Consider the following 49,160-nt stretch of genomic DNA (forward strand, 5'->3'; position numbering starts at 1 on the left):
GCCCTTGCCCTCCGGCTTGCCCTTGCCCTCCGGCTTGCCCTTGCCCTCCGGCTTGTCTGCCTTGGCCGGCTTGTCAGTCTTGGCCGGCTTGTCAGTCTTGGCCGGCTTCTCGGGCTTGGCCGGCTTCTCGGGCTTGGCCGGCTTCTCGGGCTTGGCGGCCTTCTCCGCCTCGGCCTCCTCGACGTTCGCGGCCTCGAGCTCTTCAGCCTCGAGCTCCTCGGTCTCCGCTGCCGTCTTGCCGCAGTCGCTCCGGGCGGCCGCGGAGACCTGCTGGCCGCGACCCGGGCCCTTGGGGAGCGAGCGGGCGTACGCCGAGACGTTCTGGCCGTGGTTGCTGGTGGGGTCGCAGGTGAAGGTCACGGTCGGGACCGGCGTCTTGCCGGTCAGCACGGCCGTGGCCGTGTCGCTGCGCTGCTCGGCGCCCTGTCCGCTGCCGGTGCCGATCCCGACGGTGGGGGTGGCGCTCTCGGAGACGACGGCGCCGTCCTCCAGCGCGGTGTCGGCACTGACGGCGTTGAACGCGACCGCGCCGCCGCCGACGAGGGCAGAGGTCGCGAGCGCCGTTCCGGCGACGAGGCCGACGGCCTTCGCCTTGGCGGCGAGCAAGGTCTTCAGGGGGTCGAGCACGTCATCCTCCGGTGCGCTGGGAAACATCTGTTCCCTGTACATCGGCAGGAGGACCGCCGGCGTTACACCGCGGCTGTTGCCAGGTCCTCGAGCACCTGCACGAAGGTGCGCACGGCCGCGCCGGTGCCGCCGTGCGGCGTGTAGCCGTAGGCCTCGCCGGAGTTGTAGGCCGGCCCGGCGATGTCCAGGTGGGCCCAGCGCACGCCGTCGGTCACGAACTCCTTCAGGAAGAGCCCGGCGGTGAGCATGCCTCCCTCCCGCGGCCCGGTGTTGACGAGGTCGGCGATCTCCGAGTCCAGCCCCTTGCGCAGCTCCGCGGGCAGCGGCATCGGCCAGGACGGTTCGCCCGCGCGACCGGCCGCGTCGACGACCGCCGCGCGCAGCCCGTCGTCGTTGCCCATGACCGCGGTGGTGCGCGCACCGAGGGCGACCAGCTGGGCGCCGGTGAGCGTCGCGGCGTCGAGCACGACGTCGGGACCGTCCTCGCAGGCGCGGGCGATCGCGTCCGCCAGGATCAGCCGGCCCTCGGCGTCGGTGTTGTTGACCTCCACGGTCATTCCGTTGCGGAAGGTGAGGACGTCCGAGGGACGGATGGCAGTGCCGCTCGGCATGTTCTCCGCCATCGGCACCCACGCCTCGACGTCGATCGGCAGTGCCAGCTCGGCGACCGCGGCCATGGTCGCGATGACCGCCGCGGCGCCGCCCATGTCGCTCTTCATCTCCTCCATCGATGCGGCCGGCTTGAGCGACAGGCCGCCGGAGTCGAAGGTGACGCCCTTGCCGACCAGCGCCACCTTCTGCTTCGAGCCACCGCCGCCGCCCTTGTACGACAGGTGCACCAGGCGCGGGCCGTTCGCCGACCCCTGACCCACACCGATGATGCCGCCGAAGCCGCCCTTCGCGAGCGCCTTGCCCTCGAACACCTCGACGTCGACACCGGCCCCGCCTGCATGGGTCCGCGCCAGGTCCGCGAGCTCGGCCGGATGCAGGTCGTTGGGTGGCGTGTTGACCAGGTCCCGCGCCAGCCGCACCCCACGCACGACGACCTCCGCCCGGGTGACCGCTGCGCGGACGGCCTTGTCCTTGGCATCGGGCACGACCAGCACCAGGTCGCGCACCGGTTCCTTGCGCTCCTTCACGTCGGAGGTGCGGTAGCGGGAGAAGGCGTAGGCGCCGAGCAGCGCCCCTTCACCGACGGCGCGTACCTGCTCGGCGATTTCGGGGCCGACGGCGCCGAGCGTGAGGGCCACCTTGCCGGAGCCGGCCAGCGCGCGCACGGCGGCGCCCGCCGCGCGGCGCAAGCCCTCACCGGCATAGGCCGTGCCCTTGGGCGGCAGGTCACCCAGGCCGACGGCGACCACGACCGGGGCCGTCGTCGCGCCGAGAGTCGCGAGCCGGGTGACCTCCTCGGGCCGGCCCGTGGCCCCCAGCCCCGTCAACGCCGGCAGCAGACCCTTGCCGAGGGCGGCCGCGACGCTGTCGGCACCGGGCGCCAGCACCAGCCCCTTCGGGCCTTTGACGACTCCGACGACGATCGCGTCGACCTTCGCGGCCGCGACCGGTGAGCTGGACAGGGAGAGGGAGGTCACGGCGGTGCAGCCTAGTGCGGGGCCGCCAGGCCCGGTCCTGCAGTTGTGGCTGCGCCATCCGTGGGCAAGGGTCGAGCGAACGCACGTCAGACAGACAGACAGACAGGAGCACAGCCCGTGTCGGAACCCGTCGGTCCCCGATCGGCCCGCCGGCGCCGCCGCGGCCGGCCGACCCACCAGAGCAGCCGCATCCGATGTGTGTGAGCCGCCGGCCGTCGCCGCGCGTCCGCACCCGCGACGACGTCGCGAGCTGCCTGGATGCCGCGGTCCGCTACGGCGCCCCTGGCACCGTCGGCGCCGAGCTGGAGCTGCTCTGCGTCGACCGGACCACGCCGCTCGAGCGCCCTGACCTCGCCCGGGTCGGGGCGCTGCTGCGCGACGCCGGACGGTTGCCGGGCGGCAGTCTGGTCACGAGCGAGCCTGGTGGACAGGTCGAGCTCTCCTCCGCGCCCGCGAGCGGCCCTGCTGACTCCGTGGCAGCGCTGTCCGCGGATCTCACCGTCGTCCGCGGCGCGCTCGACGGAGACGGGCTCGCCCTGGCGGGGCTGGGCGCCGACCCGCTGCGACCGCCGGTCCGGCTGCTGCGCACGCCGCGCTATGACTGCATGGAGGCCTATTTCGCCGCCTGTGGGACGCCGTCGGCGGCGGCCGGCCCCGCGATGATGTGCTCCACCGCAGCAGTGCAGGTCTCGCTGGATGCCGGCACCCGTACCGGCGGCGTGCAGTCGGTGACCGAGCGTTGGCAGCGGGCGCACGCCCTCGGGCCGGCACTGGTGGCCGCCTTCGCCTGCTCGCCGCTGCTGGCCGGCGCGCCGACCGGCTGGCGCTCCACCCGGCAGCGCATCTGGGGGGACCTCGACCCGGGTCGCACCCGCCCGCCCGCCCGGGAGCACGGCCCGGTGGAGGCGCTCGCAGATCTGGCGCTGTCGGCGGACCTGATGACGGTCCGGGATCCCGAGGGCGTCTGCCGGCCGGCGCCGTGCGGGGTGACCTTCGCCGACTGGATGACCGACGGCGCCCCGACACTGGACGACTTGCACTACCACCTGACGACGCTGTTCCCGCCGGTGCGCCTGCGGGGCTGGCTGGAACTGCGCTACCTCGACATGCTCCCCGACCCGCTGTGGCCGGTGTGTGTCGCGGTCGCCGCCGTGCTGCTCGACGACGACCGTGCGGCCGACGCCGCGCGCGCTGCCTGCGCTCCCGTCGAAGGTCGCTGGCGCGACGCCGCGCGGCTGGCCGTGGCCGACGACGGCCTGCGCCGCGCGGCCACGGGCTGCCTGGACGCCGCCATCGAGGCGCTGACCCGCACCGGCGCGACGGCGCTGGCCGCCGCGGTGTCCTCGTACGCCGAGCACTTCACCCGGCGCGGGCGCTGCCCGGCCGACGATCTGCTGGACGCGGTGTCCGGCGGCCTGCCGGTCGCGGCGCTGCTGACCGAGCCGCTCGGCGTGGCCGCATGACGGCGCTCGCCCAGGACCGGCTGGTCCGCGAGCTGGCGGCCGGCCGCGAGCGCTCGCTCGCACTGCTGGAGCCGCTCGACGAGCCCGACCTCACCCGACAGGTCTCGCCGCTGATGTCACCGCTGGTGTGGGACCTCGCCCACATCGGCAACTACGAGGAGCTCTGGCTGCTGCGGGAGGTCGCCGGCGTCGCGCCGCTGCGGCCGGAGATCGACCGTCTCTACGACGCCTTCGAGCATCCGCGTTCGCAGCGGCCGAACCTGCCGATTCTCGGCCCGGCCGACACGCGCGCCTACCTGTCCGGAGTACGCAGCCACGTCCTCGACGTCCTGCACCGGCTGACGCCCGAGGAGATGGGGCCGGCGGGCCGGCCGCTGGTGCAGGACGGCTTCGTCTTCGCCATGGTTGTGCAGCACGAGCACATGCACGACGAGACGATCCTGGCGACGCTGCAACTGCGGGATGGCCCTCGCACGCTGCCGCCGGACGCGCCGTTGCCGGCGGGACGGCCGCTGCCGCCGCACGACGACGTTCTCGTCCCTTGCGGCGAATCACTGCAGGGAGCGGCGGGCGACCCGTGGGCACTCGACAACGAGCGCCCCGCACACCGCGTCCGGCTGCCGTCCTTCCACATCGACCGGGTGCCGGTCACCAACGCGATGTACGCCGCCTTCGTCGAGGCCGGCGGCTACCGCGACGCCCGGCTGTGGACCGACCGCGGCTGGGAGCACCTGCAGAGCTCGGACCGCAGCGCGCCGATGACCTGGCAGCCGGATGGCGCCGGCTGGTGGACCTGTGCCCGCTTCGGCGACACGGTTCCCGTCGAGCCGGACCTGCCGGTGGAGCACGTGTGCTGGTACGAGGCGGACGCGTACGCGAGGTGGGCCGGCCGGCGGCTGCCGACGGAGGCGGAGTGGGAGAAGGCCTGCGGCTGGGATCCGGTGGCCGGCCGCCTGCGCCGCTACCCGTGGGGCGACGCCGACCCGACACCCGAGCTCGCCAACCTCGCCCAGCGCGCGACCCGCCCCGCGCCGGTGGGCGGCTACCCCGCCGGCGCCTCGGCGTACGGCGTGGAGCAGCTGGTCGGTGACGTCTGGGAGTGGACGGCCAGCGGCTTCGAGCCCTACCCGGGCACCCGCGCCTTCCCGTACCGCGAGTACTCCGAGGTCTTCTACGGCGGCGACTTCCGGGTGTTGCGGGGCGGCTCGTGGGCGACGCACCCGACTGCCGTGCGCAGCACCTTCCGCAACTGGGACCTGCCCGTGCGCCGGCAGATCTTCAGCGGCTTCCGGACCGCTCGCGATGTGTAGGCACACCGCCTGGATCGGCCGGCCCCGCACCCTGCAGGAGCTGCTCGTCGACCCGCCGCACGGGCTGCTGCGCCAGTCGTGGGAGCCGCGCCGTCAGCGGTTCGGCACCGTCAACGCCGACGGTTTCGGTCTCGGGTGGTACTCCCCGGAGCGGGCCGAGCCGGCGCGTTACCGGCGGGCCGTACCGATCTGGGCCGATCCGTCGTTCGCCTCGCTGGCCGGTGTCGTGCGCTCCGGGTGCGGGCTGGCGGCGGTGCGCTCGGCGACCGTGGGCGGTCCGGGCGGTGAGGAGGCGTGCGCGCCGTTCCTGCTGCCCGGCGGCGTGCTGCTGTCGCACAACGGTGCGGTGCCCTGCGACGTGATCGCCCCGATGGTCCCCTCCGCCGCGTTGGCCGCGATCGGCTCGACGGTGGACAGCGCCTTCCTCGCCGCCCTGGTCGGCCTGCGCTCGGACCAGGGTCTGCCGTACGCGCTCGCCTCCGCCGTGCGGGACGTCGCCGGGCTGGCCCCCAGGACCCGCCTCAACCTGCTCGCGACGGACGGCCGGTCCATCGCCGGCACCGCCTGGGGCGACACCCTGTTCTGGCGGGCCGGCGCCGGGGGAGCGGTCGCCGCCTCCGAGCCCTCCGACGACGAGGAGGGCTGGACCGAGGTCCCGGACCGGTCCCTGCTCGTGCTCACCGCGGACGGCGTCGCCGTCACCCCACTGCAGGAAGGCAGTTCGTGAGACTCGACCGGCACCTCGCCCCCGACGCCATGCGCCGGGCCCTCGAGACCGACGTGCGCAGCGGGCTCACCGCGTCGCCCAAGACCCTTCCGCCCAAGTGGTTCTACGACGCGCACGGGTCGGTGCTGTTCGACGAGATCACCCGGCTGCCGGAGTACTACCCGACGCGCCGCGAACGGTCGATCCTCACGGCCCGTGCCGCGGAGATCGCCGCCGTATCGGGGGCCGACACGCTCATCGAGCTCGGCAGCGGCACGTCGGAGAAGACCCGGCTGCTGCTCGACGCGCTGCGCGAGGGCGGGACGCTGCGCCGCTTCGTGCCCTTCGACGTCGACGAGTCGGTGTTGACCATGGCGAGCAAGTCGGTCGAGGAGGAGTACCCCGGGGTCGAGGTGCATGCGGTCGTCGGCGACTTCGAGCACCACCTGCCACTGCTCCCCACCGGCGGGCGACGCCTGATCGCCTTTCTCGGCGGGACCATCGGCAACCTGCTGCCGGAGGAGCGGAGGTCCTTCCTGTCGGGATTGGCCGACGGGATGCGTGCCGGCGACACGCTGCTGCTGGGCACCGACCTGGTCAAGGACCCGGCCCGCCTGCAGGCGGCGTACGACGACTCCGCCGGCGTGACGGCCGACTTCAACAAGAACGTGCTGCGCGTCGTGAACCGTGAGCTGGACGGCGACGCCGACGTGGACGCCTTCGTACATGTCGCGGCCTGGAACGCCGACGACCAGTGGATCGAGATGCGGCTGCAGTCGGTGCGGGCGCAGACGGTGCGGCTGCGGGCGCTCGACCTGGAGGTGCCGTTCTCGGAGGGGGAGCAGGTGCGTACCGAGATCAGCGCGAAGTTCCGCGAGTCCCGGGTGCGGGACGAGGTCGCGGCCGCCGGGCTGGAGCTGCAACGCTGGTGGACCGATCCGGCGGAGGACTTCGGGGTCAGCCTGTCGACGAAGGTGTGAGAACGGGCGGTCGGCAGAGGCGTCCCGTGCCCGCTTCGCGACGGTCCGCCAGACTGTGCTGATGGCCGTCGAGGAGTGGGTGGCTGCCCGCCACCCGACCCAGGTCGTCCATCTCGACGTCGCCGGCGCCGGACGTCCGTCGCGCGAGGTGCTCGAGGCCGAGATCGCCCACCTGCACCGGGAGGCGGCCCTCGGGGCGTACGTCGCTCACGAGCAGGCGGTGCCGGCCGTCGAGGCGGGACGGACCGCGCTCGCCGCCCTGGTCGGGCTGGACGCCGGGGACGTCTGCTTCCTCGACGGGGCGGGCACGGCCTTCGCGACCCTGCTCGCGGCCTGGCCGCTGCCCCGCGGTGCGCGGATCGGAATCGTCCCGAGCGAGTACGGCGCCAACGCCCGCGTGCTCGACCGGCTGGCGCGCGAACGCAGCTGGCGGCTGGTCCCGCTGCCCGTGGACGACCTGGGTCGGATCACCGGCGTGCCCGGTGACCTGGACCTGGCGGCCTTCCCGCACGTGGCCAGCCAGCGTGGGATCGTCCAGCCGGTCGAGGACGTCTTCGCCACGGGGGTCCCACTGCTGCTCGACATCGCACAGTCGCTCGGCCAGGTCCCGGTGCCGCACGGCTGCGCGGCCTACGTCGGGACGAGCCGCAAGTGGCTCTGCGGGCCCCGGGGTGTCGGCTTCGCGATCGTGGATCCACTCGTGCAGGCGGCCCTCGAGGAGCCGCCGACCCTGGCTCCCACACACTGCACCGGCATGCAGCGGTGGGAGACGCAGGAGGCGCACATCGCCGGCCGGGTGGGGCTCGCCGTCGCTGCCGGGCAGTGGACGCCGACGCTGCTGCCCGAGATCCACCGGCGGGCGGCGCAGGCGCGGGAGCTGCTGCACGGTGTCGCCGGCTGGCAGGTGCGCGAGCCGGTCGGGGAGCCGACCGGCATCACGACGCTGGTCGGCGGCGATCCGTTCGCCACCCGCGCCGGGCTGCTCGAGGACGGCTGGGTCACCTCGGCCGTCCCGGCCGGCCGGTCGGCCGACCTCGACGCTCCGGTCCTGCGGGTGTCGACCGCCGCCTGGGTGACGGCAGCCGATCTCGAGCGGCTCGCGCCCGCTCTGCTCCGCCGTACGAAGTAGGTTCCGCTGCTGTGACCGATCTCCAGCAGGGCCCGCTGCACGACCGCCACGTCGCCCTGCGCGCCAAGTTGGCCGACTTCGGCGGGTGGGAGATGCCGATCGAATATCCCGGGGGCGGGGTGTTGAAGGAGCACAAGGCGGTACGGGAGGCCGTCGGCGTCTTCGACGTCAGCCACCTCGGCAAGGGCGTCGTGCGGGGCGCGGGAGCGATCGACTTCGTCAACGACCGGCTCACGAACGACCTGCGCAGGATCGGCCTCGGCCGGGCGCAGTACACGCTGTGCTGCGACGACGCATCCGGAGGCGTGCTGGACGACCTGATCACCTACGTGTGGAGCGAGACCGAGGTCTTCCTCATCCCCAACGCGGCCAACTCCAGCTCGGTCGTCGGACGGCTGAAGGCGGACGCACCGGCCGGTGTCGACGTCCAGGACCTGCACCGCAGCTTCGCGGTCCTCGCCGTGCAGGGCCCGCGCAGTGGAGAGCTGCTCGAGCTGCTCGGCCTGCCGACCGGCGGGGCGTACATGTCGTTCACGACCGCGGAGTGGAGGGGCCTGCCGGTGGTCGTCTGCCGCACCGGCTACACCGGTGAGCTGGGCTACGAACTGCTGCCGCGTTGGGACGGCGCGGGCGCCCTCTGGGACGCGCTGCTGGAGCAGGGCGGGGGGTTGGGCGTGCTGCCGTGCGGCCTCGGCGCGCGCGACACGCTGCGGACCGAGATGGGCTATCCGCTGCACGGCCAGGACCTGTCGCTCGAGATCACCCCGGTGCAGGCGCGGGCGACGTGGGCGGTCGGGTGGGACAAGGAGCGCTTCTGGGGGCGTGCGGTCCTCCTGCGGGAGAAGGAGCAAGGAGCGGCCCGGCTGCTGTGGGGCCTCGAGTCGCTCGACCGCGGCATCCCCCGCGCAGGGATGAGGGTGCTGCGGGACGGCGCCCCTGTCGGCACGGTCACCAGCGGGACCTTCTCGCCCACCCGGCGCCTGGGCATCGGGCTCGCGCTGCTGTCCCGGGACGCCGCCGAGGGCGATGAGCTCACCGTCGACGTCCGCGGCCGGACCTCGAGGATGCAGGTCGTGAAGCCGCCGTTCGTGCCGTCCCGGGTCCGGTGAACGCATGCCGAGGGTGCCGGGCGCCTGATCGGTCGGCCCGTTCGGGAAGCGGGACGGCGCGGCAGGACCTACGCTGGGTGTCTGCGTGCTTACGGCGCGTGTTCGTGTCCTGACAAGGAGTGTCCGTGCGCCGACTCGTCCCCGCTGTCGCGGCCATCGTCCTGCTGACCTCCACGGCCGTCGCCGCCACGGGACGTGAAGCCGCGCCGGCCGCCGTCCCCGGCGGAGACGTCGCGGTCCTGGTCACGCTGGACGAGCGCGTTCCGGACGTGGCTGCCGCCGCGCGGGCCACGCTGCCCGCGGGAGGCCGTCTGGGTCCCCTCTGGTCGACGGTGCTGAAGGGATACGGCGCCACGGTGCCGGCCGCCGCGGTCCCGGCGCTGCAGCGCGCACCCGGTGTGCTGCGGGTCGAGCCCGACGTGACCCTGCGCGCCTCCGTGCTGCAGCCGGCACCCCCGACAGGCCTGGACCGGGTCGACCAGCGCGGCCTGCCCCTGGACAGCTCCTACGCCTTCACCAGGACGGGCGCGGGTGTCACGGCGTACGTCGTGGACACCGGGATCCGGCGCAGTCACACCGACTTCGGTGGCCGGGCGCGGACCGGCTTCGATGCCGTGACGCTGCTGGGCAGTGCCGACGACTGCAACGGTCACGGGACGCACGTCGCCGGAACCGTCGGCGGCACGCGCTTCGGCGTGGCCAAGTCTGTCTCCCTGTCGGCGGTGCGGGTCCTCGGCTGCGACGGCTCGGGCACCGGCGCCGGGCTCATCGCCGGCCTCGACTTCGTCGTGCGCGACCACGTCGCCGGCAGCCCCGCAGTCGCCGTGCTGAGCCTGGGCGGGTCGACCACCAGCATCACCGTCGACGAGGCGGTGCGCGGCGTCGTCGCCGACGGCGTCACCGTCGCGGTCGCCGCCGGCAACAGCAACACCGACGCCTGCACCATCTCACCCGCGCGGGTGGCCGAGGCGCTGACGGTCGGTGCGACCGATCCCGCGACCGACCAGCGCGCGTCGTTCTCCAACAAGGGCGCCTGCCTGGACCTGTTCGCCCCCGGCGTCGGCATCACCTCGGCCGGTCACCTGAGCGACACCGCGGCCATCGTCTCCTCCGGCACGTCCATGGCCGCGCCGCACGTCGCGGGCGCCGCTGCCCTGGTGCTCGAGGCGAGTCCCTCCGCGAGCCCGGCAGCCGTGGCCGCCGCGCTGCGTGACCAGGCGACCCGGGGCGTCGTGCGTGACGCGCAGAGCGCCAGCGCCGACCTGCTGTTCACCAATCCTGCGATCGACAGCTCGACCCCGTCCTCGTCGCCGTCGCCGTCGCCCTCCCCGTCCCCGTCCCCGTCGCAGGCACCGCCTGCGCCGCCTGCAGCGGTGGAGGACGTGCAGGGCAGGTTCACCCCGGTGGAGCCGTCCCGCGTGCTGGACAGCCGGGACGGCACCGGCGGCGTGTCCGGGCGGCTCGCCCCGAACTCACCCGTCCGGCTCGACGTCGCCGGCCGCGGTGGAGTGCCGCCGAGCGGCGTGACGGCCGTCGCGCTGAACGTCACGGTCACCGGGCCGGAGGGGCCGGGGCATCTGACCGTCTACCCGGCCGGCAGTGCGGTGCCGGTCGCCAGCAACCTCAACTACGTCCGTGGGCAGACGGTGGCCAACATGGTGGTCACCGGCGTGGACGACCGGGGACGCGTGGCGATCGTGAGCAGCGGTGGCCGGCCGTTCGTCATCGCCGACGTCGTCGGCTACTACAGCGACACGCTGGGCGGCAGCCGGTCGACCGCCGTCACCCCCTCCCGGCTGCTCGACACCCGCACCGGTCTGGGCGGCACCTCCGGCCGGCTGGCGTCCGGGCTGCCGATCCGGCTGCAGGTCGCCGGCCGTGGCGGGCTGCCCTCCGACGGCGTCACCGCGGCCGTCCTGAACGTCACGGCCGTGAGCCCCACCGGGCCGGGCCACCTCACGGCGTTCCCGGGTGGTCAGCCGGTGCCGGACGCCAGCAGCCTGAACTTCGTGCGCGGGGCCACCGTTCCGAATCTCGTCCTCGTCGGCGTCGGTCCCGGCGGCGAGGTGCAGCTACGGGCCTCCGGCGGCTCTCCGCACGTCGTCGTCGACGTCGTCGGCTGGTACGGCGGGCAGCCCCGCGGCCGGCTCGTCCCGGTGGAGCCCGAACGGCTGCTGGACACCCGGAGCGCTGGCGGCCGGCTGGCGCCGGGTGAGTCGCGGGTGCTGAGTGTGGCGGGGCGCGGACAGCTGCCGGGGGTCGGGGTGACGTCCGTCCTGCTCAACGTGACCGCGGTCGGCGCCGTCGGGCCCGGGCACCTGACGGTGTACCGGGCCGACGCCGCCGCGCCGGAGGCCAGCAACGTCAACTACGTGGCCGGGCAGACCGTCCCGAACCTGGTCCTGTCCGCGGTGACGGTGGAGTCCGGGCAGGTGCGGATCCGCAGCCATTCCGGCTCGCCGCACGTCCTGGTGGACGTGGTCGGCTACACGACCGACTCCGGCTCAACGGCCTAGCGCGAGCACCAGCAGCACGGCGCCGGTCGTCACCTCGACCAGCGCGCCCAGGACGTCGCCGGTGATGCCGCCGATGCGCCGCACCGCGTGGCGGCGCAGCAGCCGGGCCACCCCCAGCCCGGCCAGCACGGCCGCCGCCGGGAGCAGCAGCGCCCCCCGGCCGTCGGCCTCGAGCGCGAGCGCCGCGGTGCCGACAGCGGCGGCGGCGACGGCCAGCGCCGCGGCGGTGCCGCGACCGACCGTGCCCGCCACCAGCGCGCCCAGACCCGTCTGCGCCGCGGCCGGGACGCCGGTGGTGCAGGCGGCGGTGACCGCCACCCGCGCGGTGACCAGCGCGACCAGCAGCGCCGTCCCGCCGTGGCCTGCGTCCAGGCAGGCTGCCAGGGCCGCGACCTGGACGAGCAGGACGAGCACGACGGCCACGAGTCCGAGCGCCCCCACATCAGGTGCCTTCATGACCTGGCGGGCCGCCTCGGGCGACCGGTAGCTGCCGAGCCCGTCGGCCAGGTCGGCCAGTCCGTCGAGGTGCAGGCCCCGGGTCAGCAGCGCGTGCAGGGCGATCACCAGCGTCGCCGCCAGCAGGGGCGAGCCGAGCACGTCGACGATCAGCAGCACCGGGACCAGGACGGCCGCGAGGCCGAGGCCGATCACCGGCGCCAGCGCCATGGCCGGCCCGGCCGTCGCGCGGTCCAGCCGCTGCGGCCCGCGGACCGGTACGACGGTGAGCGTCGTGAGGGCCAGCCGCAGGCCGTCAGGCACGCGGGACCCGTGCCACGGCCGATGCGCAGCGCAGCCGCTTCACCGCAGCGGCCGCGGCAGCCCGGCGGCGATCTGCACGACCTCGTCCGACGCCGCTGCCAGCCGGGCCGTCAGCGCGCCGAGTAGGTCCCGGAAGCGCCGGCCGGACGCGGTCGCCGGCACGACCCCCGAGCCGACTTCGGGGGCGACCAGCACGGCGGTGACGCGGCAGTCCCGCCAGGCGGCGACCAGGTCGTCACAGGCACGGTCGACCGCGTCCAGCGGCCCCTCCCAGGCACCGGCGGCGTCCACCGCGCCGGTCAGCCACAGCCCGAGATCGTCGATCAGCAGCGGCTGCTGCGCCGCCCGGAGCGGGCCGGTCAGCTCGGCGGTCTCCACCGTCGTCCAGGAGCGTGGGCGGCGGGCCACGTGCGCCTGCACCCGGGCCGCCCACTCGTCGTCGCCCTCCCGCGGCGGTGCGGTCGCGACGTAGGTCACGCCCGACTCGGCCGCCAGCCGCCGCTCGGCCCACGCCGACTTCCCCGACCGCGCGCCACCCAGCACCAGGACCCGGCGGACCGGCCGGGGGGCGGTCGCGCTCCCGCCGCCGACCTGCAGCACGTCGCCGTCCCGCGGCGCACTCGCCCCCCAGCCGGCCAGCAGCGCGTCGAGTTCGCCCGGCGGCGGGTTGTCGTGGCCCAGGTGCACTGCGTGTACCGCCGTCGCATCGACCACCGCCCCCCGCCGTCTCAGCTCCGCCACCTGCTCGGGCCAGGTCGTCAGGTCGTGATGGTCCGGCTGGTGCGCGCTGGTCAGGTCGAGCAGCACGCCGTCGTACGCCCGGTCCTGCACCAGCTCGAGCGCCGGCGCGGCCAGCCGGCCGGTATCGGTGGCCCACAGCAGCCGGGCGCCGTCCGGCCCGGTGAGGTCGTAGAGCACGGCCGGCCCCGCCTCGGGTCCGGCGTGCGTCGCCGGCAGCACCACCACCGTGTATCCGGCCACGGTCAGCCGGTCACCCGGCGACACCTCGACCGTCGTCACGGTGCCGTCCAGCCGCTCGCGGGCGGCGGCCACGACCGCAGCCGGGCCGACCAGGGTCAGCGGACGTCTGCCCGCGGCCCAGCCGCGCCACATCCAGGCCGGTACGGCGTGGTGGTCCGGGTGCGCGTGCGTGACGAGCACGGCCTCCACCGCAGTGAGGTCGACGCCCGAGCGCAGGCAGGCGCGTACGCCGTCGTGCCCCAGCTCCACCAGCAGCCGGTCGTCCACCAGCGCACTGGTCTGCCCACGCAGGACCCCGGCGCCGGCCGCGGCCCGGCAGGAGGCGCAGCGGCACCAGGGGTTGGGCCAGCCGTCGGAGGAGCCGGTGCCGAGCATGCGGAGGCGCATGCCGACAGCCAACCGCATCTGCGAGGCTGGCCCTCGACACCCTGACCGAGAGGACGACCGTGACCTGGACGTGGCGGTACGAGAACAGCAGCGGCACGCCCGTCGAGCCGGCGGCGTCGGCGCCCGAGACGGAGCCGTTCCCGAGCCAGGCCGACGCGGAGAGCTGGATCGGCGAGAACTGGCGCGAGCTGCTCGCCGGCGGAGTCGCGCAGGTGTCGCTGTTCGAGGGTGACCGGAAGGTCTACGGCCCGATGGGGCTGGACGCCCCCGGCTGAGCGCCCCCGCCCCCGCCCCCGCCCCCGCCTTGCGTCATGCTGGCCCCCGCGCTGAGGGGTCCGCTCAGCATGACGCTAGGGGCGCCGCTCCGGGCTGACCGTCTTGCCCGGGTCGGTGGTGACGACCCCCTCGAGCACGGCGTCGATCTGCGCGAGCAGGTCCGCATCCAGCTGCACACCGGCGGCCGCGGCGTTGTCGCGGACCTGCTCAGGTCGGGAGGCGCCGACGATGGCCGAGCTGACGTTCGGGTTCTGCAGCACCCAGGCGACCGCCAGCTGCGCCAGCGAGAGTCCGGCGTCGGCGGCCAGCGGCACGAGCTGCTGCACCTTCTCGAGCACGTCGTCGCGCAGCCAGCGGCTGATCATCTTGTCGCCGCCGTTGACGTCGGTGGCGCGCGAGCCCTCCGGCGGCGGCTGGCCCGGCAGGTACTTGCCGGTCAGCACGCCCTGCGCGATCGGTGACCAGACGACCTGGCCGAGGCCCTCCCGCTCGCACAGCGGCACGACCTCGGCCTCGATGACGCGCCACAGCATGGAGTACTGCGGCTGTGAGGAGACGATCCGGTCCAGGCCCATCTGCTCGGCGATCTCCAGAGCGGCCTCGATCTCGGACGCCTTCCACTCCGAGACGCCGATGTAGTGGACCTTGCCGGCCCGCACCAGGTCGTCGAAGGCGCGCAGCGTCTCCTCGAGCGGCGTCTCGTAGTCGAACCGGTGCGCCTGGTAGAGGTCGAGATAGTCGGTCTGCAGCCGCTTCAGGCTGGCGTGGCAGGACTCGACGATGTGTTTGCGGGACAGCCCACGGTCGTTCTGGCCGGGCCCGATGGGCCAGTAGACCTTGGTGAAGATCTCCAGGCCCTCGCGGCGCTCGCCCTTCAACGCCTGCCCGAGCACCGCCTCCGCCTTGGTGCCGGCGTAGACGTCGGCGGTGTCGAAGGTCGTGATGCCGACCTCCAGCGCCGCCCGTACGCAGGCGGTGGCCTGCTCGGCCTCCACCTGTGAACCGTGCGTCAGCCAGTTGCCGTAGCTGATCTCGCTGACCTTCATGCCGCTGCGCCCGAGGCGCCGGAACTCCATGCGGCGACGGTACTTTCCGCGGCGGGACCGACGTGCGGCAGGTCCCTCAGGCGCTCCCGGGTGACACCCGGGGAAGCGGAAGACGGAAGCGCCGGAGCACCGTGGAGCGCAGCAGGCCGTACGCGACGTGCCGCCACGACACCTCCTGCGGGAAGTCTCGGCGCACCCGCCTGCGGATCACGACGGTGGTCACCGCGATGTCGGCGAGCATGGCCAGGATGGCGCCGAGCCAGAACAGCAGCGCGATGCTCTGGAGGCGGGGGTTGCCGGTGAGGTTGGCCACGATGAGGACCAGCGCGAGGGGCAGCAGAAGCACGCCGACGTTGCGCCGCTCGTCGACGGTGTCCCGCACCAGTGCCCGGACCGGTCCGGCATCGCGCGGCGCGAGGTAGCGCTCGTCGCCCCGAGCGGCGCCCTCCTGGATGCGCTTGCGGGCCGCGCCGGCCTCCTCTTTCCTGCGCTTCGCCGCCTCCTTGCGGGTCTGCGGCGGTGGCGCGACCGGGCCGGTACGGCGCTGCTTCTCGCTGCGCTTGGGCGTGGGGCGGCCCTTGCCCGCGGGGGTGGTCACGGCCCGAAGAGTACCTATGGCAGCGCGAGCATCTGGTCGAGCGCGGCCTTGGCGTGGGCGGCCGTCTGCGGCTCGACGGTGACGCGGTTCGAAACGGTGCCGTCGACCAGGGCCTCCAGCGTCCGGACCAGGTGCGGCAGGTCGATTCGGTTCATCGTCGAGCAGAAGCAGACTGTCTTGTCGAGGAAGACCACGGTCTTGTCCTGGTGCGCCAGGGCCAGCCGGCGGACCAGGTTGAGTTCGGTCCCGATGGCCCACGCGCTGCCGGGGGGCGCGGCCTCGAGTACCGCGATGATCCGCTCGGTGGAGCCGACCAGGTCAGCGGCCTCGACCACCTCGTGCGTGCACTCCGGGTGGACCAGCACGGTGACGCCGGGCACCCGCTCGCGTACCTCTCGTACGGACTCCGCGGTGAACCTGCCGTGCACCGAGCAGTGGCCCTTCCACAGGATCATCCGCGCGTCCTGCAGCTGCTGCGCCGTCAGGCCGCCCCCGGGCTTGTGCGGGTCATAGACGACGCAGTCCTCGGGCGACATCCCCAGCTCGCGGACGGCGGTGTTGCGGCCGAGGTGCTGGTCGGGCAGGAAGAGCACCTTGGACCCTTTGCCGAAGGCCCAGTCCAGCGCCCGCTTGGCGTTCGACGAGGTGCAGATCGTGCCGCCGTGCCGGCCGGTGAAGCCCTTGATGGCGGCGCTGCTGTTCATGTAGCTGACCGGCACGGTCGCCGCCGCGACGCCGGCCTCGACCAGCACGTCCCAGCACTCCTCGACCTGGTCGAAGGTGGCCATGTCGGCCATCGAGCAGCCGGCGGCGAGGTCGGGCAGCAGCACCGCCTGTCCCGGTCCGGTGAGGATGTCGGCCGACTCGGCCATGAAGTGCACGCCGCAGAAGACGACGAACTCCGCCTCGGGGCGGGCCGCCGCCTGCTCGGCCAGCTTGAAGCTGTCGCCGGTGACGTCGGCGAACGCGATCACCTCGTCGCGCTGGTAGTGGTGGCCCAGGACGAAGACCCGGTCGCCCAGTGCATCCTTGGCCGCGCGCGCCCGCTCCACCAGCGTCGGATCCGAGGCCGCCGGCAGCTCGCCGGGGCAGTCGACGCCGCGCTCGGAGGCCGGGTCGCGCTGTCGGCCGAGCAGCAGCAGGGCCAGCGGGCTCGGCTCCACCCCCGGCATCAGGTCGAGTTCCGTCATCGAGGTCGAGGGGTCGGTCGTCACGGGTACTCCTCCTCCGGCAGACCAGGATAGTGTCGCACAGACGAGAACATGCCTTGCACGGCGTGTTCCTTCCTTGGTGGAAGACTCCGCCCGATGCGCGTGCTGCTGGCTCCCGACGGCTTCGGCGGCACGCTCAGCCCCAGGCAGGCCGCGGCGGCCTTGGCGCAGGGCTGGGCGTCCGCCGCGCCCGCCGACACCCTCGACCTGGCGCCGCTGTCCGACGGCGGACCGGGCCTGCTGGACGTGCTGTCCGCCGCGCTCCCCGGTGCCGTCCTGCAGCCCGCTCCCGTGCAGGACCCGCTCGGCCGGCCGGTCGAGGCGGCCGTCCTGCTCCACGGCAGCACGGCGTACGTCGAGGCTGCCATGGCCTGCGGGCTGCATCTGCTGACCGAGCGCGAGCGCGACCCGAAAGTCACCACGACGTACGGCGTCGGCCAACTCGTCAGCCGTGCCCTCGACGTCGGCGCGACGCGGATCGTCGTCGGGCTCGGCGGCAGCGCCAGCAACGACGGCGGCGCCGGGCTGCTGGCCGCCCTCGGTGTGCCGTCGGTGGATGCGGAGGGGGAGCGGCTGGGCCCCGGCGGCGTCGCCCTGCGAACGCTCGCCCGGCTGGCCGGCCGACCCGACCCGCGGCTGGCCGCTGTCGAACTGGTGGCGGCCAGTGATGTCGACAGCCCGCTGCTCGGCCTCCGCGGCGCCAGCAACGTCTTCGGCCCGCAGAAGGGGGCCACCCCGCACGACGTCGCCCTGCTCGACGGCGCGCTCACCCGGTGGGCCGACGTCCTGGAGGCGTACCTGGAGGTCGCTGTGCGCGATCAGCCGGGGGCCGGTGCGGCCGGCGGACTCGGCGCGGCCCTGCTCGCGCTGGGCGCGCGGCGCGAGCCGGGGATCGAGCTGGTGCAGGGGCTGGTCGGACTGGCCGACCGGGTGGCGCAGGCCGACCTGGTGGTCACGGGGGAGGGCACCTTCGACTTCTCCTCGCTGTCCGGCAAGGTCGTGTCGGGTGTGGCGGCACTGGCCGCCGAGCACGCCGTGCCCTGCCTGGTGCTGGCCGGGGCCGTGCGGGTGGGCCGACGCGAGGCGGCCGCAGCGGGCGTCGAGGCGACGTACTCGCTGGTCGAGAGCGTGGGCGTCGAAGCCGCCCTGAACCACCCGGCCCAGGAGCTCGCAGCGCTGGCGGCCCGCGTCGCGCGGCAGTGGTCCCGGCCAGTTCGTGCAACAGTGGAAGGGTCCGGCCCGACCCAGCGTTGAGCCGGATGAACACCCCAAGACACCCCCACGGAGGCCCCCATGACCGCCCCGCAGACCACTTCTCCTGACGTCGCCACCGAGACGCCGGCCGGCGTCGTGCTCAGCGACCCCGCCGCCGAGAAGGTCAAGGCGCTGCTCGCCCAGGAGGGTCGGGACGACCTCGCGCTGCGCGTCGCCGTCCAGCCCGGCGGGTGTTCGGGCCTGCGTTACCAGCTGTTCTTCGACGAGCGCTCGCTCGACGGCGACGCGGTGCAGACCTACGCCGACGGCAGCGTGAAGGTCGTCGTGGACCGGATGAGCGTTCCCTACCTGGCCGGCGCGACGATCGACTTCGTCGACACGATCGAGAAGCAGGGCTTCACGATCGACAACCCCAACGCCGGTGGCTCGTGCGCCTGCGGCGAGTCCTTCCACTAGTCCTTCCACGCGTCCCTCCGCGCGGCACAGCACGTCCGGCGGCGCCGGTCCCTACGAGGGGCGGGCGCCGCCGTCGTCTGCCGAGCGCGTCGTGCCGGGTCAGCCGGCCGTACCGGGGCAGTTGCCCTCGTCGTCAGCTGCCGTAGTCGTCGTAGCCGGAAAGAGTCGCGACAGCGTCGAGGCTGATCTCCACCGGCATCGCCCGCCCGTCCGGGAGGCGGATCTCGGTCGGTACGGACGAGCCGAGCACATCGTTGATCTCGCGGCAGTCGTGCACCAGATCCACGATCGAGTCGGCCTCGACGTCGGAGGGCACAGCGGGATGCAGAGTCATGCTGCGACGGTAGGCAGTTCCCGCGCGCAACCCAAGACCTACGCACCAGTAGTGTTCGCCGGATGCGCATCGCCGTCGCCGGGTCCATCGCGACCGACCACCTGTTCACCTTCGAGGGCCGCTTTGCCGAGTCGCTGCTCGCCGAGCAGCTGGACAACGTCTCGCTCTCGTTCCTGGCCAGCGACCTGAAGGTCCGCCGGGGCGGCACCGGAGCCAACATCGCGTTCGGCATGGGAACGCTCGGAGCGACGCCGCTGCTGGTCGGCGCCGTCGGCCCGGACGCCGCGGAGTACCTCGGCTGGCTGCGGGAGCACGGTGTCGACACCTCCCACGTGCGGGTGAGCGACACGCTCGCCAGCGCCCGCTTCACCTGCACCACCGACCAGGACCACGCCCAGATCGCCACCTTTTTCCCCGGCGCGATGGTCGAGGCGGCCGAGATCGACATCGCCGACGTCGGTGCGGTCGACCTGGTGGTCGTCGCGCCGGACGACCCGCGCGCGATGCTGCGCCACTCCGCGAGCTGCCGGGACCGCGGGGTGCCGTTCGCCGCCGATCCCTCACAGCAGCTGGCCTACATGGACGGCGCCTCCATCCGCGGGCTGGTCGAGGGGGCCACGTACCTGTTCACCAACGACTACGAGGCCGCGCTGGTGCACGAGAAGACCGGCTGGAGCGCCGTGGACGTCCTCGAGGTCGTCGGCACGCGCCTCACCACCCACGGCCCGGACGGCATCAGCATCGCCCGGAAGGGCGAGCCGGTTCTCGAGGTGGCGCCCGCGCCGGCCCGCGAGGTCGTCGAGCCGACGGGGGTCGGCGACGCGTTCCGTGCCGGCTTCCTGTGCGCCACCGCCTGGGGCCTGACACCCGAGCGGTCCGCGCAGGTGGGCGCGCTCGTCGCGACGCACGTCGTCGAGACGGTGGGCACGCAGGAGTACACCTTCACCTCCGACGGCTTCCTCGGCCGGTTCGCCGAGGTGTACGGCGAGGCCGCGGTCGCTGAGGTCACCCCCCACCTGAGCGTCTGACCGACCCTTGCGTCCTACGTACCGGCCACCCCCACGCGCTGGCGGCTAGGACGCAACGGGTCAGCCGACCTGCTGCTCCGCGACGACCCGGGGGAGCACGGCCAGGAAGCGGTCGACGTCGGCCTCGGTGGTGCCCCGGTGCAGCGACACCCGTACGTTGCCGTGCGCCAGCAGCCCCATCGCCGTCAGGACGTGGCTGGGCTCCAGCACCGACACCGAGCAGCTCGAGCCGCTGCTGACGGCGAAGCCCTCGCGGTCCAGCGCCCGCAGCAGGGTCTCCCCGTCCAGGTACGGCGAGGAGAAGGTCAGCAGGTGCGGGAGCCGGTCGACCGGGTCGCCCACCACTTCCACGTCGTCGACCGTGGCCGCGATGACACGTCGCATCCGGTCGACCATCGGGCGCAGGCGGGCATCCTCGGCAGCCGCCTCGGCAGCCGCGGCCTGCAGCCCGACGGCGGCCGACAGCACCTGCGGCAGTGGTACGGCACCCGGCACGCGGCCGCCCTCCCGCTCGTCGGCGGGCAGCGGCGACCGCCACCTGGTGCCGGTGCGCACCACGAGGAGTCCCACCCCTGCGGGGCCGCCCCACTTGTGGGCGCTCGCCGTCAGCAGCGACCAGCCGCCCGGAACCGATGCGCGACCGACGGTCTGGGCCGCGTCGACCAGCAGCGGCACGCCGGCCCCGGCACAGCGCTCCGCGACCTGCTCGACCGGCTGGACCGTCCCGACCTCGTGGGAAGCGCTGATCAGGCAGGCCAGTGCCGTGTCCGGGCCCAGCGCCGACGCGTACTCCTCCACGTCCACCCGCCCCAGCCGGTCGACAGGTACCCCGGTGGCGGGGCCACCGGTGTGGGCCACGGCGGCCAGCACGCAGGAGTGCTCCACGGTGGAGTGCACGACGTGGCTACCGGTGCGCCGGCGGCCGGCGATCCCGCCGAGGACACCCAACTGGGCGGCGAGCGTCCCCGACGGGGCGAAGGACAGCTCGTCCGGTCGCGCGCCCAGTACGGCGGCCACCGCCTCGCGGGCCCCTTCGAGCAGCAGCCGGGCCCGCCGCGCCGCGCCGTACAGCCGCCCGGGGTCGGCCCAGCCGTCCTCCAGCGCTGCCAACAGCGCCTCGTGGGCCGCCGGGTGCAGCGGCAGCCCGGCGGCGGCGTCGAGGTAGCCGGACATGCCCTGGACGCTAGTGCGGGCGGCTGCGGCGCCCCCGGCAGGAACCGTCCAGGGGCCTGGGATACGCTCGCCGGTGCGTGCCGGAGGCCCCTTTCCTGCAGTTCAGCAGGGGTCTGCGGCCTCCTCATGTCCGCTTCTCAGGAAGGCCCGAGAGGTTGATTCCGCCCCCCTCGCCGGCGCGTCCCGTCCGGCGCCTGCGCGCTGCCCGATCGGCGGCCGTGCTGCTGCCGGCGAGCGTGCTGATCGCCGGCTGCAACGTGCGCGAGGCCTATGAGCAGGCTTTCGCGCTCGGCTTCCCGGAGCCGATCTCGGTCCAGGGGCAGCGCATCTACGACCTCTGGCTCGGCTCGGCCGCGGCTGCGGCTGCCGTCGGCGTCTTCGTCTGGGCGCTCATGCTGTGGGCCGGCTTCCGCTACCGCAGGAAGAGCGACGAACTCCCGCGCCAGGTCCGCTACAACCTGCCGATCGAGGTGTTGTACACCGTCGTGCCGTTCGTCGTGATCGCCGTGCTCTTCTACTACACGACGATCAGCCAGAACTTCGTCAACAAGCTGAGCGACGAGAGCGAAGGCGGCGCGGACGTCAACATCGGCGTCGTCGGCTTCCAGTGGAACTGGACGTTCAACTACGTCGACGAGGGTGTCTCGGTCACCGGCTTCCAGACGGCGCCGGCGGTGCTGTACCTGCCGACCGACCGCACCATCCGCTTCCGGGAGACCTCGCCCGACGTCATCCACTCGTTCTGGGTGCCGCAGTTCCTGTTCAAGCGGGACGTCGTCCCGGGCCGGGAGAACACCTTCGAACTCACCCTGACCAAGGAAGGCGAGTACATCGGCCGGTGCGCCGAGTTCTGCGGCGAGAAGCACTCCGCCATGAACTTCTACGTCCGGGTCGTCTCGCCCCAGGCCTATGACGCCTACATCGCCGAATTGCAGGCCGATCCCGCCAACCGGATCGGCTCAGGCATCAACACCGGTGCTGTACGCGGCGCAGCATCCTCCGGGAGCGACTCATGACCCTGATCGCCGATGCGGCCACCCCGGTCCAGACCAGGCGGCCGCGTAACCGGCCGGGCGCCAAGATCGCCAAGGTCCTGACGACGACGGACCACAAGACGATCGGCCTGCTCTACCTCACGACGTCGTTCGGGTTCTTCCTGGTGGCCGGCGGGATGGCCGAGCTGATCCGGGCGGAGCTGACCCAGCCGGGCCTGGATTTCCTGAGCGCCGAGCAGTACAACCAACTCTTCACCATGCACGGCACGATCATGATGTTCCTGTTCGCGCCACCGGCCGCCTACGGCTTCGCGAACTTCATCATGCCGCTGCAGATCGGCGCGCCGGACATGAGCTTCCCGCGGCTGAACGCCTTCTCGTACTGGCTGTACCTGTTCGGCGGTCTCACCGTCCTGTCGGGCTTCCTCACCCCCGAGGGCGCCGCGTCGTTCGGCTGGTTCGCCTACGCGCCGCTGAACAACGAGATCCACAGCCCGAGCCTCGGCGCCGACCTGTGGATCATCGGGCTGCTCGTCGCAGGTCTGGGCACCATCCTGGGCGCCGTCAACTTCATCACCACGATCATCACGTTGCGCGCTCCCGGCATGACGATGTTCCGCATGCCGATCTTCACCTGGAACATGCTGGTGACCTCGATCCTGGTGCTGTTCGCCTTCCCGGTGCTGACCGCGGCGCTGTTCGCCCTCGAGGCCGACCGGCACCTCGGCGCCCAGATCTACAACTCCGACAACGGCGGAGCGATCCTGTGGCAGCACCTGTTCTGGTTCTTCGGCCACCCCGAGGTCTACATCGTGGCGCTGCCGTTCTTCGGCGTCATCACCGAGATCATCCCCGTGTTCAGCCGCAAGCCGTTGTTCGGCTACAAGGGGCTGGTCTTCGCCACGATCGGCATCGGCGCGCTGTCGCTGACCGTGTGGGCCCACCACATGTACCCGACCGGCGCCGTGCTGCTGCCGTTCTTCGCCTTCCTGAGCTTCCTGATCGCCGTGCCGACGGGCGTGAAGTTCTTCAACTGGATCGGCACGATGTGGCGCGGCCAGCTGACCTTCGAGACACCGATGCTTTTCGCCATCGGCTTCCTCATCACCTTCCTGCTCGGCGGCCTGACGGGTGTGCTGCTGGCCAGTCCGCCGATCGACTTCCACGTCACCGACACCTACTACGTCGTGGCGCACTTCCACTACGTGCTGTTCGGCACCGTGGTGTTCGCCTTCTTCGGCGGCGTCTACTACTGGTTCCCCAAGCTGACCGGCCGGATGATGGACGACCGGCTCGGCAAGGTGCACTTCTGGACGCTGTTCGTCGGCTTCCACCTGACGTTCATGGTCCAGCACTGGCTGGGCAACATGGGCATGCCGCGCCGCTACGTCGACTATGCCGCCTCCGACGGGTTCACCACGCTCAACACCGTCTCGAGCATCGGGGCGTTCGTGCTGGGCGCGTCGACGCTGCCGTTCCTCTACAACGTGGCCGTCAGCTTCCGGCGCGGCGAGCTGGCCCTCGGCGACGACCCCTGGGGCTTCGGCAATTCGCTGGAGTGGGCGACCTCGTGCCCGCCACCACGGCACAACTTCGTGACCATCCCGCGGATCCGGTCGGAGCGTCCCGCGTTCGACCTGCACTACCCGCGGGCGGCTGCGGACGGCGACTTCCACGCAAGTCCTGAGGCGAGGTAGCGAGATGAAGATCGAGGGTTACCTGTTCGCCTTCATCGCCGTGTTCCTGGTGCCGACGACGATCGTCTACTGGGTGCTGTCGGGCGATCCCACCGGTACGACCTGCCTGGCGCTGTCGATCGGGCTGGCCTTCATGGTCGGCTACTACCTGCTGTTCACGGCCCGCCGCATGGAGGCGCGTCCCGAGGACCGGCCGGATGCCGAGATCAGCGAGGGATCCGGGGAGATCGGCTTCTTTCCGCCGCACTCGTGGTGGCCGATCGCGATGGCCGGTGCGTTCACGGTCACCTGCCTCGGCCTGATCATGGGCCCCTTCCTCGTGATGATCGGCGGCCTCTTCCTCGTGATCACGGTGCTGGGTTTCCTGTTCGAGTACTACGTGGGCATCAACCGCTCGCAGGGCCAGACGCTCGGCGCTCTGGAGGCGATGGGCGAGCGGCCCACCAGCGTGCACAAGTTCCTGGGCGAGTAGGTCCGCAGACCACCACGGTGCCTCCCGGCCGCGGCGCACAGGATCTCCTGAAGCGGTCGATGCAGGACAGGCCGAGAACTGCAGAGGCTCGGCCTGGCCTGCAACACCCGGCGCACGTACGGGGGTCGGGCGGCGCCGGGCGTGCGGGGCTCACAGCACCACTCGCGCGGTGACGCCGCAGAGCCGTGGTCCCGTGTCGGCCCGGGCCCGCCACGCAACTGCCAGTAGCGGCTGCCCGGTCGCACCATCGGACATCCCTGCCGCGAGCGAGCGGCCCGACCAAGATCTTCACGCCTGGTGATCTTTTGGTTGCTGGATTCGCAGCGGACACGCCGGCGTGTCTGCTGCGAATCCGGTCTCCAGAAGATCAACTGCCGACGAGCAGCCGTACGAGAAGGCCGGGCCATCGGGGCGGTTCCGGCTCGGGCAGGCTGATCTTGGTGCCAGTGCCTCGCACAAGCGGGCGCTGCTGGCACCGAGAACCGGCGTGGCCGGAGCTGGACCTCCTGAGGTGGCGGTAGCGGCTGCCCCGTCGCCCGACGTATTGCGACGTCGCGGAGCCGCCAGTAGCGGCGGCCGCTGGCGGGGGACCCGCCGCGGGGGCGAACGGGGTGCGCCTCGCACCCCGCGACGCTCCGCTCCGTAGGGTCGGGGGATGGCCGACGCGTACCTCCCTGCCCCGGACCGCTACGAGCAGATGACCTACCGCCGATGCGGGCGCAGCGGCCTGCGTCTGCCATTGCTCTCGCTCGGCTTCTGGTGGAACTTCGGGGACGACCGCCCGATCCAGACGCAGCGGGCGGTGGTGCGCCGAGCCTTCGACCTCGGCATCACGCACTTCGACCTGGCCAACAACTACGGCCCGCCGTACGGCTCGGCAGAAGCCAACCTCGGGCGGATCCTGCGCGAGGACTTCCGCGGGCTGCGCGACGAGCTGGTGATCAGCACCAAGGCCGGTTGGGACATGTGGCCCGGGCCGTACGGCGACCTCGGCTCACGCAAGTACCTGCTGGCCAGCCTGGATGCGAGCCTGCAGCGGCTGGGGCTGGACCACGTCGACATCTACTACCACCACCGGCCGGACCCCGACACCCCGCTCGAGGAGTCGATGGGTGCGCTGCACAGCGCGGTCCAGTCGGGCAAGGCGCGCTACGTCGGCATCAGCTCCTACGGCGACGCGCGCACGGCCGAGGCGGTCCGGATCCTGCGCGAGCTCGGGACACCGCTGCTCATCCACCAGCCGAGCTACTCGATGCTCAACCGGTGGATCGAGGAGGCGCTGCTGGATGTCCTCGACCGTGCGGGCGTCGGTTGCATCGGCTTCACCGCGCTGGCGCAGGGGCTGCTGACCGACAAGTACCTCGACGGGATGCCCGAGGACAGCCGGATGGCGCGCTACTACAGCCTGGACGCCGGTCAGCTGACCGAGGACAACGTCGGTCGCCTGCGTGGGCTGAACGCGATCGCCGGGCGGCGGGGGCAGACCCTGGCGCAGCTGGCGCTCGCCTGGGCGCTGCGCGACCGGCGGATGACCTCGCTGGTCATCGGCGCCAGCAGCGTCCGGCAGCTGGAGGAGAACGTCGCCGCGCTGGACCGGCTCGACTTCTCCGCCGAGGAGCTCGCCGAGATCGATCGCTTCGCCGTCGAGGGCGGCGTCGATCTCTGGCGGTCGGTCAGCGTGCAGTAGCCGCTCGCTCCCACGCTGTCTGTTCCCGGACCTGTCCGCCGGTGCGCCTGCGTGTCGCGCAGTGACTCAGCGGCCGCGGGCGGTCGCGAGCCCGTGCAGGACCAGGTCCACCCGTCGGTCCTGCACCTCGACGACGTCGGCCACGGATGCGCCGGCCGCCGCGACGTCGGCCACACTGCGGGCGCCCCGCTCGCACAACTCCCGGGCCAGCAGCCCCTTGGTGTACTTGTTGTCGTGGCTGACCACCGTCCGCGCGCCGTCGGTCTCGCGCAGCACCCGTACCTGCACCGCAGCCGGCACCCGGGCCAGCGCCGCGTACGGCCCCGACCGCAGGTCGACCACCAGCCCGCGGTGCGCCGCCAGCTCCGGCTCGAGCACCGGGCGCCAGGCAGCCGTCAAGGCGCCGACGCCGGGCAGTGAGGTGCCGGCGGACAACCGGTACGCCGGGATGCGGTCCGTCGGGGACAGCAGGCCGAACAGCGCGCTGGCCACCCGCAGCGAGCCGTTCGCCCGGCGCCGCCCGGCCGGCGACAGGGTGTCGTACGACAGTGCCTCGTACAGCACGCCGGTGTAGCGGCGCAGCGCGGGCAGACTCGCCGATGTCGTCAGCCGGGCGTCCTTGTCCACCTCGCCCGGCGGGCAGCCGAGGACCACCCGCAGCTGTTCCGGGTCGTCGCGCGCCGCGGTCTGGAGCGCCCCGACCAGCCGGTCACGGACCGGGGTCAGCAAGGGGTGCGACAGCGCCGCCAGGTCCAACGCCGCGCTCCCACCGCCCGTGGCCTTGCCCTCGGACGGCGGCAGCAGGACGAGCACCCGGACACGCTAGCCGGGACCGGCCTCGGACCCAGCAGTCCCACGAGGGGGTGTGTGGTCGGCGACGCGGTGCCGCCGACCACCGCAGCGACAATGGTGGGCATGGCCGCCCGGCATGCACGCGTGCGCACCGAACCGGTCTTCGTCGACTCCAGCGGCCGCCGGTCGCGTCTGGTCGCCCGCACCTGTTGGGCCCTGGGCGCCCTGGGAGTGGCCTACGTCGGGCTGATCGTGGTGTCCCTGCTGCTGCCGCCGGGGCTCTCCCGGCTGGCCGTCCCCGGCCTCGGGCCGGTGCTGCCCGGTCCCGCGGCCGCGCCGCTGGGTGCGGCCGAGGGTGAGCCGGGCGGCCCGGAGGTGCTGCTCGCACCCGAGCGGCCGCGCCCGAGTGACACCGGCGCGGAGCCGGGTCGCAGCGCCCCGGCCGACGCCGCGTCGTCCCGTGCGACGGGTTCGCCCGCGCCGCCGCTCCCGCCCGTGCCGCCGTCGCCCCCGGCCGCGGCTGCGACCACCCCGGCCGGCGCGACGCCGCCCGGGCAGCAGCCGTCGGGCGCGCCCGCCAGGACGGCTCCCGCTCGCACGGCGCCGCCCGGTCAGGTCGGCCGCTCACCGAGGCCCCGCCCGTCGAACGACCGTGGTCCGAGGTGAGCGCGCGACGCAAGAGGCTGCCCGCCGCGCACTGGGGCCTGCTGGGGGTGGTGCTGGTCACGATGCTGCTGAGCCTGTTCCTGCAGGGGCTGACGCGCGACGTCGGCCCGACCCGGACCGCAGACGGCGCAGGCGACGCCGCGCAGGTGGCCGGCGGGGGAGCGATCGTCTACGGCGGGGCCGGCGGGCAGCTCGCGTCGCGGGGCCTGCCGGACAGGACGGTCGCGCTCACCTTCGACGACGGCCCCGACCCGCGCTGGACACCGCAGGTGCTCGATGTGCTGGCGCACGAGTGGGTTCCCGCCACCTTCTTCGTCACCGGCGCGGCGGCGGCCCGCAGCCCGGAGCTGGTGCGTCGGACGCTGCGCGCGGGGCACGAGATCGGCAGCCACACCTGGTCGCACGCGCCGCTGACGCCGGCCGCCGGCTGGAGGCGCAACCTCGAGCTCTCGCTCACCCAGCTCGGACTCGCCGGCAGCGCGCAGGTGACCAGCGCGCTCTTTCGGCCGCCGTACTCCTCGGAGGCCGCCGCCCTGACCGAGCCCGATCTCGGGATGCTGCGGCAGGTCACCGAGGCCGGCTACGTCGTCGTCCTGAGCGACCGCGACCCGAAGGACTGGAGCTCGCCGGGCGTCGACTCGATCGTCGCGGACGCCGGGCCGGTGGGCGATGCGGGTGCCGTGGTGCTCCTGCACGACGCCGGCGGCGACCGTACGCAGACGGTGCAGGCGCTGCCCCGGCTGATCGCGGACTACCGCGCCCGTGGCTACCGGTTCACCACCGTCTCGGGTGGGCTCGGGCTGGCCCCCACCGCGGGGGTCCAGCCGGCGACGGCGCTGGGGGGCCTGCAGGGCGACGGCCTGCTGCTGGCGCTGCGCGGCTCCGACCTGCTGGTGACCGTCGTGCGCTGGGCCGTCGTGCCGCTGCTGATCCTGGTGCTGGTGCGCACCTTCTTCGTCGTCGCGCTCGCCCGCCGGCACGTCCGGCTGTCGGCTCGCCGCATCGCAGGCGCACCGCACCTGCCGCCCGTGAGCGTGCTCGTACCCGCCTACAACGAGGAGGTCGGGATCGCCCAGGCGGTCCGGTCGCTGGTCGCGAGCGACTACCCCGACCTGGAGGTCGTCGTCGTCGACGACGGATCGACCGACCGCACGGCGCAGATCGTGCGGGACCTGGCCCTGCCGCGCGTACGGCTGGTGCAGCAGCCCAACGGCGGCAAGGCCGCGGCGTTGCACACCGGCACCCGCGAGGCGGCTCACGACGTACTGGTGATGCTCGACGGCGACACCGTCTTCGAGCCGTCCACGATCCGGGCGCTCGTGCAGCCGCTGCGTGACCCGCGGGTGGGTGCGGTCAGCGGCAACGTCAAGGTCGGCAACCGGAGCGGCCTGCTCGGCCGGTGGCAGCACATGGAGTACGTCGCCGGCTTCAACCTCGACCGTCGGCTGCTCGACCTGCTGCACTGCATCACCACCGTCCCCGGCGCCGCGGGTGCGTTCCGGCGGGAGGCGGTCGAGGCGGCCGGCGGGATGAGCACCGACACCCTCGCCGAGGACACCGACGTGACGATGGGCATCCTGCGGGCCGGTTACCGCGTGGTGCACGAGGAGCGGGCGCGCGCCTGGACGGAGGCCCCCAGCAGCTGGAACGACCTGTGGAAGCAGCGGTACCGCTGGGCGTACGGGACGCTGCAGGTCGTCTGGAAACACAAGGGGGCGCTCGTCGAGGGCGAGCGGCTCGGACGCATCGCCCTGCCGATGCTGCTGCTGTTCCAGGTCGTGCTGCCGCTGCTCGCACCGGTCATCGACGTCTTCGTGGTCTACGGGCTGCTGGCCGGCAACGCGCGCACCGTACTCGGCACCTGGCTGGCGTACATGGGCCTGCAGCTGGCCCTCGGGGCGTACGCGCTGCGGCTGGACGACGAGTCGTGGCGGCCGCTGTGGGCGCTGCCGTTGCAGCAAATCGTCTACCGCCAGCTGATGTACCTGGTGGTGATCCAGGCGCTGGTCAGCGCGCTGTCCGGCATCCGGCTGCCGTGGCACAAGCTCGAGCGGACCGGGATGGACGACGCGGCGCTGGCCACGGCCGCAGTGCCGGCAGGAGCCCGCCGATAGGCTCGCCCAGCCGTCTACCTGGAGGTCCTCCGTGCTGCGCATGTCCACCCTGTTCCTGCGCACCCTGCGTGAGGACCCGGCGGATGCAGAGGTCCCGAGCCACCGGCTGCTGGTGCGCGCCGGCTACGTCCGCCGGGTCGCGCCCGGCGTCTACTCCTGGCTGCCGCTGGGCGTGCGGATGCTGGCGAACGTCAGCCGGGTGGTGCGCGAGGAGATGGACCGGATCGGCGCGCAGGAGGTCCTCTTCCCGGCGCTGCTGCCGCGTGAGCCCTACGAGAGCAGTGCGCGGTGGACGGAGTACGGCGACCTGCTCTTCCGGCTGAAGGACCGGCGCGGCAACGACTACCTGCTCGGGCCGACGCACGAAGAGCTGTTCACCCTCATGGTCAAGGGCGAGTACAGCTCGTACAAGGACCTGCCCGTCCTGCTCTACCAGGTCCAGACGAAGTACCGCGACGAGGCGCGGCCGCGCGCCGGCATCCTGCGCGGGCGTGAGTTCGTGATGAAGGACAGCTACTCCTTCGACCTCGACGACACCGGGCTGCAGCGCTCCTACGACCTGCACCGCGAGGCCTACGTCCGCATCTTCGACCGGCTCGGCATGGACTACCGGATCGTGTCGGCGGTCAGCGGCGCGATGGGTGGCAGCGCCTCCGAGGAGTTCCTCGCCCCGGCGCCCACCGGCGAGGACAGCTTCGTGCAGTGCACGGCCTGCGACTACGCCGCCAACACCGAGGCCGTGCAGCTGCGTGCTCCCGAGCCGCTGGACCCGGAGGCCCAGCCGGCGATGGAGGTGCTCGACACCCCGGACACCCCGACCATCGCCACCCTCGTCGCCGTGCTCGAGGAGCTGGGTCACGACGTCCCCGCCAGCGGGACGCTCAAGAACGTGGTCGTGCTGCTGCGCTGGCCGGACGGCAGGACGGCACCGCTGGTCGTCGGCGTGCCCGGCGACCGCGACGTCGACGTCAAGCGGCTGGAGGCCAATGTCGCTCCCGCGGAGGTGCTGCCGTTCGAGAAGTTCGAGGACTTCCCCCAGCTGGTGAAGGGCTACATCGGGCCGCAGGGACTCGAGGGGATCCGCTACGTGGTCGACCCCCTCGTGGTCGACGGCAGCGGCTGGGCGACCGGCGCCAACGAACAGGGCAGGCACGCCGTCAACGTGGTGCTCGGCCGCGACTTCGCGTCGGCCGACGTCGTGCCGGCCGCCGAGGTGCGGGCCGGCGACCCGTGCGGCCGCTGCGGTGCACCCCTCGAGATCGGCCGCGGCATCGAGATCGGCCACATCTTCCAGCTCGGGCGCAAGTACGCCGATGCCTTCGGGCTCGATGTGCTCGGACCGGACGGCAAGCCGGTCCGGGTGACGATGGGGTCCTACGGCATCGGCGTCTCGCGGGCCATCGCCGCGATCGCCGAGCAGTCCCACGACGAGAAGGGGCTCGTCTGGTCCCGCGAGGTCACGCCGGTCGACGTCCACGTGGTCGGGCTCGGCAAGGGCGAGCAGAAGCCCGAGGCGGAGCGGGTCGCGCGCGAGTTCGAGGCGCGCGGGCTGACCGTGCTGCTCGACGACCGGGCGAAGGTGTCCCCCGGTGTGGCGTTCAAGGACGCCGAGCTGCTCGGCATCCCGACCTCCGTCGTGATCGGCAAGGGGCTCGACGAGGGAGTCGCCGAGCTGCGCGACCGGGCGTCGGGTCAGGCGCGGCCGGTGCCGCTGACCGAGCTGATCGAGACGGTGTTCGCCGAGGTGCGGGGATAGGTGCCTGCTCGGCTGGTCGGCAGCTGCCTGCTGCCGCCGGCAGCTCAGCCGGCGCCGGGCCAGGCCACCGTCGGGGGCGCGATCCCTGCCTGCTGCCGCCACTGCGCCGCCCGCACGGCGCACTCCTGCAGTCCGGTGACCGCCAGCGTGCGCAGCTGCCGGTCATCCGTGCCGGCGACCAGGTCGCGCCAGCGCACCGCCATCCCCTCCTCGAGCCTGGTCGCCAGCGCCAGCGCCTCGGCGGCGGAGCCGACCGCGACGTCGTACGCCGGCGGCGGTGGCTCGGGGTCGCCGCCGTGCTCGCGCAGCCGGGCGGCGAGCTGGTCGCGCCGCGCGCGGTGGCTGTCGTAGGCCAGCAGCGCCAGCCGCCGCGGCTGCTCGTCCAGCCGCGCGCCCAGCAGGCCGTAGCCGTAGACGGTCGCGTGCTCGGCCTCGAGCAGCGTCGTGAGCAGCGGCAGGCTCACGCGAGCGCCACCGGGTGGCTGAACTCGCTGGCCGCCAGCGCCGCGAGCAGGCCGGCCAGCTCGCGCGACGCCTCCAGGCAGGCCGCACCGTGCGCGATCGCGGCCTCCCGCTCCGCGATCGTCAACCCCTCCAGGGCGGCGGCTGCCGTCGCGGCCGGGGGTACCGCCGGTGCCGGTCGCGACGAGGCGGGCGCCGAAGGGGTGTCGAAGGGGGTGTCGGAGGGCTCCGGTCCGGTGAGGGCGGCCAGGTGCTCGGCGTGCTCGGCGCGTAGGGGCGTCAGCCGGGCGGCGAGGGCCGGCAGCACGAGCAGCACCGCGTCGTACTCCCTCAGCAGCGATCGCTCGCGCCCGACCGCCTGCTCACGCAGGACGTCATCCGGGTCCGGCGGGGGCGGCGGACCGTCGTCGGTGCAGGCCGCCAGCGGCAGTACAGCAGCGGCGGCGAGCAGTGTGCGGCGGCTGACCACCGGTCCCGCGCACGCCCCCATCCTCGGTAGCCAACCAGAGTCAGCCCAGCTGCAGGTCCTCGGCCACCGCTGCGCTCAGCAGCGCCGCCACGGGCAGCACGTCCTGCGCTGCCTGCCGCAGCGCCTCCGGCGCCCCCGGCTCAGCCGCCGCCTCGGCGTCGACGGCCCCGACCAGCGAGCTCAGCGCCGGCTCGAGCTCGACCACGGCGGTGCCTGCGGGCAGCCCGCGGACGTGCTCGGCGAGCAGGCGCGCGAGCTCGGTCGGATAGCCGCGCACCGGCCCGTCCTGCGCGACGCCCGCCCCGCCTGCCGCGCGCGCGGCGGCGTAGGCCTCCAGCCGGCCCAGATGGACGGTCCACGACCGCAGGAAGGCCGCCCGCAGCGCGGGATAGGCCTCGCCCAGCAGGTCGGCGAGCGCCACGGCGTTGGCCTGCAGCGCCTGCCGGGCGTCGGCGGCCGCGGGTCCGGGTGCGCGCAGCTCGCGGGGCAGCGCCCCCGCCAGGGAGGCGTGCTCGGTCAGCAGCCCGGTGAGGTCCGCCCGCAGCCTGGCGGCGCTCGTGCCCGCGGGACCCAGCCCCCGGTCCTGCGCGATCCCGGCGGCCAGCAGCCCCGCGAGCGCGGCCGCTTCCCGCGCCGCCGCCCGCAGCCGCGAGTACTCGTCCACCCTGCCGACGGCCAGCTGCGCCTGCACCTGGCCGGACAGCGCTTCGGTGACCTCCGCGGCGTCGAGCCCGGGCACCACCTGCCGCAGGACCTGCGCCAGGTCGCGCTGCCCCCGGTCCAGCTCGCTGCGGGCCGCGCCCGCCACGCCGGCCGTCCCGTCCGCCAGCGCCACGGCGTGCCCGGCCGACAGGCGGTCGTCCTGGTGCAGCGCCTCGAGCACCGGCCCGGCTGCCCCCGGGTAGCTGTCGACGAGCACCTGGGCCAGCCGGCCGGACACGGACTCCAGGGCCTCCAGTGCCCCGACCGCCGGTGCGTCCCCGATCTGCCCGCCGGCCGCGGCCACGGCGCGGGTGGCTGCGGCGATGACATAGCTGCGTTCGACGAGCAACGCCGTGAGGGCCGCCTGCAGCTCCGCGACCGGTGAGGAGGCGGCGGCCGCGCCCAGACCCGCGGCCACGGCAGGAGAGGGCTGCGTCGCGGCGGGGGCAGGGGAGCACCCGACGACCGTGAGGCAGGTCAGGACCAGCGCCGCCAGCCGCAAGACCGGTACACGCGGGGCCGGAGACAGGAGAGGGCGCATCAGCCGGGTGTTCGCGCCCCGGACCCCGCCGGATGGGCGGGCGCTTCCCGCTAGGCTGACGACGGCACGCGCACGGCACTCCACAACCGCAGAGAGGCAGGGACCCGATGGCTGCCTCCGCCGCTCGGCTGAGCGAGCTGGTCCGCACCGAGGTGGCCACCGTCGGCTACGACCTCGAGGACCTCACCGTCACCGCTGCCGGCCGGCGCAGCGTCGTCCGGGTCGTGATCGACAAGGACGACGGCGTGACCCTCGACGAGGTCGCCGACGTCAGCCGCACGATCAGCGACCTGCTCGACGCGCTGGACGGGGCCGAGCCGGAGCTGCTCGGCCCGACCTACGTGCTGGAGGTCTCCTCACCCGGCGTCGACCGGCCGCTGACCGAGCCGCGGCACTGGCGCCGCAACGTCCACCGGCTGGTCACGGCCACCCTGCGAGAGGGTGGGTCGGTCACCGGCCGGGTGCTGTCGGCCGACGAGCACGCGGTCCGGCTGGATCTCGACGGCACCGAGCGCGTGCTGCCGTACGTCGAGGTGGTGCGGGGCGAGGTCCAGGTGGAGTTCGCCCGCAGGAACGGGGCTGACGAGGCTCAGGAGGAACAGACGCCGTGAAGATCGACATGGCCGCCCTGCGCGGGCTGGAGCGGGAGAAGGAGATCTCCTTCGACCTGGTCGTCGGTGCCATCGAGACCGCGCTGCTGACCGCCTACCGGCACACCGAGGGGGCCCAGCCGCACGCCCGCGTCGAGCTGGACCGCAAGAGCGGCGAGGTCGCGGTGCTGGCCCAGGAACTGGCCGAGGACGGCACGGTCGTCCGGGAGTACGACGACACCCCCGAGGGCTTCGGCCGGATCGCCGCCAGCACCGCCAAGCAGGTCATCCTGCAGCGCCTGCGCGAGGCCGAGAGTGCCTTGTCCTACGGCGAGTACGCCGGGCGGGAGGGTGACGTGGTCTCCGGCATCGTGCAGCAGGCTCCGCAGCGTCCCGGTGCGCCACCGAACCGCAACGTGATGGTCAAGCTGGGCACCACCGAGGACGCCCTCGAGGCCGTCCTGCCGCCCGGTGAACAAGTCCCCGGTGAGGTCTACGCCCACGGGAGCCGGCTGAAGTGCCGGGTCGTGACGGTCGTGCGCGGGCAGCGTGGCGCGCAGGTGACGGTGTCGCGCACCCACCCGGAGCTGGTGCGGGGGCTGTTCGCCCTGGAGGTGCCGGAGATCGCCGACGGGTCGGTCGAGATCGCCGCGCTGGCCCGGGAGGCCGGCCACCGCACCAAGATCGCCGTACGGTCGACGGTCGCCGGGTTGAACGCCAAGGGCGCCTGCATCGGCCCGGTCGGTAGCCGGGTCCGTAACGTCACCCTCGAGCTGCACGGCGAGAAGATCGACATCGTCGACTGGTCGGCCGATCCGGCCCGCTTCGTCGCGAGCGCCCTGTCGCCGGCGCGGGTGAACTCCGTCGAGATCGTCGATCCGGTGCAGCGTTCCGCGCGGGTCGTCGTGCCGGACTACCAGCTGTCGCTGGCCATCGGCAAGGAGGGTCAGAACGCCCGACTGGCGGCCCGGCTCACCGGCTGGCGGATCGACATCCACAGCGATGCCGAGAGCGCCGAGCCGGGGGCCGTCGAGGTACCCGCCGCCGACCCCGCTCCGTGACCCCGCGGCGTCGTGCCCCGGCGCGGAGCCCGCAGGCGGTAGACTCGGATCCGGCTCGCCTCCCGGGTCCGCAGCGCACCTGTGTGGGCTGCCGGGCGAAGGCGGCGAAGTCCGACCTGCTGCGCGTCGTCGGTGTCGAGGGCCAGGCTGGGAGCATCCAGTTGACCCCCGACCCCGCCGGGCGCCTGCCGGGACGAGGGGCCTGCGTGCACCTCGACCCCCGGTGCATCGACCTCGCCGACAAGCGGCGGGCGTTCCCCCGGGCCCTGCGCCTGGCCGGACCGCTCGACGTGTCGCCGGTGCGGGAGCACGTAGCAGGAGTCAGCCCACCAACCGATCAGAGCGGATCTCCTCGATGAGCACTCGATGAGCCAGTCCCGATGAGCACGCCCATGCAGTAACCACCAGGCGCGGGAACGACCCGGGCCGTACAAAGGAGCACAGTGCCCGGAAAAGCCCGAGTCCATGAGCTCGCCAAAGAGCTCGGCATGGACAGCAAGAGCGTACTGACCTGGTTGAAGGACAACGGCGAGTTCGTCAAGTCCGCCTCCTCGACCGTCGAGGCCCCCGTCGCGCGCAAGCTGCGCGAGGCCTTCCCGGCCGCTGCACCGGCTCCCGCTGCCAAGGCGGTCGCCAAGCCGGCGGCCGCTGCGCGTAAACCCGCAGCACCTGCCGCTCCCGCTGAGCCTGCGGCTCCCGCCGGGCCTGCAGCCTCCCCGGCTGCCCCGGCCGGCGCGCCGCGTCCCGGAGCGCCGATGCCCGGCCCGGTGCGCCCGGCCGCCGCGGCTGCCGCTCCGGCGGCGCCCGCTGCCCCGGCCCCCGGCGGCCGACCGGCGCCCGGACCGCGTCCGGGCAACAACCCCTTCAGCTCCCCGTCCGACGGCACGCCGGGGATGCCCCCGCGGCCGCCGGCAGCCCGCCCGGCCCCGTCGCCCGCGCCCGGCCTGCCGCCGCGCCCGGGCGGACCCGGTGCAGCGCCCTCACCCGCGGGCATGCCCCGCCCGGGTGGTTCGGTGCCCGGCATGCCGCCCCGTCCGGCGGCGGCGCGTCCCGCCCCGGCCGGTCCGCGCCCCGGTCCGGGCATGTTCCCGCCCCGGGCGGGTGGTCCGGCCGGTCCCGGCGCCGGTGGTCCCCGCCCCGGCCCAGGCATGTTCCCGCCCCGCTCCGGTGGCACAGGTGCGCGCCCGGGTATGCCCGGCGCCCGTCCCGCCGGTGCTCCGGGAGGTCGTCCCGGTGGTGGCCCCGGTGGTCCCGGTGGCGGTGGCGGCTTCGCCGGCCGTCCCGGTGGCGGCGGTTTCGGTGGCCGTCCCGGCGGTCCCCGCGGTGGTGCCGGCCGTGGTGGTCCCACCCCCGGTGCGTTCGGCCGCGGTCCCGGTGGCCGGCCGACCCGCGGGCGCAAGAGCAAGAAGCAGCGGCGTCAGGAGTTCGACAACCTGGCCGCTCCGACGATGGGCGGCGGCATCGCCCGCGGCAACGGTGAGGCCGTCCGGCTGACCCGTGGGGCCTCCCTGGCCGACTTCGCGGACAAGATCAATGCCAACCCGGGCTCGCTGGTGCAGGTCGCGTTCACCGAGCTGGGCGAGATGGTGACGGCGACCCAGTCGTGCACCGACGAGACCCTGCTGCTGCTGGGCACGCACCTGGGCTACAACGTCTCGATCGTCAGCCCCGAGGAAGAGGACGCGGCGCTGCTGGAGCGCTTCGACCTCACCTTCGGCGGCGACTACGACGAGGAGGCCGACCTGGTCTCGCGTCCGCCGGTCGTGACGATCATGGGTCACGTCGACCACGGCAAGACCAAGCTCCTCGACGCCATCCGCTCCACCGATGTCGTCAAGGGCGAGGCCGGTGGCATCACCCAGCACATCGGCGCCTACCAGGTGCACCACCCGGTCGAGGGCGGGGTGCGCGAGCTGACCTTCATCGACACCCCGGGCCACGAGGCGTTCACGGCCATGCGTGCCCGTGGTGCCAAGGTCACCGACATCGCCGTGCTGGTGGTGGCGGCCGACGACGGTGTCAAGCCACAGACGATCGAGGCGCTCAACCACGCGCAGGCCGCCGAGGTCCCGATCGTGGTCGCCGTCAACAAGATCGACAAGGAGGGGGCCGACCCCGCCAAGGTGCGCGGCCAGCTCACCGAGTACGGCCTGGTGGCCGAGGAGTACGGCGGCGACACGATGTTCGTCGATGTCTCCGCGCTGGCCGGCCGTGGTCTGGAGGAGCTGCTCGACGCGATCCTGCTGACGACCGATGCCGCGCTCGAGCTGCTCGAGGACGCCAGCGTCGACGCGCAGGGCGTCGCCATCGAGGCCCGGCTCGACAAGGGCCGCGGCGCCGTGGCGACCGTGCTGGTGCAGCGCGGCACGCTGCGCGTCGGTGACTCGATCGTCGCCGGTGACGCCTTCGGTCGCGTCCGGGCCATGCTCAACGAGCGGGGCGAGAACGTCCAGGAAGCCAGCCCGGGTCAGCCGGTCCAGGTGCTCGGCTTCACCAGCGTCCCCGGCGCCGGTGACAACTTCCTCGTCGTCGGGGAGGACCGCGTCGCCCGCCAGATCGCCGAGCAGCGGGCTGCCCGGGAGCGCAACGCCGCTCTCGCGCAGAGCCGTGGGCGCCCGACGCTGGAGTCGCTGTTCGACCGCCTCAAGGAGGGTGAGAACACCCAGCTCAACCTCATCCTCAAGGGTGACGTGTCCGGTTCGGTCGAGGCCGTCGAGGACGCGCTGCTCAAGATCGAGGTGAGCGACGAGGTGTCGCTGCGGATCATCCACCGCGGCGTCGGCGCGATCACGGAGAACGACGTCACGCTGGCGTCCGCCTCCGACGCCGTCATCCTCGGCTTCAACGTCCGGGCCGAGGGCAACGCCCGCGACCTGGCCGACCGCGAGAACGTCGACGTCCGCTACTACTCGGTCATCTACGCCGCGATCGAGGACGTCGAGGCGGCCCTCAAGGGCATGCTCAAGCCGGAGTACGAGGAGGTCTCGCTCGGCACCGCCGAGGTCCGCGAGGTCTTCCGGGTGCCGAAGATCGGCAACATCGCCGGCTCGATCGTGCGCAACGGCCTGATCCGCCGCAACACCAAGGCCCGGCTGCTCCGCGATGGGGTCGTCGTCAAGGACGACCTGTCGGTGGAGTCGCTGCGCCGCTTCAAGGACGACGCGACCGAGGTCCGCGAAGGATACGAGTGCGGTATCGGCCTCGGGAAGTTCAACGACATCAAGACCGGTGATGTGATCGAGACCTGGGAGATGCGGGAGATTCCTCGCACGTAAGTCCGCCTTCGGGCGGTGGTCTTGCTCCGGGCCTGGCGGCTCCTCCGTCGCCGCTTCTACGGCCCTTCCGCAAGACCACCGCCCTGCGGCTCGTCCGCGGTGGCTCCCACCCACCCAGGCCTCACCGGTCACCGATCTCGCTGTCGTCGACCTCGTCGCGTCCCGCAGGAAGGGCAGGAGAGGTGTTCACGGGTTCTCTTGCTCTGGACGTGCTCTTGGGGGACGTGCACAGCCTCAAGGAGAAGCGGTCGGTGGTGCGGCCGATCGTCGCCGAGCTCAAGCGCAAGTTCGAGGTCAGCGCGGCCGAGGCGGGGCACCTGGACCTGCACCGGCGGGCGCTGATCGGGGTGGCGGTGGTCGCTGCAGACGCCCAGCACGTGCGTGCTGTGCTGAGTGCCTGCGAGCGACTCGTCGCGGACCGACCTGAGGTCGAGGTGCTCTCGGCCCACCCGCAGCTGCACAGCTCCACCGACGAGTAGGAGAGGACTCCCATGGTCGACGTCGCGCGCGCCCGCAAGCTCGCCGTACGGATCCGTGAGGTCGTGTCCATGACCCTCGAGACACAGGTCAAGGACCCGCGCCTCGGCATGGTCACGATCACCGACGCGAAGGTCACCCCCGACCTGCGCGAGGCCACGCTCTATTACACGGTCTACGGCAGCGACGAGGAGCGGCACAGCAGCGCCCTGGCGCTCGAGTCGGCCAAGGGCGTGCTGCGCAAGACGGTCGGCCAGCAGACCGGGGTGCGCTACACCCCGTCGCTGCAGTTCGTCGCGGACGTCGTCCCCGAGACGGCGGGCAAGATCGAGGAGCTGCTCGCGCAGGCCAGGGCCGAGGACGCCCGGGTGCACTCGATCGCGGAGAGCGCCAGCCCCGCAGGCGAGGCCGACCCGTACCGCGTTCCCCGTGTCCAGGACGAGGCCGAGGACGACGAGGACGCTCTGCGCACGTCTGGACAAGAGTGAAGCCACCGAGCGCCGCTGACTGGAACTCGGTCGTCACGCTCCTGCGGAACGCAGACGAGGTGGCGCTGGCCTGCCACGTCGGTCCCGATGGCGACGCGCTCGGGTCGATGCTCGGACTCGGCGCGGCGTTGCGGTCGCTCGGCAAGCGGGTGGTCGCGTCCTGGGGCGGTGAGCCGTTCGAGGTGCCGATGTCCTACTCCTTCCTGCCGGCGGTCGACCTGCTCGTGCCGCCGGCGGACTTCCCCGTCGCGCCCGGGCTCTTCCTCACCTTCGACACCGGCAGCGCCGACCGGCTGGGCTCGTTGCAGGACCGGGTCGCCGGCGCAACCTGCGTCATCGTCATGGACCATCACGCCAGCAACACGCGGTACGGCGGGCTGCACCTGGTGGACCCGGGTGCGGCGGCGACCGCGGTCCTGGTGGCCGAGCTGGTCGACCGGCTCGGTGTGGCCCTGACACCGGAGATCGCCGCGCCGCTCTACACCGGGCTGGTCACCGACACCGGATCGTTCAAGTACTCCGCCACCACGCCGGCCGTGCACGAGCTGGCGGCGCGGCTGCTCGCCACCGGGATCCGACACGACCTCATCAGCCGCGCCATCTACGACACCGCCTCCTTCGACTACGTCCGCCTGCTCGGAGCGGCCTGCAGCCGGGCCGAGCTGGAGCCGGATGCGGTCGACGGGCTCGGGCTGGTGTGGACGGCCGTCGACGCGGCCGAGCTGGCCGGCTCGGGCCTCGGGCTGGCCGACGTGGAGGGAATCATCGACGTGCTGCGCACGGCGGAGGAGGCCGAGGTCGCGGTCGTGCTGAAGGGTGACCCGGTCGACGGCGGGTGGAAAATCTCCACCCGCAGCAAGGGCGCGGTCGACGTGGGGGCCGTCTGCACCTCGCTGGGCGGCGGTGGGCACCGCTTCGCGGCCGGGTTCAGCACCCGCGAGGCACCGCTGGCGGTGCTGGCCCGGCTGCGCGTCGCCCTGGCCGCCGCCCCGCACCTGGCTGCGTGAGCGCTCCCGACGGGCTGCTGGTCGTCGACAAGCCCGCCGGCTGGACGTCCCACGACGTCGTCGGCCGGGTCCGCCGGCTCGCCCAGACCCGCAAGGTGGGACACGCCGGCACCTTGGACCCGATGGCCACCGGCGTCCTGGTGCTCGGCATCGGGCGCGCAACCCGGCTGCTCGGCCACCTCGCGCTCACCGACAAGGCGTACGACGCGACGGTCCGGCTCGGGGTCAGCACGGTGACAGACGATGCGGAGGGTGAGGTGGTGCAGGTGCGGGACGCCTCCGCGGTGACCGACACCGCGCTGGCCAGCGCGATGGGGGCACTCACCGGTGACCTCCGGCAAATCCCCTCCTCGGTGTCGGCGGTGAAGGTCGAGGGTGTGCGGTCCTACGCCCGGGTCAGGGCGGGGGAGGCCGTCGAGCTTGCGCCACGCGCCGTGACCGTTTCCCGCTTCGCCCTGTCGGCCCGTCGCGGGGACGAACTCGACGTCGTCGTCGAGTGCACGTCAGGTACGTACGTGCGCGCGCTCGCCCGGGACCTGGGTGCCGCGCTGGGCGTGGGCGCCCACCTCACCGCCCTGCGCCGCACCCGGGTCGGGCCGTTCGGGCTGGACGTCGCCCGCACCCTCGAGCAGGCCGCCGACGACCTCGAGGTCGTGCCGCTGGACGACGCCGTGGGCGCGGCGTTCCCCCGCCGTGAGCTGACGGCCGACGAGGCGGTCGCGCTGTCCCACGGCCGGAAGCTGAACCCCAGCGGACACCCCGGCACGCTCGGCGCCTTCGCGCCGGACGGCCGCTGCATCGCGTTGTTGGAGGACCGCGACGAGGCAGCTCGGCCGACGGTGGTGTTCGCCCCGGCCGGCTCCTGACCTGGGCCTCCCCCGGTGGGCGGCGGCCCTCGACCAGCCGTCCGTGGCAGGCTGACCGGCGTGCAGCGCTGGCGTGGGGTGGAGAGCGCGCCGTCCGGCTGGGGCAGGTGCGTGGTGACGATCGGCGTGTTCGACGGCGTGCACCGGGGGCACCAGCAGATCATCGGGGCGGCGGTCCGGCGGGCCCGCGCGCTGGGGGTCCCGTCGGTGGTCCTCACCTTCGACCCGCACCCGAGCGAGGTCGTACGGCCGGGCAGTCATCCGCCGATGCTCACCGGCACCCGCGTCAAGGCCGAGCTGTTCGAGGCGCTCGGCGTCGACGTCATGTGCGTGCTGCCGTTCACGCTCGACTTCAGCCGCCTGGCGCCGGACGAGTTCGTGCACGCCGTGCTCGTCGAGCGCCTGCACGCCCGCGTCGTTCTCGTCGGCGAGAACTTCCGGTACGGGCGAAAGGCCGAAGGGAACGTCGTCTCGCTGACCACAGCGGGCCGGCGGTTCGGCTTCACCGTCGAGGGGGTGCCGCTGCAGGGTGACCAGGACACGACCTGGTCCTCCACCTACGTCCGCTCGTGTGTCGACGCCGGCGACGTGGAGGGGGCAGCGGCGGCGCTCGGCCGTGACCATCGGATCGACGGCGTGATCGTCCGCGGGGACCGGCGGGGCCGCGACCTCGGCTATCCCACCGCCAACCTCGAGCCGCTGCCGTGGAGCGCGGTGCCGGCCGACGGCATCTACGCCGGGCGGCTCCTGCGCGCCTCGGCGGCCCCGCTCCCGGCGGCGGTCAGCATCGGCACCAACCCGACCTTCGCCGGTCGGGAGCGGCGGGTCGAGGCCTACGTCCTGGACGCCGAGCCGGGCCTGGACCTCTACGGCGAGCACGTCGGGCTGTCCTTCGCCGCCCGATTGCGGGACACGCTGCGCTTCGACAGCGTGGAGCCGCTGTTGACCCAGATGGCCGAGGACGTCGAGCGGACCCGCACCGTGCTCGCCCGTCACCCGTATGGGTGAGTATGTGCCTGCTGCCGGCGGCCGACGCAAGAGGGGACACCCAGGAAGGAATCCACGTGACCAAGATTCTCGTCGTCGACGATGACGCCTCCGTTCGCCACCTCGTCCGCGACGTGCTGGAGGTCGAGGGCTATGACGTGGAGCTCGCCGAGGACGGTTTCGCGGCGCTCCGCCGGATCGAGGCCGGGCGGCCCGACTGCGTGGTCCTCGACGTCATGATGCCGGGGATGGACGGTCACGCCGTCCTGCAGCGCATCCGGGCCGGCGACGGCGGGTCCGCGCTGCCGGTGGTCATGCTCACCGCCGCGGCCGACGATCAGCAGGCCTGGCAGGCCTGGTCCGGTGGGGTCGACTACTTCCTCGGTAAGCCGTTCGACCCGTCGGAGCTGCTGCGCTATCTGGACTACCTGTTCGCCGGGGCCGAATCGCCGCTCGCCACCGGCTGACCGGTCGCCCGCGCCGCGGCCCGATCCTCCTGGGACGCTGCGCTGCTAGGCTGGTGCCCACGCCGGCGGAACCCGGCGGTGTGTCTGACTGCCCGGGTGCCGAAGACCCCGGGCGCACACCTGCGTACCGGAGGAATGTCGTGGCCCTGAGCACCGACCAGAAGAAGACGATCATGGCGGAGTACGCCACGGTCGAGGGCGACACCGGTTCGCCGGAGGTGCAGGTGGCGATGCTCACCAAGCGCATCATCGGCCTGACCGAGCACCTCAAGGAGCACAAGCACGACCACCACACCCGTCGCGGTCTGCTCGCGCTCGTCGGCCGCCGTCGTCGGCTGCTGAAGTACCTGGAGAAGACAGACATCGCGCGCTACCGCTCGCTCATCGAGCGATTGGGCCTGCGCCGCTAGACGATCAACAGGGGAGTGCCTCCCGAGGCGCTCCCCTTCGTCATGTGCCCGAAGTTGCAGGGCAACCCGTCCTGCGACGTCCCACGAGCCGGAGCTCCGCACGCGGACACGGTCCTCGGGAGTGGCCGTCGGAGCGTCTTGCAGAAGACAGCGCAGCCGACCGCCTCCACTGAGCACCGCGTCCCCGCGACAGGGCGACGGCGCGCAGTGAAGAGGAGTGGCCTGTATGGCCGATTCGAACAGCGAGAGCAACATCTACGGCAGCGAGTTCGTCGACGCCGTCATCCACAACCCGGGTGGCGCCTCCCGCACCATCCGACTCGAGACCGGCCGCCTTGCGCAGCAGGCCGCGGGAGCAGTGAGTGTCTACCTCGGTGACACGATGCTGCTGAGCGCGTGCACTGCCAGCAAGCGTCCCAAGGAGCACCTCGACTTCTTCCCGCTGACCGTCGACGTCGAGGAGCGGATGTACGCCGCGGGCAAGATCCCGGGCTCGTTCTTCCGCCGCGAGGGCCGGCCGTCCGAGGACGCGATCCTCACCTGCCGGCTCACCGACCGGCCGCTGCGCCCGTCGTTCAAGAAGGGCCTGCGCAACGAGGTGCAGATCGTCTCGACGATCCTGGCCCTGGACCCCGACCACCTCTACGACGTGCTCGCCATCAACGGCGCGGCGGCCTCCGTACTCCTGAGCGGCCTGCCGTTCAGCGGGCCGATCGGCGCGACCCGGGTCGCCTGCGTCCGAGGCGAATGGGTGGCCTTCCCCAGCCACAGCGAGCTGGCCGAGGCGACCTTCGACATGGTGGTCGCCGGCAGCCTGCTCGACGACGGTGACGTGGCGATCATGATGGTCGAGGCCGAGGCCACGGCCGACGTCTTCGAGATCGTGAACGGTGGCGGGACTGCGCCGACCGAGGAGGTTGTCGCCCAGGGGCTGGAGGCCGCCAAGGCCCCGATCGCCGCCATCTGCCGGGCGCAGAAGGAGCTGGCCGCCAAGGCCCCCAAGGCTCCGCTGGACTTCCCCGTCTTCGTCGACTACGAGGACGACGTGCTGCAGGCCGTGACCGAGGCCGGGGAGGCCGACCTCACCGCCGCGATGCAGATCGCCGGCAAGGCCGAGCGCGAGGAGGCGACCGAGGCGGTCAAGGGCAAGGTCAGGGCGGCTCTGGCCGAGCGGTTCGAGGGTCGCGAGGGCGAGGTCGGCGCGGCGTTCCGCGCGCTGACCAAGACCGTCGTCCGGCGCCGCATCGTCAAGGACGGCGCTCGCATCGACGGTCGCGGGCTCGAGGACATCCGCCAGCTCTCGGCCGAGGTCGAGGTGCTGCCCCGGGTGCACGGCTCGGCGCTGTTCGAGCGCGGCGAGACCCAGATCCTGGGCGTCACCACGCTGAACATGCTCCGGATGGAGCAGCTGATGGACACGCTCAACCCCGAGAACCGCAAGCGCTACATGCACCACTACAACTTCCCGCCCTACAGCACCGGCGAGACCGGCCGGGTGGGCTCCCCGAAGCGGCGCGAGATCGGCCACGGCGCGCTCGCCGAGCGGGCCCTGCTGCCGGTGCTGCCGAGCAAGGCCGACTTCCCGTACGCCATTCGCCAGGTGAGCGAGGCACTGAGCTCCAACGGCTCGACGTCGATGGGCTCGGTCTGCGCCAGCACGATGTCGCTGCTCAACGCCGGTGTGCCGCTCAAGGCGCCGGTCGCCGGCATCGCGATGGGTCTGGCCTTCGAGGGCGGCGAGTACGCCACGCTGACCGACATCCTCGGCGCCGAGGACGCGTTCGGCGACATGGACTTCAAGGTCGCCGGCACTCCGCAGTACGTCACGGCACTGCAGCTGGACACCAAGCTGGACGGCATCCCGAGCAACGTGCTCGCTGCTGCGCTGCAGCAGGCGCGCACCGCCCGCCTGGCGATCCTCGAGGTGATGAACGAGGCGATCGACGAGCCGGACGAGATGGCGCCGACCGCCCCGCGCGTCCTCACCGTCAAGATCCCGGTCGACAAGATCGGCGAGGTCATCGGCCCGAAGGGCAAGATGATCAACCAGATCCAGGCCGACACGGGCGCCGACATCACCGTCGAGGACGACGGCACCATCTACATCGGTGCCACCGACGGCCCGTCCGCCGAGGCCGCCCTGGCGACCGTCAACATGATCGCCAACCCGACGATGCCGAAGGTCGGGGAGCGCTTCCTCGGCACCGTCGTCAAGACCGCCGCGTTCGGCGCCTTCGTCAGCCTGCTGCCGGGCAAGGACGGCCTGGTGCACATCAGCAAGCTGGGCAACGGCAAGCGCATCGGCAAGGTCGAGGACGTCGTCAACGTCGGTGACAAGCTGCAGGTCGAGATCCAGGAGATCGACCAGCGTGGCAAGATCAGCCTCGTTCCGGTGTCCAGCGACACGCCGGCCGAGGCTCCTCCGGCCGAGTAGGACCCCTTGCCCGCGCGCACGAGAGCCCTCCCGGCGCGGCCGGGCGGTGCACCGGAGACGGTGTGTCGCTCGGTGCTGCCGGGGGGGCTTCGGGTCGTCTCGGAGGCCGTGCCCGGCGGCCGCTCGGTCGCCTTCGGCGTCTGGGTGGGCGTCGGCAGCCGTGACGAGCGACCGTCGCTGCACGGCGCCTCCCACTTCCTCGAGCACCTGCTGTTCAAGGGGACCGAGCGGCGTGATGCCCTCGAGATCTCCTCGGTCATGGACGCCGTCGGCGGTGAGATGAACGCCTTCACCGACAGGGAGTTCACCTGCTACTACGCCCGGGTGCTCGACGAGGACCTGCCGCTCGCGGTCGACGTCGTCAGCGACATGGTGCTGTCCTCGTCGGTGACCGCCGAGGACGTCGAGGTGGAGCGGGGGGTGATCCTCGAGGAGATCGCCATGCACGAGGACGACCCCGGCGACCTCGTGCACGACCTGTTCTGCTCCGCGCTGTTCGGCGACTCGCCGCTCGGCCGCCCGGTGATCGGCACGGTCGAGTCGATCGAGTCGCTGTCCCGCCCGGCCATCGCCGGCTTCTATCGACGGCGGTACGCCCTGCCGCAGATGGTGGTGGCCGCCGCCGGGGGGCTGGACCACGCCCGGCTCCTCCAGCTGGTGCACGGGGCCTTCGGCGACCGGCTGCGCGGCGACACCGCGCCGGCCGGCCTGCGGCCGAGCGACCGGGTGCCGGCGTCGTACAGCCGCGTCGTGCACGCGCAGCGGTCCAGCGAGCAGACCAACCTCATGCTCGGGACGACCGGGCTGCGGCGCGACGATCCGCGCCGGTTCGCCCTGTCGGTGCTGTCCGGCGGGCTCGGTGGCGGCATGTCAAGCCGGCTGTTCCAGAGCGTGCGCGAGGAGCGCGGGCTGGCCTACTCCGTCTACTCCTACGCCGCCGGGGCCGCCGACACCGGCCAGTTCGGCGTCTACGCCGGCTGCGCGGCCGGCAAGGTCGGCGAGGTCCTGGACCTGGTGCGCGCCGAGCTGGCCGACGTGGCCGCGCACGGACTGCGGGACGAGGAGGTACGCCGCAGCAAGGGGAACCTCCGCGGCTCGCTGGTGCTCGGGCTGGAGGACACCGGCTCGCGGATGACCCGGATCGGCAAGGCCGAGCTGGTACACCGCGAGGTCCTGACGCCTGACGAGGTGCTCGATCGGATCGCCGCCGTGACCCCCGACGACGTGCGCGCGGTCGCGCGTGACGTCCTCACCCGTCCGCTGTCGCTCGGGGTCGTCGGCCCCGTCGACGGCGCCGACCTCGAAGGAGCGATCGCATGACGCGTGTCGCCGTGCTGGGCGCCCGTGGGCGGATGGGGTCGGAGGTGGTGCGTGCGGTGTCCGCCGCGGAGGACCTGGAGCTGGCGGCCGCGCTGGATCTCGGCGACGACCTGGATCTGTCCGGCGCGGACGTCGCGGTCGACTTCACGCACCCCGACGCCGTGCTGGGCAACCTACGGGCCTGTGTCGACGCCGGCGTACACGCCGTGGTGGGGACCACCGGCTTCGACGACCAGCGCCTCGTGGAGGTGCGCCGGCTGCTGGAAGGCACCCGGGTCGGCATCCTCGTCGCGCCGAACTTCGGCATCGCGGCTGTGCTGATGATGCAGTTCGCCGCGCAGGCCGCGCGGTTCTTCGAGTCGGTCGAGATCGTCGAGCTGCACCACCCGCGCAAGGCGGACGCGCCCTCCGGCACCGCGCGGCGCACCGCCGAGCTGGTGGCCGCGGCGCGGGAGGGCATGGAGCCGATGCCCGACGCGACCTCCACCGCCCTCGAGGGCGCCCGCGGCGCGGACGTGTCCGGTGTCCGCGTCCATGCGGTGCGCCTCGCCGGGCTGGTCGCGCACCAGGAGGTCCTGCTCGGCGGGGCCGGGGAGAGCCTGACCATCCGGCACGACAGCTACGACCGGGCCTCCTTCATGCCGGGGGTGCTGCTCGGCGTGCGGTCGGTCGCCGCCCGGCCCGGGCTCACCGTGGGCCTCGAGGAGCTGCTGCAGCTTTGATCGGCCGTATCGGCGCCGCCTTCACCGTGCTCGTGATGGCCATGGTCAGCTCGGCGATGGCGGCCACCGGCGTCTCCTTGCTGGCCACCGGAGAGCTGGTCCAGATGGGCGTCGGGCTCGGTGTGCTGCTGCTCGTCGTCGTGGGGGTGGTGCTGGTCCTCGGTGAGGTGTGGCTGGGCGCCGCCAGCGCCCGGCTGGCCAGGGTCCTCGAGGCCGAGGGCGGGCTGCCGTACGACCCTCCGGACGTGACCCGGCTGGCCAGCGGGCGGCTGGAGAAGGACGACGCCGACCGCATCTTCGAGGCCCGCAAGGCCGAGGTCGAGACCGCGCCGGACGACTGGCGCTGCTGGTGGCGGCTGGCCGCGGCCTACGGCGAGGCCCGCGACCCGCGGCGTGGCCGGCGCGCGTTGCGCAGGGCGGTCTCGCTCGAGCGGGCCTCCCGTGGCTGAGACCGGCGGTGCCTGCGGTCCGCCGCCGGCCGTTCCCGCGTACGGACGGGCGAGCCTGGCCGATCTTTTGCCGGCGGTGCTCGCCTCGCTGGGTCTCCGGGGCGAGGCGGACGTCCTGGACCTGCCGCCCACGGCACGGGCGGTGGTGCTGCTGGTCGACGGGCTCGGCGCCGAGCTGCTGCGCCGGCACGCCGACGAGGCGCCGTTCCTGTCCAGCCTGCCTTCCCGCGACCTGACCGCAGGTTTCCCCGCGACGACGGTGGCGAGTCTGGCGTCCCTGGGCACCGGCCTGCCGCCAGGGCAGCACGGGCTGACCGGCTACACCTCCTGGGTGCAGGAGGTGGCGCAGACCGTCGGCTGGTTGGCCTGGTCGCCCGCTGCCGGCGGGGGAGACCTGCGCGAGCACCTGGTGCCGGAGCAGGTGCAGCCACGGCCGACCGTCTTCGAGCGGGCGGCCCTGGCGGGGGTCGCGGTGACGGTCGCCGCACCGGCGCACTTCGCGGGCAGCGGCCTGACGCGTGCCGTCCTGCGGGGCGGCAGCTACCGCGGCGCGGTGACGCCGGGCGATGCCGTGGCGACGGCGGTGACCGCGAGCCGGACCGGGTCACGCAGCCTGGTCTACTGCTACACCGCCGATCTCGACCTCGTCGGACATGTGCGTGGCGTCGACAGCGAGGCCTGGCGCAGCCAGCTCCGGCTGGTCGACCGCTTCGCCGAGGAGCTGGCCACGCGGCTCCCGGCCGGTACGGCGCTGCACGTCACGGCCGACCACGGGATGGTCGACGTGGAGCCCGGGGCGAGGGTCGACGTCGACGCCTCGCCCGTGCTCCGTGACGGCATGTCGGCCCTGGCCGGCGAGCCCCGGGCGAGGCACGTGCACGCCGTACCCGGTGCCGCCGCCGACCTGCTCGCCCGCTGGCGGGCCGAGCTCGGCGACCGGATGTGGATCGGCAGCCGGGCCGATGCCGTGGCGGCCGGGCTGTTCGGCCCGGTCGTCGACCCCCCGGCGCTGCGTCGGATCGGTGACGTCGTGGCGATCGCCACCAGCGGGGTGGCGGTGGTGCGGACGCAGCACGAGCCGATGCTGTCGTCCCTGCGCGGTCAGCACGGTGCCCTCACCGACCAGGAGCTGCTCGTCCCGCTGCTGAGCGGCTGACCCTGGCACGGTGATTGGCCGGGCCGGGCCGGGCCGGGGGCAGGGACGGGCTGAGCGGCGCTGGGCCGGGCTCGGCTGGGTCGGGCTGGGTCGGGCTGGGCCGGGCTGGGCCGGGCTGGGCGGGACTCCGAGACGCCGTGCGCACCGACATGTGCCGCGCAGCGCTGTGTGCACCACAGGTCAAGATTTCCGGATTCTTGACCTG

At 73.3% G+C, this 49,160-nt stretch carries 47 protein-coding genes; 34 read left to right on the top strand and 13 right to left on the bottom strand.

Annotated elements, in window-relative coordinates; genetic code table 11:
* Positions 1 to 627 (bottom strand): hypothetical protein (locus tag WD794_00925; GenBank protein ID MEX2288873.1); only part of this gene is annotated, 627 nt, incomplete at its 3' end.
* A 62-nt stretch (positions 628 to 689) separates the two neighbouring features.
* Positions 690 to 2,216 (bottom strand): leucyl aminopeptidase, encoded by a 1,527-nt coding sequence (locus WD794_00930; protein MEX2288874.1) that lies wholly within the window; start codon positions 2,214 to 2,216, stop codon positions 690 to 692.
* 200 nt (positions 2,217 to 2,416) lie between these two features.
* Between WD794_00930 and egtA the strand changes: the two genes are divergently transcribed.
* The 7 genes from egtA to WD794_00965 all read left to right on the top strand — a co-directional run bounded on the left by egtA (position 2,417) and on the right by WD794_00965 (position 11,429).
* Entirely contained in the window at positions 2,417 to 3,679 is a 1,263-nt protein-coding gene (gene egtA / locus WD794_00935) for an ergothioneine biosynthesis glutamate--cysteine ligase EgtA (protein ID MEX2288875.1), read from the top strand.
* On the top strand, positions 3,676 to 4,989 hold the full coding sequence (gene egtB, locus WD794_00940; protein MEX2288876.1) for an ergothioneine biosynthesis protein EgtB: 1,314 nt from the start codon (positions 3,676 to 3,678) through the stop codon (positions 4,987 to 4,989). Before egtA ends, egtB begins: the two co-directional genes overlap by 4 nt.
* Positions 4,982 to 5,716, top strand: a complete 735-nt coding sequence (gene egtC / locus WD794_00945; protein ID MEX2288877.1) for an ergothioneine biosynthesis protein EgtC — start codon at positions 4,982 to 4,984, stop codon at positions 5,714 to 5,716. The genes egtB and egtC overlap by 8 nt, the downstream gene beginning before the upstream one ends.
* A 29-nt stretch (positions 5,717 to 5,745) precedes the next feature.
* Positions 5,746 to 6,675, top strand: coding sequence for an L-histidine N(alpha)-methyltransferase (gene egtD, locus WD794_00950; protein ID MEX2288878.1), 930 nt, complete (start codon positions 5,746 to 5,748; stop codon positions 6,673 to 6,675).
* 61 nt (positions 6,676 to 6,736) lie between these two features.
* The gene (locus tag WD794_00955; protein ID MEX2288879.1) at positions 6,737 to 7,804 is read left to right on the top strand and encodes an aminotransferase class V-fold PLP-dependent enzyme; all 1,068 of its coding nucleotides are present in this window, start codon (positions 6,737 to 6,739) and stop codon (positions 7,802 to 7,804) included.
* Between the two features lie 11 nt (positions 7,805 to 7,815).
* Positions 7,816 to 8,913 carry a glycine cleavage system aminomethyltransferase GcvT gene (gene gcvT, locus WD794_00960; GenBank protein ID MEX2288880.1) on the top strand — a complete coding sequence of 366 codons (1,098 nt, stop codon included), beginning with the start codon at positions 7,816 to 7,818 and terminating at the stop codon, positions 8,911 to 8,913.
* Between the two features lie 125 nt (positions 8,914 to 9,038).
* Complete coding sequence (locus WD794_00965; GenBank protein ID MEX2288881.1) at positions 9,039 to 11,429, top strand: S8 family peptidase; 2,391 nt, start codon at positions 9,039 to 9,041, stop codon at positions 11,427 to 11,429.
* Here the strand turns inward: WD794_00965 and WD794_00970 are convergent.
* Positions 11,418 to 12,188, bottom strand: coding sequence for an adenosylcobinamide-GDP ribazoletransferase (locus tag WD794_00970; GenBank protein ID MEX2288882.1), 771 nt, complete (start codon positions 12,186 to 12,188; stop codon positions 11,418 to 11,420). The two genes, WD794_00965 and WD794_00970, sit on opposite strands and share 12 nt — an antisense overlap.
* A 39-nt stretch (positions 12,189 to 12,227) precedes the next feature.
* Positions 12,228 to 13,556 carry a bifunctional adenosylcobinamide kinase/adenosylcobinamide-phosphate guanylyltransferase gene (locus tag WD794_00975; protein ID MEX2288883.1) on the bottom strand — a complete coding sequence of 443 codons (1,329 nt, stop codon included), beginning with the start codon at positions 13,554 to 13,556 and terminating at the stop codon, positions 12,228 to 12,230.
* 59 nt (positions 13,557 to 13,615) lie between these two features.
* On the opposite strand from WD794_00975, the gene WD794_00980 reads away from it, so the two are divergent.
* Positions 13,616 to 13,831: a hypothetical protein gene (locus tag WD794_00980; protein MEX2288884.1), complete on the top strand. Its 216-nt coding sequence runs from the start codon at positions 13,616 to 13,618 to the stop codon at positions 13,829 to 13,831.
* Positions 13,832 to 13,906: 75 nt separating this feature from the next.
* Here WD794_00980 and WD794_00985 read toward each other — a convergent pair whose 3' ends face one another.
* The 3 genes from WD794_00985 to nadA are packed head-to-tail and all read right to left on the bottom strand — an operon-like array spanning position 13,907 to position 16,690.
* Complete coding sequence (locus tag WD794_00985; GenBank protein MEX2288885.1) at positions 13,907 to 14,908, bottom strand: aldo/keto reductase family protein; 1,002 nt, start codon at positions 14,906 to 14,908, stop codon at positions 13,907 to 13,909.
* A gap of 46 nt (positions 14,909 to 14,954) precedes the next feature.
* Entirely contained in the window at positions 14,955 to 15,476 is a 522-nt protein-coding gene (locus WD794_00990; protein MEX2288886.1) for a DUF3043 domain-containing protein, read from the bottom strand.
* A 14-nt stretch (positions 15,477 to 15,490) separates the two neighbouring features.
* The gene (nadA, locus tag WD794_00995; GenBank protein ID MEX2288887.1) at positions 15,491 to 16,690 is read right to left on the bottom strand and encodes a quinolinate synthase NadA; all 1,200 of its coding nucleotides are present in this window, start codon (positions 16,688 to 16,690) and stop codon (positions 15,491 to 15,493) included.
* 93 nt (positions 16,691 to 16,783) lie between these two features.
* On the opposite strand from nadA, the gene WD794_01000 reads away from it, so the two are divergent.
* Positions 16,784 to 17,941 (top strand): glycerate kinase, encoded by a 1,158-nt coding sequence (locus tag WD794_01000; protein MEX2288888.1) that lies wholly within the window; start codon positions 16,784 to 16,786, stop codon positions 17,939 to 17,941.
* A 39-nt stretch (positions 17,942 to 17,980) separates the two neighbouring features.
* Positions 17,981 to 18,358: an iron-sulfur cluster assembly accessory protein gene (locus tag WD794_01005; protein MEX2288889.1), complete on the top strand. Its 378-nt coding sequence runs from the start codon at positions 17,981 to 17,983 to the stop codon at positions 18,356 to 18,358.
* A gap of 133 nt (positions 18,359 to 18,491) precedes the next feature.
* On the opposite strand, the gene WD794_01010 is transcribed toward WD794_01005, so the two are convergent.
* The gene (locus WD794_01010; GenBank protein MEX2288890.1) at positions 18,492 to 18,692 is read right to left on the bottom strand and encodes a hypothetical protein; all 201 of its coding nucleotides are present in this window, start codon (positions 18,690 to 18,692) and stop codon (positions 18,492 to 18,494) included.
* 62 nt (positions 18,693 to 18,754) lie between these two features.
* Here WD794_01010 and WD794_01015 point away from each other — a divergent pair, with 62 nt between their 5' ends.
* Positions 18,755 to 19,720, top strand: coding sequence for a carbohydrate kinase family protein (locus WD794_01015; GenBank protein ID MEX2288891.1), 966 nt, complete (start codon positions 18,755 to 18,757; stop codon positions 19,718 to 19,720).
* A 60-nt stretch (positions 19,721 to 19,780) separates the two neighbouring features.
* Here the strand turns inward: WD794_01015 and WD794_01020 are convergent, their stop codons facing one another.
* On the bottom strand, positions 19,781 to 20,893 hold the full coding sequence (locus WD794_01020) for an aminotransferase class V-fold PLP-dependent enzyme (GenBank protein ID MEX2288892.1): 1,113 nt from the start codon (positions 20,891 to 20,893) through the stop codon (positions 19,781 to 19,783).
* A gap of 218 nt (positions 20,894 to 21,111) precedes the next feature.
* Here WD794_01020 and coxB point away from each other — a divergent pair, with 218 nt between their 5' ends.
* From coxB to mgrA, 4 genes are all read left to right on the top strand, one after another.
* Positions 21,112 to 21,909 (top strand): cytochrome c oxidase subunit II, encoded by a 798-nt coding sequence (coxB, locus tag WD794_01025; GenBank protein MEX2288893.1) that lies wholly within the window; start codon positions 21,112 to 21,114, stop codon positions 21,907 to 21,909.
* Positions 21,906 to 23,585, top strand: a complete 1,680-nt coding sequence (gene ctaD / locus WD794_01030; GenBank protein MEX2288894.1) for a cytochrome c oxidase subunit I — start codon at positions 21,906 to 21,908, stop codon at positions 23,583 to 23,585. Before coxB ends, ctaD begins: the two co-directional genes overlap by 4 nt.
* A gap of 4 nt (positions 23,586 to 23,589) precedes the next feature.
* A complete protein-coding gene (locus WD794_01035; GenBank protein MEX2288895.1) occupies positions 23,590 to 24,057 on the top strand; it encodes a cytochrome c oxidase subunit 4 in 468 nt (155 codons plus the stop codon).
* A 655-nt stretch (positions 24,058 to 24,712) separates the two neighbouring features.
* Positions 24,713 to 25,744, top strand: a complete 1,032-nt coding sequence (mgrA, locus tag WD794_01040) for an L-glyceraldehyde 3-phosphate reductase (GenBank protein ID MEX2288896.1) — start codon at positions 24,713 to 24,715, stop codon at positions 25,742 to 25,744.
* Between the two features lie 66 nt (positions 25,745 to 25,810).
* Here mgrA and WD794_01045 read toward each other — a convergent pair whose 3' ends face one another.
* Positions 25,811 to 26,557 (bottom strand): peroxide stress protein YaaA, encoded by a 747-nt coding sequence (locus tag WD794_01045; protein MEX2288897.1) that lies wholly within the window; start codon positions 26,555 to 26,557, stop codon positions 25,811 to 25,813.
* 54 nt (positions 26,558 to 26,611) lie between these two features.
* Between WD794_01045 and WD794_01050 the strand changes: the two genes are divergently transcribed.
* Genes WD794_01050 through WD794_01060 form a run of 3 tightly spaced genes read left to right on the top strand, consistent with a single transcriptional unit; the run spans position 26,612 to position 31,072 of the window.
* Positions 26,612 to 27,202: a hypothetical protein gene (locus WD794_01050; protein MEX2288898.1), complete on the top strand. Its 591-nt coding sequence runs from the start codon at positions 26,612 to 26,614 to the stop codon at positions 27,200 to 27,202.
* Positions 27,199 to 29,316 carry a bifunctional polysaccharide deacetylase/glycosyltransferase family 2 protein gene (locus tag WD794_01055; protein MEX2288899.1) on the top strand — a complete coding sequence of 706 codons (2,118 nt, stop codon included), beginning with the start codon at positions 27,199 to 27,201 and terminating at the stop codon, positions 29,314 to 29,316. The genes WD794_01050 and WD794_01055 overlap by 4 nt, the downstream gene beginning before the upstream one ends.
* A gap of 40 nt (positions 29,317 to 29,356) precedes the next feature.
* Positions 29,357 to 31,072, top strand: coding sequence for a proline--tRNA ligase (locus tag WD794_01060; protein ID MEX2288900.1), 1,716 nt, complete (start codon positions 29,357 to 29,359; stop codon positions 31,070 to 31,072).
* A gap of 44 nt (positions 31,073 to 31,116) precedes the next feature.
* On the opposite strand, the gene WD794_01065 is transcribed toward WD794_01060, so the two are convergent.
* From WD794_01065 to WD794_01075, 3 genes are read right to left on the bottom strand one after another with little or no spacing between them, the layout of a single operon-like run.
* Positions 31,117 to 31,536, bottom strand: coding sequence for a ferritin-like domain-containing protein (locus WD794_01065; protein ID MEX2288901.1), 420 nt, complete (start codon positions 31,534 to 31,536; stop codon positions 31,117 to 31,119).
* Positions 31,533 to 32,024 carry a hypothetical protein gene (locus WD794_01070; GenBank protein MEX2288902.1) on the bottom strand — a complete coding sequence of 164 codons (492 nt, stop codon included), beginning with the start codon at positions 32,022 to 32,024 and terminating at the stop codon, positions 31,533 to 31,535. The genes WD794_01065 and WD794_01070 overlap by 4 nt, the downstream gene beginning before the upstream one ends.
* 19 nt (positions 32,025 to 32,043) lie before the next feature.
* Positions 32,044 to 33,123: a hypothetical protein gene (locus WD794_01075; protein ID MEX2288903.1), complete on the bottom strand. Its 1,080-nt coding sequence runs from the start codon at positions 33,121 to 33,123 to the stop codon at positions 32,044 to 32,046.
* Positions 33,124 to 33,353: 230 nt separating this feature from the next.
* Here WD794_01075 and rimP point away from each other — a divergent pair, with 230 nt between their 5' ends.
* From rimP to WD794_01155, 16 genes are all read left to right on the top strand, one after another.
* Positions 33,354 to 33,857, top strand: coding sequence for a ribosome maturation factor RimP (rimP, locus tag WD794_01080; GenBank protein ID MEX2288904.1), 504 nt, complete (start codon positions 33,354 to 33,356; stop codon positions 33,855 to 33,857).
* A complete protein-coding gene (gene nusA, locus WD794_01085) occupies positions 33,854 to 34,897 on the top strand; it encodes a transcription termination factor NusA (protein MEX2288905.1) in 1,044 nt (347 codons plus the stop codon). Before rimP ends, nusA begins: the two co-directional genes overlap by 4 nt.
* Positions 34,898 to 34,980: 83 nt before the next feature.
* The gene (locus tag WD794_01090) at positions 34,981 to 35,256 is read left to right on the top strand and encodes a YlxR family protein (GenBank protein ID MEX2288906.1); all 276 of its coding nucleotides are present in this window, start codon (positions 34,981 to 34,983) and stop codon (positions 35,254 to 35,256) included.
* Positions 35,257 to 35,340: 84 nt separating this feature from the next.
* On the top strand, positions 35,341 to 38,172 hold the full coding sequence (infB, locus tag WD794_01095) for a translation initiation factor IF-2 (protein ID MEX2288907.1): 2,832 nt from the start codon (positions 35,341 to 35,343) through the stop codon (positions 38,170 to 38,172).
* A 182-nt stretch (positions 38,173 to 38,354) separates the two neighbouring features.
* Positions 38,355 to 38,651: a DUF503 domain-containing protein gene (locus WD794_01100; GenBank protein ID MEX2288908.1), complete on the top strand. Its 297-nt coding sequence runs from the start codon at positions 38,355 to 38,357 to the stop codon at positions 38,649 to 38,651.
* Positions 38,652 to 38,663: 12 nt separating this feature from the next.
* Positions 38,664 to 39,137 (top strand): 30S ribosome-binding factor RbfA, encoded by a 474-nt coding sequence (rbfA, locus tag WD794_01105; protein ID MEX2288909.1) that lies wholly within the window; start codon positions 38,664 to 38,666, stop codon positions 39,135 to 39,137.
* A complete protein-coding gene (locus WD794_01110; protein ID MEX2288910.1) occupies positions 39,134 to 40,144 on the top strand; it encodes a bifunctional oligoribonuclease/PAP phosphatase NrnA in 1,011 nt (336 codons plus the stop codon). Before rbfA ends, WD794_01110 begins: the two co-directional genes overlap by 4 nt.
* Complete coding sequence (gene truB / locus WD794_01115) at positions 40,141 to 41,010, top strand: tRNA pseudouridine(55) synthase TruB (GenBank protein MEX2288911.1); 870 nt, start codon at positions 40,141 to 40,143, stop codon at positions 41,008 to 41,010. Before WD794_01110 ends, truB begins: the two co-directional genes overlap by 4 nt.
* 60 nt (positions 41,011 to 41,070) lie before the next feature.
* Entirely contained in the window at positions 41,071 to 42,018 is a 948-nt protein-coding gene (locus tag WD794_01120) for a bifunctional riboflavin kinase/FAD synthetase (GenBank protein MEX2288912.1), read from the top strand.
* Positions 42,019 to 42,074: 56 nt separating this feature from the next.
* On the top strand, positions 42,075 to 42,464 hold the full coding sequence (locus tag WD794_01125; protein MEX2288913.1) for a response regulator transcription factor: 390 nt from the start codon (positions 42,075 to 42,077) through the stop codon (positions 42,462 to 42,464).
* A gap of 140 nt (positions 42,465 to 42,604) precedes the next feature.
* Positions 42,605 to 42,874, top strand: a complete 270-nt coding sequence (gene rpsO / locus WD794_01130; protein MEX2288914.1) for a 30S ribosomal protein S15 — start codon at positions 42,605 to 42,607, stop codon at positions 42,872 to 42,874.
* Between the two features lie 226 nt (positions 42,875 to 43,100).
* Entirely contained in the window at positions 43,101 to 45,308 is a 2,208-nt protein-coding gene (locus tag WD794_01135; GenBank protein ID MEX2288915.1) for a polyribonucleotide nucleotidyltransferase, read from the top strand.
* A 72-nt stretch (positions 45,309 to 45,380) separates the two neighbouring features.
* Complete coding sequence (locus WD794_01140) at positions 45,381 to 46,628, top strand: pitrilysin family protein (GenBank protein ID MEX2288916.1); 1,248 nt, start codon at positions 45,381 to 45,383, stop codon at positions 46,626 to 46,628.
* The gene (gene dapB, locus WD794_01145; protein ID MEX2288917.1) at positions 46,625 to 47,350 is read left to right on the top strand and encodes a 4-hydroxy-tetrahydrodipicolinate reductase; all 726 of its coding nucleotides are present in this window, start codon (positions 46,625 to 46,627) and stop codon (positions 47,348 to 47,350) included. Before WD794_01140 ends, dapB begins: the two co-directional genes overlap by 4 nt.
* Positions 47,347 to 47,799, top strand: coding sequence for a hypothetical protein (locus tag WD794_01150; protein MEX2288918.1), 453 nt, complete (start codon positions 47,347 to 47,349; stop codon positions 47,797 to 47,799). The genes dapB and WD794_01150 overlap by 4 nt, the downstream gene beginning before the upstream one ends.
* Complete coding sequence (locus WD794_01155; GenBank protein MEX2288919.1) at positions 47,792 to 48,955, top strand: nucleotide pyrophosphatase/phosphodiesterase family protein; 1,164 nt, start codon at positions 47,792 to 47,794, stop codon at positions 48,953 to 48,955. The genes WD794_01150 and WD794_01155 overlap by 8 nt, the downstream gene beginning before the upstream one ends.
* Positions 48,956 to 49,160 lie beyond the last annotated feature (205 nt).

This window comes from Mycobacteriales bacterium, assembly GCA_040902655.1.
In the GTDB taxonomy this organism is placed as follows: domain Bacteria; phylum Actinomycetota; class Actinomycetes; order Mycobacteriales; family SCTD01; genus SCTD01.

Excerpts from the sequence above, each read along its gene's own strand:
- egtB (MEX2288876.1), top strand. The coding sequence starts at position 3,676 with ATGACGGCGCTCGCCCAGGACCGGCTGGTCCGCGAGCTGGCGGCCGGC.
- egtC (MEX2288877.1), top strand. The coding sequence starts at position 4,982 with ATGTGTAGGCACACCGCCTGGATCGGCCGGCCCCGCACCCTGCAGGAG.
- egtD (MEX2288878.1), top strand. The coding sequence starts at position 5,746 with ATGCGCCGGGCCCTCGAGACCGACGTGCGCAGCGGGCTCACCGCGTCG.
- WD794_00955 (MEX2288879.1), top strand. The coding sequence starts at position 6,737 with ATGGCCGTCGAGGAGTGGGTGGCTGCCCGCCACCCGACCCAGGTCGTC.
- WD794_00975 (MEX2288883.1), bottom strand. The coding sequence starts at position 13,556 with ATGCGCCTCCGCATGCTCGGCACCGGCTCCTCCGACGGCTGGCCCAAC.
- WD794_00985 (MEX2288885.1), bottom strand. The coding sequence starts at position 14,908 with ATGGAGTTCCGGCGCCTCGGGCGCAGCGGCATGAAGGTCAGCGAGATC.
- WD794_01000 (MEX2288888.1), top strand. The coding sequence starts at position 16,784 with ATGCGCGTGCTGCTGGCTCCCGACGGCTTCGGCGGCACGCTCAGCCCC.
- WD794_01005 (MEX2288889.1), top strand. The coding sequence starts at position 17,981 with ATGACCGCCCCGCAGACCACTTCTCCTGACGTCGCCACCGAGACGCCG.
- WD794_01010 (MEX2288890.1), bottom strand. The coding sequence starts at position 18,692 with ATGACTCTGCATCCCGCTGTGCCCTCCGACGTCGAGGCCGACTCGATC.
- WD794_01015 (MEX2288891.1), top strand. The coding sequence starts at position 18,755 with ATGCGCATCGCCGTCGCCGGGTCCATCGCGACCGACCACCTGTTCACC.
- WD794_01020 (MEX2288892.1), bottom strand. The coding sequence starts at position 20,893 with ATGTCCGGCTACCTCGACGCCGCCGCCGGGCTGCCGCTGCACCCGGCG.
- ctaD (MEX2288894.1), top strand. The coding sequence starts at position 21,906 with ATGACCCTGATCGCCGATGCGGCCACCCCGGTCCAGACCAGGCGGCCG.
- WD794_01035 (MEX2288895.1), top strand. The coding sequence starts at position 23,590 with ATGAAGATCGAGGGTTACCTGTTCGCCTTCATCGCCGTGTTCCTGGTG.
- mgrA (MEX2288896.1), top strand. The coding sequence starts at position 24,713 with ATGGCCGACGCGTACCTCCCTGCCCCGGACCGCTACGAGCAGATGACC.
- WD794_01060 (MEX2288900.1), top strand. The coding sequence starts at position 29,357 with ATGTCCACCCTGTTCCTGCGCACCCTGCGTGAGGACCCGGCGGATGCA.
- WD794_01070 (MEX2288902.1), bottom strand. The coding sequence starts at position 32,024 with ATGGGGGCGTGCGCGGGACCGGTGGTCAGCCGCCGCACACTGCTCGCC.
- rimP (MEX2288904.1), top strand. The coding sequence starts at position 33,354 with ATGGCTGCCTCCGCCGCTCGGCTGAGCGAGCTGGTCCGCACCGAGGTG.
- rbfA (MEX2288909.1), top strand. The coding sequence starts at position 38,664 with ATGGTCGACGTCGCGCGCGCCCGCAAGCTCGCCGTACGGATCCGTGAG.
- WD794_01135 (MEX2288915.1), top strand. The coding sequence starts at position 43,101 with ATGGCCGATTCGAACAGCGAGAGCAACATCTACGGCAGCGAGTTCGTC.
- dapB (MEX2288917.1), top strand. The coding sequence starts at position 46,625 with ATGACGCGTGTCGCCGTGCTGGGCGCCCGTGGGCGGATGGGGTCGGAG.